Consider the following 55,697-nt stretch of genomic DNA (forward strand, 5'->3'; position numbering starts at 1 on the left):
TGACGGGTCCGGCGGCTGAGGTACAAGCGGTCGCGGATCAGCGCCCAGAGTGCCGACACCTCGGGATTGGGCTGGCGGCCACGGCTCAGGCGCGCCATCTGGAAGCGCACCACGGCCATGTTCGCCAGTGCGGCCAGCGGTTTGCGTTTCCAGCGGATCGGCGGCAGTTGCGGCTCGCTGTTGCGGCCTTCGCGCCAGTGTTTGACCAGGCTTGGCTCGATGGCCATTGCGGTGGCGATGCCGGCCATGGCGATGCCGCTGTCGAGCACTTGTTCGACCACGGGCAGGCGGCGGATACCGCCGGTGACCATCACCGGCATGCGCGCCACACCGGCCAGTTCCGTGGCCATTTCCAGAAAGAAGGCCTCGCGGGCGAGTGTGCGGCCGTCACGCGCTTCGCCCTGCATCGCCGGGGCTTCGTAGCTGCCGCCGGACAGTTCCAGCAGGTCGATCGGCTGCTCGTTGAGCCATTCGATCACTTGACGCGCATCGTCAGTGTCGAAGCCGCCACGCTGGAAGTCTGCCGAATTGAGTTTCACCGCCACGCAAAACTGCGGCGACACCGCCTGGCGGATGGCCTCGATCACCGACAGCAGCAGGCGCGCGCGGTTTTCCAGCGAGCCCCCCCAGCGGTCGGTGCGGCGATTGGTCAGCGGCGAGAGAAACTGACTGAGCAGATAGCCGTGCGCAGCGTGAATCTGCACGCCGGTGAACCCGGCCTTTTCGGCAAGCGCGGCGCTTTTGGCGAAACGTTGAATGACTTCTTCGATATCGTCCTCGGTCATCGGTTTGGGCTCTGCGAACAGCTTCGAGAACGAGCCCATTTCCAGTGCCACCGCCGACGGCGCCAGCGCTTGCTGGCCCATGTTGGCGAAGGTCTGACGGCCGGGGTGATTGAGTTGCACCCAGACCTGCGCGCCGCCGCTGCGGGCGATTTCGGCCCATTGGCGGAAACGCTCCAGATGCCGCTCGTCTTCGAGCACCACGCCGCCTGGGCCGGTCATGGCACGGCGGTCGATCATCACGTTGCCGGTCAACAGCAACCCGGCACCGCCGTCGGCCCAGGCCTGATACAGGCGGAACAGTTCGCGGGACGGTGCCTGGTCACGGTCCGAGAGGTTTTCTTCCATGGCGGCTTTGGCGATACGGTTGCCGACGGTCTGACCGTTGGGCAGATTCAAAATCTGGAAGGGCGACATTGCTTGACTCCTCATCAGTGATGGAGAGAGGCTAAGCTTAAAGTTAACTTTAATGTCAAGCGGGCAAATCGAGGCTGAAATGAAAATCGGTGAATTGGCGCAGCAGAGCGGGTTGAGCGCTTCGAGTATTCGTTTTTATGAGGCTCAGGGTCTGATTCCCAAAGTCGAGCGCCAGGGCAATGGCTACCGACGTTACCCGCCACAAGTGCTGCAGACCCTGAACATCATCCGCAGCGCCCAGCAGGCCGGGTTTTCCCTGGAAGAACTCAAACAGTTGTTGCCGGCCGCTGGCACCGGTGAGTTCAAGCACGATGAACTGGTGGCAGGCCTGACCCGAAAGGTCGAGCAGATCGAAGTCATGCAACAGCATCTGGCCCAGAGCAAGGCGCGGCTGCTGGAGGTGATCGAGAACATTCAATCCAAGCCCGAAGGCATGAGCTGCGGTGCCAATGCCGACCGGGTGTTGTCGACGCTTTACCCGTAAAAGTCCGGAGATGTCTGCGGCGTACAGATTTTGAAATGATTTCCAGCTGTAGGAAAAGTCATCAGAGCCTGTACGCTTCAAGGCCTTTTTTCATTCAGGATTTGCATGAACACCCTCTCGGAGCCTCCCAGTTCTATTCAAAGAACCCTGTTCCCCTCGCGCCACGGCGCGGTCTTGACGCACTCGCAACATCCAGTCTTCCGACTACCGACTATCGTTGATGGCGCAGCCTTCGAGCTTTCGCGCCGCACTTTGCCGTGTCCGGCAGCCTGAATTCACTGACGAGAGATAGAGACAGATTATGGAATGGTTAGCGGATCCCACGGCATGGTTGGGCTTGTTGACACTGATCGTGCTGGAACTGGTACTGGGTATCGACAACCTGGTGTTCATCGCGATCCTGGCGGACAAACTGCCGCCGCATCAGCGCGACCGCGCACGGATCATCGGTTTGAGCCTGGCGCTGATCATGCGTCTTGGCCTGCTGGCGAGTATTTCCTGGCTGGTCACCCTGACGGCGCCGTTGTTCGAAGTGTTCGGCAAGAGCTTCTCCGGCCGTGACCTGATCATGCTGTTCGGTGGTGTGTTCCTGTTGTTCAAGGCGACCATGGAGCTGCACGAGCGGCTGGAAGGCCATATTGGCGAGCGCTCGACCAACACCGCTTATGCGCTGTTCTGGCCGATCGTGGCGCAGATCGTCGTGCTCGACGCGGTGTTCTCCCTGGACGCGGTGATTACGGCCGTGGGCATGGTCGATGAACTGGCGGTGATGATGATCGCGGTGGTCGTGTCCATCGGTGTGATGATCGTTGCCAGCAAGCCGCTGACCCGCTTCGTCAACGCCCACCCGACGGTGATCATGCTGTGTCTGGGCTTCCTGATGATGATCGGTTTTGCCCTGACGGCCGAAGGCCTGGGCTTCCACATCCCGAAAGGTTATCTGTACGCGGCCATTGGTTTCTCGATCCTGATCGAGATCTTCAACCAGATCGCCCGCGCCCGTCGCAAGCGCTCGATGCAGGGCTTGCGCCCGATGCGTGAGCGTACGGCCCACGCGGTGATGCGTCTGTTGGGTGGTCGCAAACTGGCGGTGGAAGAGGTCGGCGAGGAGATTTCCGACTTGCTGGACAACGGTGAAGCGCCGAGCGCGGAGCTGTTCGACCGTCGCGAGCGGGTGATGATCAGCGGCGTGCTGCAATTGGCCGAGCGACCGATCCGCGCCTTGATGACGGTACGTGCCGATGTCGATCACATTGATCTGGCGGACGACGCCGAGGCTATTCGTACACGGTTGATGCATTCGTCCTACTCGCGCTTGCCGTTGATTCGTAACGGCGCAGTGGATGAGCCGTTGGGCTTCGTGCACAAGAAGGAGCTGCTCAAGGAATATCTGGCCGGCAACGAGCCGAACCTTGAACACCTGGCGCGCAAGACCGTCAATCTGCTGGACAGTTATTCGATCCTCAACGCACTGGAACAAATGCGCGCGGCTTCGACCCACATTGCCTTCGTGGTGAATGAGTTCGGTGACTTTGTCGGCGTGTTGACCATGACGGACATTCTCGAATCGATTGCCGGTGAACTGCCCGATGCCAGTGAGATCGCCGGCCCCGACGTGGTCGAGGAGCAGGGCGGGTTTATCGTCAACGGTGCGCTGAACCTGACCCGCATCCGCGAGCACACCGGTTTTCGCGCCGAGCCGACCGAGGATTACCAGACCCTCGCCGGGCTGGTGATGAGCCTGCTGGATCGCCTGCCGATGAAGGGCGATCGACTGGAACATGAAGGCTGGGGCATGACCGTGATGGCGGTCGAAGAGCGTCGCGTGACGCGGGTGCTGCTGGTGCGTGAGGCCTGACGGCCTCACTGATGAAAAGTGTACCGGTCCTTGCCGGTATGCTTTGACTCGTACAACGCTTCGTCAGCCTTGATCAGCGCCTGATTGAGGGTGTCGCCATCTTCGACCCGGGCCAGACCGATGCTGATGGTCACCGGGTGCCGGGTCGGTTGCTCACGCACCACCCGGCACAATTCCCCGGCCAGCGCCTCGACATCCTCGCGGCGCACACCGGCCAGATAAATCGCAAACTCCTCACCGCCCAATCGTGCGTATTCGAAGCGTGACATCACGGTTTTGATGTCCGCCGCAATGCGCTTGAGCACCTCATCGCCGATGTCGTGGCCGTACACATCATTCACTTTCTTGAAGTTGTCGATGTCGATCATCGCCAGGTAATGGTCATGCTCGCGCGGCACGGCTTGCAGGGTTTTTCCGGCGCGGGTCATGAACGAGCGGCGGTTGGGGATTTCGGTGAGGGTGTCGTTGTAAGCTTGATCCAACAGCAGCTTGGACATGATGTAGTTGTAGAGCTTGGCCTCGCGCAGCTTCAAAAACGTATAGATCGTCAACCCGCAGAGAAACACGGCGTAAGCGATGGTCATCACGCCTTTGAGTTCGAACAGGCCGACTTCGGTACCAAAAAACGGATTGAGCACCAGCCAGATCACCCCTTGTGAGGTGTAGAACGACCAGCGGCTGATGGGCAGCACCGAGATGCTGTAGAGCATGCTCGAGGCGCCCAGCACCAGCCACGCGGGTTGAAAGCTCGCAGGAAGGCCGTCGATCAGCAGTCGCACGCCAAGGGTCATGGCAACGATGAACAGGATGTTCAGGATGTCGAAATGGGCGGCCTTTCGCGTGAACAGCAGAATGACCGCCTGAATTGAAAATACCGTCAGAAACACCATCGATCGCCAGGTAAAACCTTGCCCGCCGAGGAAACTGACGATCAGATCGAAGACAATCCAGACACTGATGCTCGCCAGATAAATCAGCAGGCAGAACCTGTGCAGCCGCTCGAATTCATGCTGGATGAACTCGCTCCATAGCTCGGCAGGCGCGGTCTTCTTCAGGACTTCGTCTTCAATGGTTTTGTACATTGCTGCCCGGATGCTTACGTTGGTTATCGAGGATGACCGAGCCCCACGGTCGATAGCGCAGGGAAAACGCCGCGTTCTGATGGCAGCCGGTCGAGGTCGCATCCGGGCTGGCCGGTTCGGCACGGAAGGGCTCGCCCTCGCGGCTGACCTGCCGGAAGGCCTCTCGCACGATCCCCACGGAGCAGGGCAGTGCACTGGCGTAACCGTTGCGCACCAGCGGTGACAAACGACCGGTGCCCGCGCCGTCCTGCCACCAGACCTGCGCACCGGCCGCCGTCAATTCACCCAGCCATTGACCGTTGACCGTCGGGGCCAGCTTGCCGGCACTGAAGGCGCTGACATGCAGCGGCGCATCCAGCTTCGCAGCGAAACCCTTCAACTGGCGCTGAAGCGTGGCCCGTCGATCTGCCGCCAGAAAGTGCAGGTCATCCAGTTCCAGCGGGAGATACCACCCGCTGACCGGCAGCTTCCAGTCCTCGCGCAGCTTCTGCTGCTGGGCCAGCGACTGGCCCAGTTGCGCCTGCCAGTAGGCGCCGAGGCCGGCACTGTCCAGTTCGTCGATGCGCTTGTAGTAAGCCGGATCCATCGCCAGGCCGAGCACCAGTTGCAGGCCTTGTCGCTGAGCGAGTTTCAGACTGTTGGCGAGCCAGCCATTGGCGCCGCCGAAGTCCGAATCGCCATAGGCCGTCCACTGCACGATCACGGTACGCGTGCCTTGTTTCGCGGTGTCTTGCCAGACTTTCTGCCACTGTGCCTGGGTCAGGCCGGCATCGACATTCAGCGGCTGATAGAACACCCGATCATCGGCCTTCGCGACAGTGGCGCTCATCAGCAGGCACAAACACAACATCCATCGAACCATCAGAAATTCCACTCCACGCCCAGCAGCACACCGTTGCCGCCTTCATACAGATTGCCGCCCAGCGACTGTTGATATTCGGTGCGAACCGTCAGTTTCGAGCGGTAGGCGTTGTAGCGATCCTCGTCGTACCACCATTGCCAGCGCAGACCGACACCGGTGCGCAGGTCCTGGCGCCAGTCGTTGCTCGGGTCCTGGCTGGCAAATTCGAGGAAGCCGTAAGGCATGATCGTCTGGGCTCCGCTGAACGGCAGTTTCCATGCATGACCTTGCTGGAAGCGCGACAGCCACTGGTGGTCGCCGGCCTTGGTCCACCATGCGGCATCGAGGTAGAGAAAGCGCTCGTCCCATTCGTTCTCGTCGACGCGCCAGTCGTTGCGGTATTTGCCCTGATCGAGGAATGAGGCGGTGGCGCGCAGAAGGTAGTCGGTGCTGGTGCGACCGAAGCGATCGTAGTCATGACCCTGATCCCAGACTTTCACCGGGCTGAACAACTGCCCCAGGCGCATGCCACCGCTGCCATCGTCGCTGACTCCGGTTTGCTTGTAGATTTCGGCATACAGGTTGACGTTGGCCGTGCCCCACGGTTTGTAGCGCAGGCCGACGCCGGTAGCGAAGGTTTCGCCATAGCTGGAGCGACCTTGGCCGCCGAACAACATCCGGCCATAAACCGACAGCGTACTGCCGGCACGACTCGGTTCTTCACCCAGCGCGTGATCCCACATCGCGACCTGAACGTTCTGCGAGCGTGTCACCCGTTTGCTGCCTTCGCTGTCATCCGGGCGCAGAAAGTCGTTGGTCGAAACCCCGGCCGGTGACCAGGTGCTGGCAACGGTAAAACTGTCACGCCGTGACAAGGTTTCATGGGCGCGGCGCTGGCGATAACGGCGGGCCTCCATGCTGCCGTCTTCGTCATCGGCCGCCACCGGGTTCTGCTCCAGATCGATCACCCGGCGCAGTTCCTTGCGCGCGGAGGCGCTGTCTTCGACTTCGTCGTAGCGCCAGGCCAGGGTTTCGCCGAGGCGGTAATCCTCGGGGAAATCACGGGTCGCCTGTTGCAGATACGGAATTGCCGTGGCGCGCTCTTCGCGGGTTTCGGCACCGGCCAGACGCATGCCGTAGTCGGCGCGATAACGCGGGTTGTTCGGCTCGCGGCGTACCGCTTCGGCCAGCCACGCGGTGCTTTGTGGCAAGTCCCCGGCCTTTTGCGCGGTGACCGATGCAGCGTAGAAGTGCCCGGCATCCGGTGCCTGTTGCAGGGCCTGACGCTGACGTTGCAGTGCCTGGGCGTGATCACCCCGTGCGTCGGCGATGGCTGCGCCGAGGGCCCATTCATTGGCGCCGCGAGTGGTGCTTTGCTGCCAGTAGGTTTCGGCGGTCTGGCTGTCGCCGACATTCAGCGCGCTGCGACTGGCTGTCAGACGCGCGTTGTCGCTGAGTTCGGCGGTCGGGAAGCTGCGCCAGATGGCCAGCGCACCGGCAGAATCACCGGCCGCTTCCAGGGCATAGGCCAGCGGCAGACGACTGCCGCGATCGCCGAGCTTTTCAGCCTGCTGGTAATAGACGACGGCTTCACCCGGGCGATCAGGCATGGCGCAGCGACCGAGCGCGCGGTAATCGCCAGCCGCTTGCGGGTGGCTGCCGATGGCTTGCTGCACGGCATCGCACTGGCCGGTCTCCGCGAGTTGCGCGAGCAGTTGGCCGCGCGTGGCAACGTCCACCCGGTTTAGCAGGAGCGCCATGCGTCGCTGTTGCTCCGGCGTCGTGGAGGGCGCTGCGGCATACAAACCGGCCAGTCGCTGCAACGCCGTCGCCGGCAGACGCCCGCCATGACGATCGAACGCGGATTCCAGCAACTGTTGGGCATGTGCGCGATCACCGGCATTTACCGCCATGTAAGTGGCCTGATTCAGCGAGGAAAGATTGCCGGTCTGCCGGTAATGCAGTTCCCACAGGGTTTCCGCTTCAATCATCCGCCCCATGCGCTGCGTCAGTTCCGCACGGCGCTTGACGATATCAGGCGTTTGCTTCTGGCCGGCCAGCCAGGCGTTGACTTCGGTACTGCGACCTTGCTCCTGCCAGATATCGAGCACCTGCGTTTGCCGACGGCTGTCCCAAGGCTCCGGTAGACGGGTGCTTTGCAGCAGATCCGTGGCTTGCAGGCGCTGGGCGAGTACCAGCCAGGTCTGTGGGGCGTCCGTCGGCGTACAGCTGCGCAGTTGCTTGAGCGCCGCTTCCGGATCCTGGCGTGACAGCCATTCGGCGGTTTCCAGGCAAGGCCGTTGCAGATCGTTGCTCAGACGCTGCACGGTGGGCACGTCTTCGGTTTTGCGTGCCAGTTCCCACAGCCGCTGTCGTTGCGCCGGATCGGCGAGGTCGCTGGCCGGCAGTGATTGCATCCAGCGCTGGGCCTGTTGCTCGTGGCCCATGGCGATGGCGCGGTCGACCATTGCCAGGCGAATGTTGCGCGCGGCTTCGGGACTCGGCGCCTGTTGCAGCAGTTGCTGCAGCGGCTTTTCATCGAGGCGTTGCACGTAAGCGTTGGCCAGCCGTTGCCAGCCTTCGGCGTCCAGTTGTTTGCGCGCGGCCAGTGGCGCCAGTTGTTCGATGGTGCCGCTCCAGTCGCGCAGTTGCTCCGACCAGTTGGCACGGGCCAGGCGCAGGATATTGTCGTCTCCCTTGGGCGCCAGTTGTGCCAGCCAGTCGTGGGCCTTGGCCGCGCCGCCGAACTTGGCCAGGCTCAGGCTGTAAGCCTGCCAAAGGCGCACGCGGTCATTCAGGCTGCTGGTGGCCATCCAGCTTTCAACTTGCGTACTGGTCGGCGGATCCTGTTCGATCCAGGTCAGGCGCAGGTCGAGGAGAGCGTCGCTGTTGTCCGGCAAGGCTTGCAGCGCTTCCTTGTAACGACGTTGCTTGGCCAGGGACTCCACCAACAGTGTCCGGGCCTCGTCGTTTTTCGGGACCTTTTCCAGCAAGTGGCGCATCAGTCGTTCGACTTCTTTCCAGTTGCCCTTTTTCGCCTCGCGATAGCTGCGGTCCATGTAGGGATAGCTGCGGAACTGTTCGAAGTCGCTCAGCGGTGCCGCTTGCAGCGGATGCGCGGTGCTCAGGCCCAGCAGCAGGCTGCCCATCAGCAAGGTTTGACGATGCACAGGCTTCATGCGACCTCCCGGACAATGCGGTAGGCGGCTTGCTGTTCGCTGGCCTGATCGGCCAGGGCCTGTTCCAGTACTTCCTGGGTGATCATGCCCCGGGAAATCAGATGCTCGCCGAGTGACATCTTCTCGGCATCGAAGTCGATCAGCGCCTGATTGAACAGGGTCGGCGGCACCATGCCGCGCACCTGCAACAGATTGCCCAGCAGCACCTGATGGCGGCTGACCCGTTCCAGCAGGGCTTCATCGTCCTGATGGCGCTCAAGCACTTCGAGCATATGACGCACTTCCTCATTCTGGCGGGGGCTGGCGTACCAGTAACGAATCCCCAATGTGACGCGGCCCTGAGGTGCGAGACGGCTGCGCACCGGGCGTTTCAATTGACGGCTGATGGCGCCCAGCGAAACCTGGCTGACCGGGCCTTCGGAGGCCAGGATCAGGGTGTCGCCTTCTTCGGCCACCGGCAAAATGCCGTAGTGGGAGGCGACCCGGCGCGGTACGGCATCGATCAGGCGCTTGTCGAGCTTGAACGGATTGAGCGGCGCCCATTCCAGATCAAGCTGCTCGGCGAGGGTTTGAACCAGTTGAGTGCTGTCGATGTACTCACGCAGCAACAGTTCGCGACCGAGGCGTCGGCGTACCGGGCTGGTGATCGCCGCTTCCAGTTGCTCTTCGGTAAGCAGACCCTTTTCCACCAGTCGGTGGCCGAGCGGAGTACGTTGCGCCTTGGTCAGCGCCGGGAATTCGTGAGTGGTCTTGTCCCAGGCCACGCGTCGTGAATCGCCCATTTCCATGACCTGACGCAGGGCACGCAGGTTGGCGAAGAAGTTGACGAAGTTGCTCCACATCATGCGCGGCGCCGACAGCAGGCCTTCCACCAATCCGTAGTAACGAGTGACAAACCAGCCGCGCTGGAACAGGCGATTGAGCAGCATCAGGCCGTTGAGCCACAGCAGCACCGAGAGCAGCGAGCTGTCGGCGAGGATCGAGGGATAGCGCCATGAGTCCGGGGAGATGATCGTCACCGCCCACATCGCCAGCAACACCAGGAACAGCAGGTTCACCAGGAAGCTCAGCAGGTAGGCGATCAGCCCGCGACGGTCGCGCCACAGGAAGTAGTTGAGCAGACCCTTGCGGCTCCAGCCGAGGTTCTTGGTGCCCTGGAACACGATGCCGACAATCCACCGCGATTTCTGCCGGATTGCGTGTTGCAGGTCACGGGGGAAGTGTTCCCGGACGCAGATCACCTGGGAGAATTCGCGGTTCATGCCGATCACCCACGGTTGCTCCAGCGCCAGTTTCGGATCGCTGACCGAATAACGGGCGAAGATGCATTTCATGCCTTTCTGCTTGAGGCGGAAACCGATGTCGTAGTCCTCGGTGAGACTCTGTACATCGAAGGCAATACCGTCGCCGTCTTCCAGCAGGGCACTGATGGCTTTACGGCTGAAGCAGGTGCCGACGCCAGCGCTGGGCACCTGACCGGTGAGGGCTTCGCGGACGATGACGTCCTTGCCGTGGTTCTCGGCGAACTCATCGACGTAGTGCCCGGCGGTGAAGCCTTTCCATTCCGGCGCGTAGGGGTAGACCGGAATCTGGATCAGGTCCTTGTTGGGCAACAGGTAGTTGTAAAGGCGCAATTCCATCGGCGAAATCACGTCTTCGGCATCGTGCAGGATGAACCCGGTGAACTGGATTTTCGCCTCGCTTTCGAAGCGCAGGATCGCGTCGATGATGTTGTTCAGGCAGTCGGCCTTGCTGGTCGGGCCGGGGCGGGCGCAGACCACTTTGTGCACGTTGGGGTAGTGCTGGCACACCGCGTCGACATCGGCCTGGGTTTCGGCGTCGTTGGGGTAGGTGCCGACGAAAATCTGATAGTTCTCGTAGTCGATGGTCGAGGCGGCCAGGCGCGCCATTTCACCAACCACGCCGACTTCGTTCCACGCCGGCACCATGATTGCCAGCGGTTTCTCGGGAATCGAATACAGGCGCTCCTCGTCCGCACGCTTGAATTTTTCGTAGATCCGCCAGCGCCGGATGAACTTGCGGCTCCAGTAGACGAGGTCGATGAACAGGTCATCGAGCCCGAGGATGAACATCAGCAGGGCGAGGGCAATCGCCACATATTTGAGACCGAACAGCACATACGCGAAGAAATCGACCCAACCCAGACTCATACCCCTTTACCCGCCGCCGAGCGTGCGCTCAGCCAGGCGTGGAGGCGGGTGGCGATCAGTTCGCTGGCGTGACCGTCGCCATAGGGAAAGTGCACGCGGCTCATGCGCGCGTAGGTGTCCGGGTCGTCCAGCAGTTGTCGGGCTTCCTTGACGATGCGCGCCTTGTCGGTGCCTACCAGCAGCATGGTGCCGCTCTCGAGCACGGAAGGCCGTTCGGTGACGTCGCGCGGCACCAGCAGCGGTTTGCCGATCGCCGGGGCTTCCTCCTGGACGCCACCGGAGTCGGTCAGGATGAAGTGCGCGCGGCCCATCAGCCAGACGAAGTTCGGATAATCCTGCGGTGGCACCAGATAGATGTTCGGTTTGTCGGCCAGCATGCCGTACACCACCTCCTGCACCAGCGGATTGAGGTGTACCGGATAGACGAATTGCACGTCCGGGTATTGCTCGGCCAGTTCGGCCAGCGCCTGGCAGATATTGCGGAAACCGTCGCCGAGATTTTCCCGTCGATGGCTGGTGACCAGAATCATCCGGCGCCGGTCGTCCAGCGCCGCCAGGGGCGAATCGGCAGGTGGATGCCAATCGGTTTCCTGCTGGTGCTTGCGCATCCACAGCAAGGCATCGATCACGGTGTTGCCGGTGATTTCAATGTTGTCTTCGGGTACGCCTTCGCGCAGCAGATTGGCGGCAGACTTGGAGGTCGGCGGGAAATGCAGGTCGGTAATCACGCCGGTCAGGCGTCGATTCGCTTCCTCGGGCCAGGGCGCGCGCAGGTTGCCGGTACGCAAACCGGCTTCGACGTGACCGATGGGCAACTGGCGATTGAAGGCGGCGAGGGCGGCGATGAAGCTGGTGGTGGTGTCGCCGTGGACCAGCACGATGTCCGGTTTGACCCGCTCGTAGGCCTGATCGAGTTGTGCAAGAAGATGTTGCGACAGGCCGTTCAGGGTCTGGCCTTGGGTCATGACTTGCAGGTCTTCGTCGACCGTCAGTTCGAACGCGTCCAGCACCTGAGTGAGCATCTCGCGATGCTGGCCGGTGGAGCAGATGTTGAGTGTGATGTCGGGCCACTGACGCAGAACCCGGGCCAGCGGGGCCATTTTGATGGCCTCCGGGCGAGTACCGAAAACCATCATGACATTAAAGGACATTGACCCCTCCTGGGACGAAGCAAGGCTGCGACCAGAGGGCCGGCAGCACTTATCTCTTTCTGAGAAATAAAGAAAAGCAGCCGGATGGGAGCTTGTCCAATCCGGCTTCAAGGCTAGTTGTTACAGATCAATTGGAACGACGGTGCCACTACCTGATGGCTCTTAGGTGGCACTTTCAGGAAAAGTTCCATCGTTTTGCGCGGGGGATGGTGCAGATACTCCGCAGAGTCTGGTAAAGCCAGGCGGTGTCATGTTTTGGCTTGTGTTGTACGGGCGCAGGTTTGATCTTGCCGATGTAGCGAATAAAGGATTGCTCCAGCATTTCCTCATCGCCGATTCCTTTCAAATGCTCCAGCAGCTTTCCGTTTTTGTAGAACAGGATTGTCGGGAACCCAGAGACGCGCTTGTGTCTGGGTGATTTGTCGAAATCAAGCATGTAGCTGTCAGCCCAGGGTTTGAAACCTTCGGCAATCTGCCGGAATACCGGGCTGGCCCAATGACAGGCGGGGCAATGTTCGCTGTAGAAATAAAAAGCCACCACCTTTCTGGTCTTCAAGGCTCTGCGATAGGCGGGTGCCAGGGTTGAGTATTCGGATGTCGAGCGCATGGAGACGTACCTGTTCGTCGGTTCCGGATGAAGCTGACGGTAAGGCAGGTAACGCTTCGGCGGCTACTGTCAGAGTTGACAGGTGCCGCGCGCGATTTTTTGTGCGTTGCGCACTGAAATGTGGCCCAGGTACTCGCTCTGTGTAGCCAACGGTAGCGCGGGTTGGTGACACCTCGCGTAACACGGGCTTCACCCTTCTTTTTATCTCTTTGATTCAAAACAAATTTCAATCCATTGCAGATTCCCTGCGAATCCTGTGGCACACTTTCTGATGTCTATTCCGTAGTAACAAACCGTGTTCCGGTATAGCGGAATAAACAATCCTCTGGAGTGCTTGCCATGCATCGCCGACTTTCCTTGTTCAAAGCGTGTGTTTTTGTTCTCGCGGCTTCGTCCGCCGTCATGGGTATGGCCCAGGCGGCCGACAGCAAGCTCGACAGCGTCCTGGCCCGTGGAAAGCTGATTGTGGGCACCGGCAGCACCAATGCGCCGTGGCACTTCCAGGGCGCGGACGGCAAGTTGCAGGGCTTTGATATCGACATCGCCCGGATAGTCGCCAAAGGGCTGTTCAATGACCCGAGCAAGGTCGAGTTCGTGGTGCAGTCATCCGATGCGCGGATTCCCAACCTGCTGACCGACAAGGTCGACATGAGCTGCCAGTTCATCACTGTCACCGCCAGCCGCGCGCAGCAAGTGGCGTTCACTCTGCCGTACTACCGCGAAGGCGTCGGCCTACTGTTGCCGAACAACAGCAAGTACAAGGAAATCGAAGACCTGCAGGCCGCCAGCGACAGCGTGACCGTGGCGGTGCTGCAGAACGTGTACGCCGAAGAGCTGGTGCACCAGGCACTGCCTAAAGCCAAGGTCGATCAATACGACAGCGTTGATCTGATGTATCAGGCCGTGAACTCGGGCCGCGCCGATGCCGCCGCCACCGACCAGTCTTCGGTCAAATACCTGATGGTGCAAAACCCTGGCCGCTATCGCAGCCCGACGTACGCCTGGAGCCCGCAGACCTACGCCTGCGCTGTCAAACGTGGCGACCAGGACTGGCTGAACTTCGTCAACACCGCCCTGCATGAGGCCATGACCGGCGTCGAGTTTCCGACCTACGCCGCCTCGTTCAAGCAATGGTTCGGCGTGGATCTGCCATCGCCTGCCATCGGTTTCCCTGTCGAATTCAAATGATCCCGTGAGAGTGGGGCGCCCTGATGCGCCCCGCTCAAGGTACTGCCGACCATGAACTATCAGTTGAACTTTGCCGCCGTGTGGCGCGATTTCGACACCTTGCTGGCGGGGCTCGGTCTGGGCCTCGAACTGGCGCTGGTGTCGATCGCCATCGGCTGCGTGATCGGCCTGCTGATGGCGTTTGCCTTGCTGTCGAAGCATCGCGCCTTGCGGGTGCTGGCATCGGTGTATGTGACGGTGATCCGTAACACGCCGATTCTGGTGTTGATTCTGTTGATCTACTTTGCGTTGCCGAGCCTGGGAATCCGGCTGGACAAGATCCCGTCGTTCATCATCACGCTTTCGCTGTATGCCGGGGCGTACCTGACCGAAGTGTTCCGCGGCGGTTTGTTGAGCATCCCCAAGGGCCAGCGTGAAGCGGGGCTGGCCATTGGTCTCGGCGAGTGGCAGGTCAAGGCCTACGTCACCGTGCCGGTGATGTTGCGCAACGTGCTGCCGGCGCTGTCGAACAACTTCATTTCGCTGTTCAAGGACACCTCGCTGGCCGCCGCGATCGCGGTGCCGGAGCTGACCTATTACGCGCGCAAGATCAACGTCGAAAGCTACCGGGTGATCGAAACCTGGCTGGTGACCACGGCGTTGTATGTCGCGGCCTGTTACCTCATTGCCATGCTGCTGCGTTACCTCGAGCAGCGTCTGGCAATCCGCCGATAGGAGGCTGCGATGTACGAATCCCCCAGTTGGTTGCATGAGTTGTGGATTGCCCGCGAAGCCTTGTGGCAAGGCTTTCTGACCAGCGTGCAGGTGTCGGCGCTGGCGATTCTGTTCGGCACGGTCATCGGTGTATTCGCCGGGCTGGTGCTGACCTACGGCAAGTTCTGGATGCGCGCGCCGTTCCGCTTTTATGTCGACCTGATTCGCGGCACCCCGGTGTTCGTGCTGGTGCTGGCGTGCTTCTACATGGCACCGGCGCTCGGTTGGCAGATCAGCGCGTTTCAGGCCGGTGCACTCGGGCTGACGCTGTTTTGCGGCTCCCACGTTGCCGAAATTGTGCGCGGCGCGTTGCAGGCGTTGCCACGCGGACAGATGGAAGCCGGCAAGGCCATCGGCCTGACGTTCTATCAGTCCCTCGGCTACGTGCTGTTGCCTCAGGCGCTGCGGCAGATCCTGCCGACCTGGGTCAACTCATCCACGGAAATCGTCAAGGCCTCGACCTTGCTGTCGGTGATCGGCGTGGCCGAGCTGTTGCTCAGCACCCAGCAGATCATCGCCCGGACGTTCATGACCCTGGAGTTTTACCTGTTCGCCGGTTTTCTGTTCTTCGTCATCAACTACGGCATCGAATTACTCGGCCGGCACATTGAAAAGCGGGTGGCCCTGCCATGACTCAAGCTCAAGCTCAAGTTTCCAACGTCCAGAACGGTCAGCCCCTGCTGGATATCCGTGGCCTGCACAAACAATACGGCGCGGTCGAAGTGCTCAAGGGCGTCGACCTGAGCATGCAGCGCGGCAACGTGGTGACGCTGATCGGCTCCAGCGGCTCGGGCAAGACCACGCTGCTGCGCTGCGTGAACATGCTGGAGGAATTCCAGGGCGGGCAGATCCTGCTCGACGGCGAATCCATCGGCTATGACGAACTCAACGGCAAACGCGTGCGCCATCCGGAAAAAGTCATTGCGCGGCATCGGGCGATGACCGGCATGGCGTTCCAGCAATTCAACCTGTTCCCGCACCTCACCGCGTTGCAGAACGTCACGCTCGGCCTGCTGAAAGTCAAAAAGATGCACAAGGACGAAGCCGTGGTCCTGGCCGAGAAATGGCTGGAGCGGGTCGGCCTGCTGGAGCGGCGCAATCACTTTCCCGGCCAGTTGTCCGGCGGTCAGCAGCAGCGCGTGGCGATTGCCCGGGCGATTGCGATGAACCCGAGCCTGATGCTGTTCGACGAAGTCACCTCGGCCCTCGACCCGGAACTGGTCGGCGAAGTGCTCAACGTGATCAAGGGCCTGGCCGAGGACGGCATGACCATGTTGCTCGTGACCCACGAAATGCGTTTTGCGTTCGAGGTCTCGGACAAGATCGTTTTCATGAATCAGGGGCGCATCGAAGAGCAGGGGCCTCCCAAGGAACTGTTCGAGCGTCCTCAATCGCCGCGGCTGGCGGAATTTCTCAAAAGCACGCGGTTCTGACTTTTCACTTTTTCAATCAGGAGAAACACCCATGAGCATTACTCGTTACGGCACCGGCAGCACCGCCGCTGGCGGCCAGCCTCGTCCATTCGCCCGCGCCGTTGAAGCCGATGGCTGGCTGCACGTTTCCGGGCAGGTGCCGGCGGTGGATGGCGAGATCATTGTGGGCGGCATCGTCGAGCAGACGCACCAGACCATGAAGAACCTGATCGCGATTCTCGAAGAGGCCGGTTATGGCCTGGAAGACGTGGTACGCGCCGGCGTATGGCTGGACGATCCGCGGGATTTCACCAGTTTCAACAAGGTCTTCGGCGAGTACTTCAAGCCCGAACACGCACCGGCCCGGGCCTGTGTGCAGGCGAGCATGATGGTCGACTGCAAGGTCGAGATCGACTGTATTGCGTACAAGAAGAAGGCTTGAGTATCGACCGCTCCCGCGCAGAGCGTGGGAGCGATCTTTCGCGATAAACTCCCGGCACTTTGAATGGGAACCACTGAAATGACCGAAGACACCATCAAGCGCCGGGCACGCGGTCTGGACCGGGCGTTCGATATCCTCGATTTCCTCAAGGAGATCGGCCAGCCACTGCGTCCGAACGACATCGCCAACGGTATCGGCAGCCCGAAATCCACGGTCTACGAACTGGTGGCGTCATTGCTCGAACGGCGGATTCTGGAGCCGGTGGGCAAGGACGGTCACGTCTACCTCGGTCGTCAGCTGTATTTCCTCGGCCAGGCGCATCTGCGTCACTTCGACCTCAGTCGCGAGGCCGATCACGCCTTGCAGGAGATCGTCAGCCAGACCCGGGAAACCGCGCAGATGTGCCTGCTCAACGGGCGCAAATACACGGTGGCGCTGATGAAGGAGGGCGAGCGGCATTTCCGCATTTCTTCCGACATCGGTGAGAACGCGCCGATCCCGTGGACCGCCTCCGGTCGCCTGCTGCTGGCGCACTTGAGCGATCAGCAGATCAGCGACCTCATCGACCCCGACGACTTCATTTTGCCGGGTGGCGAACGCCTGCCGATGGAGACGTTTCTGGCGGAAATCCGTCAGGCCGGCATCGACGGCTTCTTCTCCTTCGACAGTGTCGCCGACACCTTCACCCATTGCTTCGCCGCCCCGGTCAAAGACCCTCAAGGCGTTGCCATCTGCACCCTGTGCATCGTCGCCCCGCGCGCCGATGCCAAGACTAATTACAACGACTATCGCCGGGTCTTGATCGAGAGCGCCAACAGCCTCGCCCGGCGAATCAACGAATAACCGCGCCTGCCTGCGGGCGCGACTGTGAGGAGTTCGACCATGACGACTGCCAACAACACTGCTGCCGTGGAAAAGGGCGATGCCGCCCTCGGCGCGCAACTGGTGCGTGACATCAGCCTGCCGGCGCTGGTGCTGCACCGCGAAGCGCTGGAACACAACATCCGCTGGATGCAGAAATTCGTCAGTGACAGCGGCGCCGAACTCGCGCCCCACGGCAAGACCAGCATGACCCCGGCGTTGTTTCGTCGTCAGCTCGACGCCGGCGCATGGGGCATCACCCTGGCCAGCGCCACCCAGACCCGCGCTGCTTATGCCCACGGCGTGCGCCGGGTGTTGATGGCCAACCAACTGGTCGGCACGCCGAACATGGCGCTGATCGCCGATCTGTTGGCGGCCGATTCCGGCTTCGATTTCTATTGCATGGTCGATCACCCGGACAACGTCGCCGATCTGGGCGCTTATTTCGCGTCGCGCGGAGTGCGGCTGAACGTGATGATTGAGTACGGCGTGGTCGGCGGCCGTTGCGGTTGCCGCAGCGAGCAGGAAGTCATCGAGCTGGCCAAGGCCATCGCTGCGCAACCCGCGCTGGCCCTGACCGGCATTGAAGGTTACGAGGGCGTGATCCATGGCGATCACGCCGTCACCGGTATCCGTGAGTTCGCAGCCTCGCTGGTGCGTCTGGCGGTACAGTTGCAGGACAGCGGCGCGTTCGCCATCGCCAAGCCGATCATCACCGCGTCGGGCTCGGCCTGGTACGACCTGATCGCCGAATCGTTCGAAGCGCAGAACGCGGGCGGGCGTTTCCTCAGCGTGTTGCGCCCTGGCAGTTACGTGGCGCACGACCATGGCATCTATAAAGAGGCGCAGTGCTGCGTGCTCGACCGTCGCAGCGACCTGCACGAAGGCCTGCGCCCGGCGCTGGAAGTCTGGGCTCACGTGCAGTCGATGCCGGAGCCGGGGTTCGCGGTGATTGCCCTGGGTAAGCGTGACGTGGCGTTCGATGCCGGGATGCCGGTGCCGCTGCTGCGTTACAAGGCCGGTGTGCTGCCGGCGATGGGCGACGATGTCGGCGCCTGCAAAGTGACGGCGGTGATGGACCAGCACGCGTTCATGACCGTGGCGCCGGGCGTGGAGTTGCGCGTGGGCGACATCATTTCCTTTGGCACTTCCCACCCATGCCTGACCTTCGACAAGTGGCGCGTAGGGCTGCTGGTGGACGAGCAACTGTCGGTGATCGAAACCATGGAAACCTGCTTCTGATGAACACGCTCAGTCCATTGGGTCCGAACACCCCGCGCATCGCCCTGATCGGCGAATGCATGATCGAACTCCAGCAACGTGCCGATGGCAGCCTGCAACAGAGCTTTGGCGGTGACACGCTGAACACGGCGGTCTATCTGTCCCGCGCCATGGGCGACAAGGCGCAGGTCGATTACGTCACGGCGCTGGGTGATGACAGCTTCAGTGACGCGATGTGCCGCATTTGGGCCGACGAAGGCATTGGTCTGGATCTGGTCCAGCGCTTGCCCGGTCGTCTGCCTGGTTTGTATTGCATCCAGACCGACGCTGCCGGGGAGCGCCGCTTCCTTTACTGGCGCAACGAAGCCGCCGTACGCGACTGCTTCACCACGCCGGCGGCGGCGCCGATTCTGGCGGCGCTGCCGGATTACGACGTGCTGTATTTCAGCGGTATCACGCTGGCGGTGCTCGGTGCGCAGGGGCGGGAAAAGCTGATCCAGACCTTGATTGAGGCCCGCCAGCGCGATGCGCGAATCGTCTTTGACAACAACTACCGCCCACGCCTGTGGGCTTCGGTGGAAGAGGCGCGAGCGGCGTATCGCAGCGTGTTGCCCCATGTCGATCTGGCATTGCTGACGGTGGACGACGAGCAGGCGCTGTTCCATTTCGAAGACTGTGACGCAGTGTTTGAAGCGTACGCGCAGATCGGCACGCCGGAAGTGGTGCTCAAGCGCGGCGCTGAAGCCTGTCTGATCCGTTGCGACGGGGAAGCGTTTGAAGTCCCGGCGCAGAAGGTCGAGAAAGTGGTGGACACCACGGCGGCGGGGGATTCGTTCAGTGCGGCATATCTGGCGAGTCGCTTGTCCGGCGCAAGCCCTGCGCAGGCGGCGGAGGCGGGGCATCGTTTGGCCAGTCAGGTCATTCAAGTGCCTGGGGCGCTGATCCCCAGGGATTGATGCCGATCCCTGAAGGCGCTGCCGAAAGCCGCGCCTTCAAGGCACTGGATCAGTCGCGGTAAAACACCTGCACCAGGTGATACCCAAATTTGCTCTTGATCGGCCCGTGCACGGTGCGCAGCGGTTTTTTGAAGATCACCGCATCGATTGCACCGACCATCTGCCCCGGCCGCACTTCACCCAGATCGCCGCCGCGCTTGCCGGACGGGCAGGTCGAAAATTTCTTCGCCAGCACATCGAACGCTTCACCGTTGGCGATGCGTTGTTTGAGTTTTTCGGCCTCTTCGGCGGTTTTCACCAGAATGTGGCGGGCTTGGGCTTTCATCGTGCAATACCTGTAGCGGGGTGACGGCGGGGCGCGGATTATGCCTCAAGTCACGGATTTTGGCTGATCATCGTGCGGATCTTGCCGGCCAGCTGTTCGATGGAAAACGGCTTGGCGACCATGTCCATGCCGTCCTCAAGGAAGCCCTGACGCTCGGCGGCTTTCTGCGCGTAACCGGTCATGAACAACACCTTGAGCCCCGGACGATGCTGACGAGCGATCTCCGCCATTTGCCGGCCGTTCATGCCCGGCAGGCCGACGTCGGTCACCAGCAGGTCAACCCGCAGGTCCGATTCGAGCAACGGCAGGGCGCCCTTGGCGTCTTCGGCTTCATGGGCGCGATAACCCAGCTCCTTGAGCAGGTCCATGACCAGCATCCGCACCGCCGGATCGTCCTCGACCACCACCACGGTTTCGCCGGTCGCCACAGCGGGAGCCTCGGTAACCGTTTCGATGACAGGCCGCTCCGGTTCCAGTGCATACAAACGCGGCAAATACAGGCGCACGCAGGTGCCCTGACCTGGCAGGCTGTCGAGGCTGACGTGCCCGCCCGACTGCTGGGCAAAGCCATAAATCATCGACAACCCGAGCCCGGTGCCCTGGCCGATCGGCTTGGTGGTGAAGAACGGATCGAACGCCTTGGAGCGTACCGAGGGCGTCATGCCGGTGCCGTTGTCGCTCACCGCCAGCATCAGGTAATCACCGGCCTTGACCGGTTCGAGGGTAGTGATGTCGTTGCCGTCGAGGTAGACGTTGGCGGTTTCGATCAACAGCTCACCGCCGTCGGGCATGGCATCGCGGGCATTGATCACCAGGTTGAGCAGGGCGTTTTCCAGTTGGCTGACATCGGTGCTGACGGACCAGATATTGTCGGACAGGCGCAACTTGAGCTCGATCGGATCACCCTTGGTGCGGCGGATCAGGTCTTCCAACGAGTGGATCAGCTCGTTGACGTCGATGGTCTTGCGATCCAGCGACTGGCGCCGGGAGAACGCCAGCAGACGGTGGGTCAGTGCCGCCGCGCGGTTGGCCGAGGACACCGCGGCGTCGGTGAACCGGCCGATCTCATCGGCGCGGCCACTGGCGATGTAGCGCTGCATCAGGTCGAGGCTGCCGATGATGCCGGTCAGCATGTTGTTGAAGTCATGGGCGATGCCGCCGGTGAGCTGGCCGACCGCTTCCATTTTCTGCGCGTGGCGCAGGGCATCTTCGGCGCGCTCGCGCTCGAACATCTCGTTCTGCAAACGCTGGTTGGCCTGGGCCAGTTGTTCGGTGCGCGCACTGACGCGTTCCTCAAGGGTTTCATTGAGGTTGCGCAGGGCTTCTTCGGTCTTTTTGCGTTCGGTTTCGTCAATCACGAAGATGTAGAAACCGTTCACCGCACCGTCCGCGCCGTGACGCGGCAGGTAGTTCATCAGGGCATGCCGCTGGCTCCCGTCGCGGTGTGGCGTGTACAGGCTGAACGAGCAGGGCCGCCCGGCCAGGGCTTCGGCGATGTACGGCGCCCGCAGGAAATAGGCCTCTTCGCCGATGACCTCGCGGATCGTGCGACCGTACAATTCCTGCGGCGTGAGCCCGTACCAGTCGAGGTACGCAGCGTTGTTCAGGCGAAAGCGTTCTTCGTGGTCGACATAGCTGATCAGGATCGGCATGGCGTTGATGATCAGTTGCAGCTCGGTCTGGCTTTGCCGCAGTGCCTGTTCGGTGTGCTTGCGTTCGGTCAAATCCAGCGCCGCGCCGAGGAAACGCATCGGCCGGCCGTGATGATCCTTGTAGCAGCGCCCGCGGGCGAACACCCAGCGCAGCTCGCCATTGGCTTGCAGCAGTCGATATTCCTCGGCGTATTCGGTGCCGTGGGTGATGCAGTGCTTGATGCTGCGGGCAATCAGCGCGCGGTCTTCGGGGTGCACGCCGTGCAGGTATTCGCTGATCGGCAACTGACCGGCCAGCGCCGGATCGACACCGTGCAGCTGGGCGAAATGCGCGTCGGCAATGAAGCGGTCTTCGCCGATGTCCCAATCCCAGGTGCCAACCGCATCGGTGGCTGCCAGCGCCAGTTGCAGGCGCTCTTCGCTTTCGCGCTGGGCCTTGAGGCTGTCTTCGGAACGTTGTTGCAGTTCCAGGGCGATGCGCCGGCGTTCGTTGGTTTCGATGGCGGTGACCAGAATGCCGGCCACTTGCGCGCTTTCGTCGCGGATCGGGCTGTAGGTCAGATCCAACCAGAAGTCGGAATCCTGGCCGTCCCGTTGCAAAGTAAAGCGCCGTTCGCTGTAGGTTCGCACCTGGCCTTGTAGGACGGCGCTGTAAATCGGGTCGGTAAAGTCTCGAAGTTCCGGCCATATCTGGTGCGCCGGTTGTCCGAAAGCGTGCGGATGCTTGCTCCCGGCGAGCAGTGCGAAGCCGTCGTTGTAGATCTGGGTGAGATGCGGGCCCCACAACAGCAGCATCGGCATCGGCGAGTGAATCACGATGTCCACCGCGGTGCGCAGGCTCTGTGGCCAGGTGCCAGCGGCGCCCAGCGGGCTGCGGCTCCAGTCGGTGCGGGCAATCAATGCCTGGGCGTCGTTGGTGTTCGGTACAGCGTTCATCACATCAATCCTGGGCGTCGGTCGGTGAGGCGGCGTCTACTATCCTAGTGCGATAGACGCTGTAAGGCCCGTCGCGTCACGACGCACGGTCTTAAGTTCATTGAAAGCTTCGCAGGTGCTTTTGGCCATGGAAATCGATGCACTGCTCAAACAACTGGCGAGCCGCCACGGTTCGGATCTGTTCCTGTCCACGGGCGCACCGCCCAGTGCGCGTTTCGACGGGGTGTTGACGCCCTTGAGCGATCAGCCGTTCAAACCCGGCGAAGTGGCGACCGTCGCCACCTCCCTGATGGACGCCGAGCAGCGCCGGGAGTTCGACCGGGATCTGGAAATGAACCTGGCGATTTCCCGCACCGGCATCGGCCGCTTCCGGGTCAATATCTTCAAACAGCGCAACGACGTGTCGATCGTGATCCGTAACGTCAAACTCGACATTCCCCGGTTCGAAGACCTGAAGCTACCGCCGATACTGCTCGAAACGGTGATGCTCAAGCAGGGCCTGATCCTGTTCGTCGGCGCCACCGACTCGGGCAAGTCCACGTCGCTGGCGGCGCTGATCGACCATCGCAATCGCCACAGCAGCGGGCACATCATCACCATCGAGGATCCGGTGGAATACATCCATCGTCACAAGAAATCGATCATCAACCAGCGCGAAGTCGGGGTCGATACCCGCAGCTTTCACGCTGCGCTGAAAAACACCCTGCGCCAAGCGCCGGACGTCGTACTGATCGGCGAAATCCGTGACCGCGAGACCATGGAACATGCGCTGGCCTTCGCCGAAACCGGGCATCTGGTGCTGTCGACATTGCACGCCAATAACGCCAATCAGGCGCTGGACCGGATCATCAATTTCTTTCCCGAAGAGCGCCGCCCGCAATTGCTGCATGCCTTGGGCAATCACCTCAAGGCATTTGTCTCCCAGCGTCTGGTACGAACCCGGGACGGTCAGCGACGGGCAGCCGCGGAGGTGATGCTCGGTACGCCGACGATTGCCGACCTGATCCGGCGCAATGACTTTGGCGAGCTGAAAACCATCATGGAGAAATCGGCGGAACTGGGCATGCAGACCTTTGACGCTGCACTGTTCGCGCTGGTGGCAGAAGGGGTGATCGATGAAGACGAGGCCCTGAAGAATGCAGACTCGGTAAACAACCTGCGTCTGCGTCTGAAGCTGCATGCCGACACCATGCCGTCCCCACCGCCCTCGACCGGCGAATGGGGACTGATGGACTGAACGGCATCAGTCGCGGAGTTCGACCCGATTGCGAAACTGCTCAAGCGCTTCAGGATTAGCCAGCGCATCGGTGTTTTTCACCGGTTCACCGTGCACCACATTGCGCACGGCAAGCTCCACCACTTTGCCGCTGATGGTGCGCGGAATGTCGGTGACCGCGACGATCTTCGCCGGTACATGGCGCGGTGTGGTGTTGGCGCGGACCACCTGGCGGATCTGCTGTTGCAGCGCGTCATCCAGCGCAACGCCGTCCTTGAGGCGCACGAACAGCACCACACGCACGTCGTCCTGCCACTGTTGGCCGATGGCGACGCTGTCCAGCACTTGCGGGACTTTCTCCACCTGACGATAGATTTCCGCCGTGCCGATGCGCACGCCGCCGGGGTTGAGCACGGCGTCGGAGCGGCCGTGAATCAGCATTCCGCCGTGAGGCAGTTGTTCGGCGTAGTCACCCTGGGCCCAGACGCCGGGGAACTGGCTGAAATAGGATTTGCGCAACTTCTCGCCGTCGGGATCGTTCCAGAGCCCGATGGGCATCGCCGGGAATGGTCGAGTGCATACCAACTCACCTTTTTCGCCGATCACCGGTTGCCCGGCGTCATTCCACACTTCCACCGCCATGGCCAGGCTCTTGCCCATGATCTCGCCCCGGCGGACCGCCGACATCGGGTTGCCGTTGACGAAGCAGGACACGATGTCCGTACCGCCGGACATCGAGGACAGGCACACGTCCGGTTTGAAGTCGAGGTAAACGAAGTCATAACTCTGCGGCGACAGCGCGGAGCCGGTGCAAAGCAGGGTTTTCAGGTGGCTCAGGTCGTAGCTTTCGCGCGGCTTGATGCCGCTGCTTTCCAGGGTCGCGAGGAATTTCGGGCTGGTGCCGAACACGCTGACTTGCTCGTCGTCGAGCAGCTCCAGCAATCGCTCGTTGTCCGGATAAAACGGTGAACCGTCATACAGCACCACCGCGCTGCCGACCGCCAGTGCCGAGACCAGCCAGTTCCACATCATCCAGCCGCAGGTGGTGTAGTAGAACAACCGGTCGCCGGGGCCCAGGTCGACATGCAGCCCGTGCTCCTTGGCGTGTTGCAGCAACACGCCGCCGGTGCTGTGAACGATGCATTTCGGCACCCCGGTGGTGCCGCTGGAATACAGCACGTACAGCGGATGATCGAACGGCACCGGGACGAATTGCGGCTCATCGCCCGGTTCATAGAAGTCGTCCCACAGCGTGACGTTGGCGGGCGTCCGGTAATCCGTGGCATGGGCGTGGGGGCGCGCATAAGGGACGATGATCAGCTGTTGCAAGGTTGGTAGTTGTTCGAGGATTTCGTTGATCTTGACGGTCTGGTCGATCTCTTTGCCGGCGTAACGGTAACCGGCGCAGGTGATCAGTACTTTCGGTTCGATCTGGCCGAAGCGGTCGATCACGCCGTGGGTGCCGAAGTCCGGCGACGAGCACGACCAGATCGCCCCGAGACTGGTGGTTGCCAGCATCGCGACGAGGGTTTGCCAGGTGTTGGGCATGCACGCTGCAACCCGGTCGCCGACCACGACGCCGGCGGCTTGCAGGCTGGCCTGGAACCCGGCGACCTGCTGGGCCAGTTCGGACCAGGTCAGCAGTTCACGCTGGCCGTTTTCCCCGATAGCGATCACGGCGATGGCATCGTCGCGGCGACTCAGCAGGTGTTCGGCAAAATTCAGGGTGGCGCCGGGAAACCACTCGGCGCCCGGCATTTTCAGGCCGCCACGCAGAACGGCGTCCGGTTGTGTGTGAAAACTGATACCGAAGAAATCCACGATCGCCTGCCAGAACGCTTCGCGCTGGTCGATGGACCATTGATGCAAGGCCGGGTAGTCGTCGAGCTTCAGGTGGTGGCGCTGATTGATGAAGCGCCGAAAGCCGTCCATGCGGGACCGGGCAATGCGTTTGGCATCGGGCTGCCAGAGAATGTCGGACATGGTTTGCCTCTTATTGTTTGTCAGAAAGCTCCCACGACAACGTGGGAGCGATCAGTTGCAAGCTTACTGCGCGAGCCACCCGCCATCGATGTTCCAGGCGGCGCCACGCACCTGGCTGCCGGCTTCGCTGCACAGAAACAGCACCAGCTCACCCAGATGCGCCGGGGTGACGAACTCCAGCGACGGCTGTTTCTCGGCCAGCAGATCGTGCTGCGCCTGCTGCGGATCGACGCCCTTGGCTGCGCGATCATCGATCTGCTTCTGCACCAGCGGCGTCAGCACCCAACCCGGGCAGATCGCGTTGCAGGTGACGTTGCTGGCGGCGGTTTCCAGGCCGACAACTTTGGTCAGGCCGATCACGCCATGCTTGGCCGCCACATACGCAGCTTTGCCGGTGGAACCGACCAGACCGTGCACCGAAGCGATGTTGATGATCCGCCCCCAACCCTTGGCGCGCATGCCCGGCAAACTCAGGCGAGTGCTGTGAAACACCGATGACAGGTTGATCGCGATGATCGAATCCCAGCGCTCCACCGGAAATTCTTCCACCGCCGCGACGTGCTGGATGCCGGCGTTGTTGACCAGAATGTCCACGCCGCCGAACTCGCGCTCGGCGTAGGCGATCATGTCGGCGATCTGCGCTGGGTCGCTGACGTCTGCCGGGTGATGGCCGACCTTGCCGCCGAACTGTTCGACTTCGGCGATCACCTTGGAGGCATCGCCAAAACCGTTGAGGATCAGGTTGGCGCCAGCCTTGGCCAGCGTCAGGGCGATGCCCAGCCCGATGCCGCTGGTGGAACCGGTAACCAGTGCGGTCTTGCCAGAAAGAGTCGTCATCAATACCTCACACAATGCCAGTGGCGTAGAAAGTGCCGATCACCACGAAAACCGCCAGGGTCTTGATCAGCGTAATACAGAAAATGTCCTTGTAGGCCTCACGGTGAGTCAGGCCGGTGACGGCGAGCAGGGTGATCACGGCGCCGTTGTGCGGCAGGGTGTCCATGCCGCCGCTGGCCATCGCGGCCACCCGGTGCAGCACTTCCAGCGGAATGTTGGCGGCGTGGGCGGCGCTGATGAATTGTTCGGACATCGCTGCCAGCGCTATGCTCATGCCGCCCGATGCGGAACCGGTGATACCGGCCAGCAGGGTCACGGTGATTGCTTCGTTGACCAGCGGATTGGGAATGTTTTTGAGCCAGTCGGCCAGCACCAGAAAACCCGGCAACGAGGCGATGACCGCGCCGAAACCGTATTCCGACGCGGTGTTCATCGCCGCCAGCAGTGCACCGCTGACTGCGCTTTTGCTGCCTTCGGCGAGCTTGCTTCTGATCGCTTTAAAACCGAATGCCAGCACCATCAGGATGCCCACCAGCAAAGCGGCTTGCACCGCCCAGATCGCGGTCAGTTTGGCGATCTCGGTGGTGACCGGCGCGGCCATGCCCGGCAGTGCGAGGCTGTGGGTCTTGCCGTACCACTGCGGAATCCATTGGGTAAACAGCAGGTTCATGATGCCCACCGCCAGCAGCGGCGACAGAGCGATCCATGGGTTCGGCAGTTTCAGGTCTTCGGCGGTTTCCGGTTCGTTGCGCAGTTCGGTGCCGTAGCCTTCGCCGGCACGCTGAGCCTTGTTGCGCTGGCGCTGAAGAAACAGCATGCCGGCGCAGAACACGAAAATCGTGCCGATCACGCCCAGCCACGGCGCTGCCCACGCGGTGGTGTTGAAGAAGGTGCTGGGGATGATGTTCTGGATCTGCGGCGTGCCGGGCAGGGCGTCCATGGTGAACGAGAACGCGCCGAGGGCGATGGTTGCCGGGATCAGGCGTTTGGGGATGTTGCTCTGGCGGAACATTTCCGCTGCGAACGGGTAGACCGCGAACACCACCACGAACAGCGAAACGCCGCCGTAGGTGAGCAGGGCGCAGACCAGCACGATCACCAGCATCGCCTGGCGGGTGCCGAGCAAGCGAATCGCTGCCGCGACGATCGAGCGGGAGAAACCCGACAGCTCGATCAACTTGCCGAACACCGCGCCGAGCAGGAACACGGGAAAGTAGAGTTTGATGAAGCCGACCATCTTCTCCATGAACACCCCGGTGAACGCGGGGGCGACGGCAGACGGGTCGGTGAGCAGGACGGCGCCGAGGGCGGCGATCGGGGCAAAAAGGATAACGCTGTAGCCACGGTAGGCCGCGAGCATCAGCAGCGCGAGGGCTGCCAAGGCGATGATCACACTCATGGTGTGCTCCTTCGATTGTTATTTTTGTGGGTGGAACGGGTGTGGGAAGGGCTATAGCGAGATCTGTGCCAGATGGTTAAGTTGTTGAAATAAAAGGAATTAATTTGATGTTTGGCGGTGGTTTTCGAGGTTTTGTCTCTGTTTTGAGACTTCTTTGGCTGTGAGGGCGCTTTCGCGGGCAAGCCCGCTCCCACAGTTGGACGCATTCCCCTGTGGGAGCGGGCTTGCTCGCGAAGCTTTTGATGTTGTCTCTCTATGGGGAATGGTGTCTCTCTATTGAGACTCTACGATCCCAAGCGCAATCATCTTCTTGTATAGCGTCGAGCGCCCCAGTCCCAGCCGCTCAGCCGCTTCAATCACCTTGCCCCCGCATTGCGCGAGGGTCGATTGAATTAGTTGCCGGTCAAACCGCTCGCGGGCCTGACTGAAGGTCTCGTGGGTTGCCGGCTCTGGTACAGGCGCCAGCGCTCGCTCAACCGGTGTAAACGTGCCAATCGCTGCACGAATGTCATCCGCCGTCAGCATCAAGTCGTCACTGAGCAGTGCTGCTCGCTCCAGCACGTTGCGCAACTCGCGGATATTCCCCGGCCAGGCATGCTGACCCAGCAACTCCAGCGCTTCGCGATTCAGCTCATGTTGACTGCGCAACTCCTCAAGAATCGCCTCACTGAGCGCCGGCAGATCATCCAGCCGTTCCCGCAGCGGCGGCACCTGAATCGGCAGCACGTTGAGCCGGTAGTACAAATCCGCGCGGAACTCGCCGCGCTTGATCGCCGCTTCCAGATCCGTCGATGTCGCGGCAATCACCCGCACATCGCTCTGGATCACGTCGTTGGACCCTACAGGCTCGAATTCCTTTTCCTGCAACACCCGCAGCAATTTGCTCTGCAGCGGCAACGGCATGTCGCCGATCTCGTCGAGAAACAGCGTCCCGCCCTGGGCGATCTGCAACTTGCCGGTGCGGCCCTTGCGATCGGCCCCGGTGAAAGCGCCCGGCGCGGTGCCGAAGAACTCGGCTTCAAGCAGCGCCTCGGGAATCGCCGCGCTGTTGATGCTGACGAACGCTTTGTGCGCCCGAGGCGAAGCGCCGTGGATCGCCTGGGCCAGCAATTCCTTGCCGCTGCCGGTTTCGCCCAGCAACAGAACCGGCGACTCGGCATTGGCGCTGCGACGGGCACGGCGTTTGACTTCCAGGCTCGCGGCGCTGGTGCCGATGAAGTGGGCGAAGTTGTATTTGGTCTGGCGGGCGCGCAGCAGCGAACGGGTGGAGGCAAGTTCCTCCTGCATGCTCAGGTAGCGCTTGAGCATCGGTGACAGCGTGCGCAATTCGTCGAACAGGGCAAAGCCGATGGCGCCGATCACCGCGCCTGCATCGTCATGGATCGGCAGGCGCATCACCACCAGTGGTTCTTTCGGAGTGTCCTGCATGTCCAGCAGAATCGGCCGCCCGGTGCGCACCACTTCGCGCAGCAGGCTGCCGGGGATCACACTTTCGCAAGGCTTGCCGATGGCCCCGGCGGCCGAGTCGAGCCCGAAGCGCCGGGCGTAGCGCTCGTTCATCCAGACGATGTTCGCGTCGCGGTCGACAATCACCGTACCTTCACTGGATTGCTCGATGATCTCGAACAACGAACGGATCGCCAGGGTGCGAACCCGTTGGTAATCCTTGAGGCTTTCGGTGGTGTTCATGGCGGCGTCCATTGGCGGAAGTCAGGTGGCGCGATTATGCCTATCCCGGATGCGCCGCCGCCAACAGCTCTTTGGTATAGGGATGCTGCGGTGAGTCGAACACATCATGACTGGCGCCGCTTTCGACCACCTTGCCGTCCTTGATCACGATCATGTCGTGGGCCAGCGCCCGCACCACGGCCAGGTCGTGGCTGATGAACAGGTATGTCAGGCCATGTTTTTCCTGAAGCTGGCGGAGCAGGGCGACCACCTGTTTCTGCACGGTGCGATCCAGTGCCGAAGTCGGCTCGTCAAGAAGGATCAGCGCCGGTTTGAGCACCAGTGCCCGGGCGATGGCAATCCGCTGACGCTGCCCACCGGAGAACTCATGGGGATAGCGATGGCGGCTTTCGGGGTCGAGGCCCACTTCCTTGAGCACGCGGATCACCTGGTCGTCGCACTCGTCGGCAGTGGACTGGCAATGCACCTCCAGCCCTTCGCTGATGATCTGCGCCACCGACATGCGCGGGCTGAGACTGCCGAACGGGTCCTGGAACACCACCTGCATCTGCCGGCGCCACGGCCGCATCTGCTTCTGGTCGAGACCGTCGAGTGCCGTGCCCTGGAAGCGAATGCTGCCCTTGGAGTCGAGCAGGCGCAGGATCGCCTGACCGAGGGTGGACTTGCCCGAACCGGACTCGCCGACGATGCCCAACGTCTTGCCGCGCTGGATGTTCAGGCTTATGCCGTCCACCGCGCGCAAGTACTGCTTGCGCTGGAACAGACCGCCGCCAACGGTGAAATCAACCCGCAGGTCATCGACTTCCAGCACGTTCTCGCGTTCGTCCCGGGGCAGCGCTTCGCCTTCCGGTTCAGCGTTGAGCAACACGCAGCTGTAAGGGTGTTTCGGCTCGGTGAACAGGGTTTCGCACGGCGCCTGCTCGACGATTTCCCCGGCCTTCATCACGCACACCCGTTGGGCGATGCTGCGCACCAGATTGAGGTCATGGCTGATCAGCAGCAGCGACATGCCCAGGCGCCGTTGCAGAGACTTGAGCAGCAACAGGATCTTGCGCTGCACGGTTACGTCGAGGGCGGTGGTCGGCTCGTCGGCGATCAGCAATTCAGGTTCGCAGGCCAGGGCCATCGCGATCATCACCCGTTGGCGCTGGCCGCCGGACAGCTGATGCGGATAAGCCTTCAGGCGTTCTTTCGGTTTCTGGATGCCCACCAGTTCGAGCAGTTCGAGGATCCGTGCCTGAGCTTCCTTGCCGCCTAGGCCACGGTGCAGCAACAGGGTTTCGCCGATCTGCTTTTCAATCGTGTGCAACGGATTGAGCGAGGTCATCGGCTCCTGGAAAATCATGGCGATGCGATTGCCCCGCAGGTCGCGCAGGGTCTTGGGATCGGCGCCGACCAGTTCCTGGCCACGATAGCGGATGCTGCCGGTGGTCCGGGCATCGCATTCGGGCAGCAGTTGCAGGATCGAATGGGCCGTCACCGACTTGCCCGAGCCCGACTCGCCGACCAGTGCCAGGCACTCGCCGGGGCGGATGTCCAGGCACAGGTTGCGTACAACGGTCTGGCCATGGAAGGCGACGCTGAGGTCACGGATTTCGATCAGGTTGTCAGTCATATCAAATATCCGTTCATGAGCGCGGGTCAAAGGCATCGCGCAACGCTTCGCCGATGAATACCAACAGGGAAAGAATCAGCGCCAGGGTGAAAAACGCGGTCAACCCGAGCCACGGCGCTTGCAGGTTCTGTTTGCCCTGACCGATCAGTTCGCCCAGCGACGCGCTGCCGGCGGGCATGCCGAAGCCGAGGAAATCCAGCGCAGTCAGGGTCGAAATCGCCCCGGTCAGAATGAAGGGCAGATAGCTCAGGGTCGCGTTCATCGCGTTGGGCAGGATGTGCCGGACAATCACCTTGCGATCGCTCAAGCCCAACGCCCGAGCAGCCTTGACGTACTCAAGATTGCGCCCGCGCAGAAACTCGGCGCGCACCACGTCCACCAGCGCCAGCCAGGAAAACAGCGCCATGATCCCCAGCAGCCACCAGAAGTTCGGCTCGACGAATCCCGAAAGGATGATCAGCAGGTAAAGCACCGGCAGTCCTGACCAGACCTCAAGCAGACGCTGGCCGAGCAGATCGACCCAGCCGCCGTAATAACCCTGCAGGGCGCCGGCCGCGATGCCGATCAGGGCGCTGACGAAGGTCAGCATCAGGGCGAACAGGATCGACACCCGGGCGCCGAAGATTACCCGAGCCAGTACGTCACGCGCCTGATCGTCGGTGCCCAGCCAGTTGACCGAAGTCGGCGGGCTCGGTGCCGGCTTGTTGAGGTCGTAGTTCGGGGTGTCGTCACTGAACGGAATCGGCGGAAACAGCAGCCAGCCACCGTCCTTGCGGATCAGCTTCTGCACGTAATCGCTGCGGTAATCGGCCTGGAACGGCAGTTGCCCGCCGAATTCCTGTTCGGTGTGGCGCTTGAACACCGGGAAATACCATTGGCCCTGATAACTGACGACCAATGGCTTGTCGTTGGCGATCAGTTCGCCGCCGAGGCTGAGCAGGAACAGGCCGATGAACAGCCACAGCGACCACCAGCCCCGGCGGTTTTTCTTGAAGCGTTCGAAACGGCGACGGCCCAGAGGCGAGAGCTTGAGCATCAGGCATTCCTCGCGGCGAAGTCGATGCGCGGGTCGACCAGCGTGTAGCACAGGTCGCCGATCAGTTTTATCAGAAGGCCGAACAGGGTGAAGATGAACAGCGAGCCAAACACCACCGGATAGTCACGGGACACGGCGGCTTCGTAACTCATGCGCCCCAGGCCGTCGAGGGAGAAGATCACCTCGATCAGCAACGAGCCGGCAAAGAACACGCTGATGAATGCCTGGGGAATGCCCGACACCACCAGCAGCATCGCGTTGCGAAATACATGTCCATAGAGCACCCGGTTTTCGCTCAGGCCTTTGGCACGAGCGGTAACCACGTATTGGCGGGTGATTTCATTGAGGAACGAGTTCTTGGTGAGGATGGTCAGGGTGGCGAAACCGCCGATCACCAGCGCCGTGACCGGCAGCACCAGATGCCAGAAGTAGTCGGTGATCTTGCCCAGCGTCGACAGGGATTCGAAGTTGTCGGACACCAGCCCGCGCACCGGGAACCAGTTCAGCGACGTGCCGCCGGCGAACACCACGATCAGGAACATCGCAAAAAGGAACGCCGGCATGGCGTAACCGATGATGATCGCCGTGCTGCTCCAGATATCGAAATGGCTGCCGTGGTGCACGGCTTTGCGGATGCCCAGCGGGATCGACACCAGATAAGTGATCAGCGTCGCCCACAGCCCGAGGGAAATGGTCACCGGCATCTTTTGCAGGATCAGGTCGGTGACTGTGGCGCCACGGAAGAAGCTCTTGCCGAAATCCAGCTGCGCATAGTTTTTGAGCATCAGCCACAGGCGCTCATGGGCGGGTTTGTCGAAGCCGTACTGTTTTTCGATGTCCTTGATCAGCTGCGGATCGAGGCCACGGCTGGCGCGGGACGTGCCGCTCATGGTCTCGCTCGCGCCGCCGCCGACACTGGCGCCGCCGATTCCCTGCAAGTGGGCGATGGCCTGTTCCACCGGACCACCCGGCGCGGCCTGGATGATCACGAAATTGACCAGCAGAATGATCACCAGCGTCGGGATGATCAGCAGCAGGCGCCGCAGTATGTAAGCCCACATCAGTGTGGCCCTCCGGGTCTGCCACGGCTGATTTTCTCGGCCGTCATCTGCTGGTTGGTCAGCGGCGTGCTGCTGATTTCCCACCAGCTCTCGATCGCTTCGTCATTGCTCGCCTGCACGGTGGGAATGCCGAAGCGGTTCCACCACACGGTCGACGTGCCCGGCGGGTAATAGTTGGGAATCCAGTAGTAGTTCCATTGCAGCACCCGATCCAGCGCATGGGCATAACGCAACATGTCGGCCTGGGTCGAGGCGCGGATCAGGCCGTTGATCAAGGTGTCGACCGCCGGGTTCTTCAGCACCATGTAATTGTTGGCGCCGGGATCGTTGGCCGACGCCGAACCGAAGTAGTTCAACAGTTCGCCACCGGGGGAGGTGGTGACCGGGTAACCGGTGACAATCATGTCGTAGTCACGACTCATCAGGCGATTGACGTACTGCGAGGAATCGATGCGGCGGATGTCGAGGTTGATGCCGATCTGCTTCAGCGTGCGCTTGTAAGGCAGCAGCAGACGGTCCATGCCGTTCTGGCTGACCAGGAAGGTGAAGCTCAGCGGCTCGCCACGGTCGTTGACCAACTGATCGCCATCGGGTTTCCAGCCGGCCTGTTCCAGCAGCTCCAGCGCTTGCAGTTGCTTGTCGCGGATGATGCCGCTGCCATCGGTCTTCGGCGCTTCGAAGACCTGGCTGAACACCTCGTCGGGAATCTGTCCGCGCAAGGGTTCTAAAATCTTCAGTTCGGCGGCATCCGGCAGCTTGCGGGCGGCCAGATCACTGTTGGAAAAGTAACTCTGCTGGCGGATGTACATGTTGCGCATCATCTGCCGGTTGCTCCATTCGAAATCCCAGAGCATGGCCAGTGCCTGGCGAACGCGGCGATCCTGGAATATCGGCTTTTGCAGGTTGAACACGAAACCCTGGGCCGACTGCGGCGCCTCGGTGGCCAGATGAGCCTTTTGCAGACGACCGTCGCTCAGGGCCGGGCTCTCGTAACCGATGGAATAGCCGGTGGCCGAAAACTCACGGTTGTAATCGTAGGCGCCGCCGCGCAGGACCTGGCGGGCGACATCGGTGTCGCCGAAGTACTCGATGCTGAAGTGATCGAAGTTGTACAGGCCACGGCTGACCGGCAGGTCCTTGCCCCACCAGTCGGGATTGCGTTCAAAGGTAATGCTGCGCCCGGAGTCGACCTTGCCGACCCGATACGGGCCGCTGCCCAGCGGCGGTTCGTAGCCGCCACCACCGGCGAAATCACGGGTTTTCCACCAATGCTCGGGAAACACCGGCAGGGTCGCGATGTCCAGCGGCAAGGTGCGGTTTTCGTTGCTCTTGAAATCAAAGCGTACGGTAAGCGGGGCTTCCACTTCGACGCCTTTGACGTCGGCGAACTGGGTGCGATAACGCAGGCTGCCCTGGGTCATCAGCAAGTCATAGGTGTAGCGCACGTCTTCGGCGGTGATCGGCTTGCCATCGGCGAAGCGGGCCTTGGGATTGATAAAGAAGCGCAACGACAGGCCGTCATCCGAGCGCTCCATTTTCTGCGCCACGAGGCCGTAAACGGTGTAGGGCTCGTCGAGCGAACGCTGGGCCAGCGGGGAGTACAGCAGGCCATCGATCTGGCTCACGCCGATGCCTTTGTCGATATACGGCAGGACATGGTCGAAGTGGCCGATCTCGATGGCCGAGCGGCGCATCGTCCCGCCCTTGGGCGCCCGGACGTTGGTGTAATCGAAGTGACTAAAACCGGGCGGGTACTTTGCCGGTTCGCCATAGACGGTCATCGCATGCTGGGGTGCGGCGTCCACACCGGTGATCCCAAGCAGCAGGGTCACGGCAGTGAACATCAATGTCGGGAAAGCCAGTCGCATTGTCAGCCTTAAAGCCGGGTAATCGATAAGCGCAATTTGTACGCGAGCGGCGCGCCGTTCGCCAGCGGTGTGGTGTAACCAAAACAAAACGGCCCGCCATCAGGCGGGCCGTTGCACAGCAGGTCGGGCTGAAATCAGTCCTGACGGCTGGTGACTTCCAGCAGGTGGTAGCCGAACTGGGTCTTCACCGGGCCTTGCACGACGTTGATCGGCGCGCTGAATACCACGGTGTCGAATTCCTTGACCATCTGGCCAGGACCGAACGAACCCAGGTCGCCGCCCTGACGGCTGGACGGGCAGGTGGAGTTGGCCTTGGCCACTTCGGCGAAATCAGCGCCACCTTCGATCTGGGCCTTGAGTTCGTTGCACTTGGCTTCGCTGGAAACCAGGATGTGGCGGGCAGTGGCTTTAGCCATGGGGAAACTCTCCAATCAAATCAGTAAAGGGGGGAGCCTACCGGATTCAGTGGCCGATTTCTCGCCAAAGTTCCATTCGCTCGTCTGATGCCGGTCGCTAGAGATTAGCTGCTTGCAAACGCAGAGCATGCTTCACGTAAAGTTCGATCGAGTCGTTCGCCATGGCGCGCTGTCCAGTCGTTCGTCGCAGAGTGCGCAAATGGTCGAGTGGGTAATCTGAACGGATCACCGTACCCAGGTGAGAGCTGAAGCGACCGACAAAACCGTCGTTCTGCGCGGGCTCTGTAATGAAGTATTCGGACAGGGCGCTGCAGATATCCTGTACCGGGTCGAGTGTCGGCCCGTCAAACTTCGGTACGACGCCGCTCCACGAGTAATAGTGAACGCCATTGACACACTCGGCACCTTGACCGCCCCAGGCGTGTGGCAGGCCCTGCGGGTACTTGTCATTAAAGTTGCAGACCCCTTCCGTCGTCAGCGCACCCAGCGCAGCCAATGCGCTGTGTGGCAACGGCGTGCGCCCGCTGAGCAGGGACAGGAAGTCTGCAAACCGTGTCGCCACATTCTGGGCCACGATCTCCGGCAGTCTTCCTGGTATTAGCGCCTTGATCAGGAAGTCGGCCAGTTCCGAACCGTGGTTTGGCCCGCTGACCGACGTAACAGAAGCAACGCTGTGTGGGGCAAGCGCTGCAGCGTAGCGTGCCGTGAGTGCGCCCTGACTGTGACCGATCAGGTTGACTTTGGTCGCGCCTGTGCCCCTAAGCACGGAGCCGATTTGCGACAGCAGCTGCTCCCCGCGAACTTCATTGTCATGGATGGCTGACAGATGAGGCACAAATACCTGCACGCCGACCGCCTTGAGCGCCTGCTTGACATCATGGAACAGTTCGAAAGGGCCAATGCGCTCGAATCCGAACAGGCCATGCACCAGTAGAACGGGATGATTGGTTGTCGCATTTAGTAGCATTTTTCGTCCTTGATCGCAGAAGATCGTCGATGTTGTCTGCGTGCCACTCTAAAACAGTCGTGAGGCTTGGGATGCCTGAAGATTCGCCCTCATGCGTTGGAAACTCGATCAATGTGTGTGTGAATTTTCGCTTCTGTATGAAATCCACTTCGGAACATTTGGAAAGCTTTCGCCTCGTTGAAAGTATTTTTTCTTTCTTTGCCTACTTCCTTTGGTGCATTCGGCTCGGGCTTGAAACGTGATGAGCTGACATCGGGTCGATGATGAAACGCTTTAAATGGAGACTGTTCGACACAGCGCTCAGGCGACGTGTCATTTCCAGGGAGTGGAGAGGCGACTGATGAAAGATGCACAAACTGCGGTTTTGCAAGAAAAGGACATATGGATGGAGGGTGAGGGCATTCGGTCGCTCGGGTTGTGTCGGGAGGATGGTCGGGCTCTGCCGTTGCCGGCTCCCGCACTGGATTCCATTACAGGGTCGGTCGTTGACCCGTCATTGAGCAGGGTTGTCGTCAGGATTGCGCCCTGGCCTGGAATGGCGTGCGGGGACAGGGTGGTTTTGAACTGGCATGGTCTCGATGTACAGGGTTTGCCGTATCGCCACGACATTTCGCGATCCGTCAGTGAAGGGCAATTGGGCAAGGATATCGTTCTGACCGTACGGGACGCTCACATCGCTGCGCTGGACGGGGGCACTCTCGAAGTCTTCTGGACATTGACCAGCGTCACGAGATCGGAGCCCGTCACTTCATTACGTATACAGCTGGACGTTGGGGACGTCCGTTACAGTCTGTTGCCAGCCCTCGTCGAGGATGCCGTCGGAGGCAGTCTCGATCCGGCTCGCGTGCCCGACGGAACGACTGCCATCCTTCAACCTTATTCCGGCATGAATGCAGGCGATCGGGTGCAGTTGATCTGGCAGGGGCCTTCACCGGAGGCATCGTTTCGAGACATTCTTATCGTTGAGTTCTTTGCTGTTGGTCAGCCTATGGTATTCGGCATCGCTCCTGAATTCATCGCCCCGCATCTGGGGGGCGAGGTGGTGATTCGCTACCGTATCGAGCAGAAGAACGGCGCCGTACACGAGTCAGGTGTTACGCGAGTCTGCATTGCTCCATTGGTGCGAAGTGAGCTGCCGGCTCCTCAGGTGCTTGAAGCGGATGACGGGGTGCTCAATGTGCAGGATGCCATCGATGGTGTCAGCGTGTTGATCAGTGATGCGCGAGTCGAGGAAGGCGAGCTGGTTTATCTCAAGTGCGACGGCGAGTCGTTTTTTCACCGTGACGACCGGGAAATCATCAGCGGGATGGCCATGCAGTCTTTGGTGTTCATCGTGCCTTATCGGTTCTGGCGCGAGCACGTTAATACCGTCGTGCGGCTATCCTACTCGGTCGAGCGGCTGGACGACGTCAGTCAGCAGTCCGAGGTGATGTTGCTCCAAGTGCAGGCGTGATCATCTGTTGTAAACACTGCACCGCCCTCCGCGAGAAAGCGCAGCGGAGGGCGGTGTTCACTGTCAGGCCGAGGCCTGTTTTCGCATGCGATGCGCTGCGTCCAGCAGCAACTGCCTGGTGGAATCGAACCCGAGGCAGGCATCGGTAACCGAAACTCCGTACCGAAGCGACTCGCTCAACGGCTGGCATCCTTCAAACAGGTGCGACTCAAGCATCATGCCGACCAGCGCGCGGTCGCCCTTCAAGCGTTGCTCCAGCACATCGTTGAACACACCTGGTTGCCGCAGTGGGTCCTTGCCACTGTTGGCATGGCTGCAATCGACCATGATCCGGCTCGGAATTTTCAGGCGGTTCAACTCGGCGTTGATTCCGGAAACGCTTTCGCGGTCGTAGTTCGGCCCTTTGTGACCGCCACGCAGCACCAGGTGGGTGTCCGGGTTGCCCGGGGTCTGGATGATCGCCGGGTGGCCCTGGCTGTCGACGCCGAAGTGGCGATGGGGATGTGCTGCCGAACGCATCGCGTCAACGGCGACGGTCACACCGCCATCGGTGCCGTTCTTGAAGCCGACCGGCATGCTCAGTCCACTGGCCATTTCCCGGTGGATCTGGGATTCGGTCGTGCGGGCGCCAATGGCGACCCAGCTCAGCAAGTCATCGAAGTACCCGGCAGCCATGGGCTGCAGCAGTTCGGTGGCAATCGGGAGCCCGAGGCGGATCATTTCCAGCATCAGTTCGCGCGACAGCGTGAGGCCGGCAGCCATGTCGTCGCTGCCATTCAAATGAGGGTCGTAGGCAAGGCCTTTCCAGCCGACGGTGGTGCGAGGTTTTTCGACGTAGGCACGCATCACGAGCAGCATGTCATCACGGACTTCTTCAGCCAGACGCGAAAGTTTGCTGGCGTATTCGAGCGCGGACTCGGGGTCGTGAATCGAGCAAGGGCCGACGATAACCAGCAAGCGCGGGTCATGGCCATCAAGAATCGCACGGACCGCCTGGCGGTGGGCGACGACTTGCTGGTTCAGCGCATTGCTCAGGGGCAATTGCTGTTTGAGTTGCAGCGAACTCGGCAGACGCAGGGTCAATGCTTCGTTGGCAGGGTTCAGGGTGGACAGTGGCAGAGCAGAAACGGACGAGTTCATATTCGGTCTTCCTGGGCGGATGGCGGGGGCTTCCCGCTCACTCGGCCCTACTGGGGTGTTCGACAATTGGCCGGACTGGCTACGTGTGTTGGCTTGCCACCTGTGGGTGACCGATCGGAGGCGGCAGGCTGTCCCGAGCGGAGGCTGGTAAATCGCCAGGCGGTAAAACTGTCGTAACGGTAATAAGTGGCGTAGTTCATTGGTTGAATCCTCAAAGTGTCTGGTGTGTTGCTGAAAAAAGTTCGGGCCTGAAAAAAACAAAACCCCCGGTCGGGAGGCCGACCGGGGGTTGAGAAATCTCTGGTAGGCGACCCGTTCAAATGGGCGCCGGTTGGGTATCAGGCGCGCCAGTGGCTAAACCAATACCCAAAATAAAAGCTTGCAGGAGCAGCGCAGACGCCATTCACCCGGGCAGCCGCAACCGAGCGCGAGGCGCTGGCGGTACGAAGCTGTGAAAGGGCGTTGAACATGAGCTGTCTCCAAAGAATGCGCCGAGCTTACTAGAGGCGGCTGCGCGTCAGCAATCAGAAATTGCTATCGGAGGCACAAGAGGGCTTCTATGGGTTGAGCGCCCGCCAAGGTGTGACACACTCTGCTTTCTGAACGTGTGCTCAAGGAAGGGGCATGAACTTGAAGAAGATCGAGGCAGAAATGAGTTTCGAGTTGCGCCAGGCAACGTCCGCCGACCTGTCGTTTGTACGAGAGCTGACTTGCCGAAACATGCTCCGCTACTACATTCACTATGACTTGTTGTGGCAGGACGAGGCATTTGATGTCGCCTGGGCCGGGCGCGAAAACTGGTTGATCCTTCGTGACGGCGAACTGACAGGCTATTTCAGTCTGAGTCGTGATGCTCGGGCCGTGTATATCCGCGAATTGCAGGTCGCCGAAAGCGCTCAAGGCCAGGGCGCGGGATCCTGGGCGATCGATCAGGTTGTCGCGATGGCTCGGCTGGAGTGTCGCCCGGCCCTGCGCCTGACGGTGTTCAAAAACAATCCGGCGCAAAACCTGTATCGAAGAAAAGGAATGTTTGTGCAGGGCGAGGACGAGTGTTTTCTGCGAATGCAGCTCGATTTCAGTACACCTGTGCTCTGAAACCCACGGCTGGCAAGCCCTCGATGAAGAATTGAAACTTTTTATATGTCGCTTGCCGCTAGGTCTGCCCGGCACTTTTTGCTAAGGTGTCCGGCATCCCAATAAGACCATATCGCGAGGTGTCTGCTTGATTAGGGTGCTAGTGGTCGACGACCATGATCTCGTTCGTACAGGCATTACACGTATGCTGGCCGATATCGATGGCTTGCAGGTGGTAGGCCAGGCCGAGTCCGGGGAAGAATCCCTCATCAAGGCTCGTGAGTTGAAGCCCGACGTGGTGCTGATGGACGTCAAGATGCCAGGCATCGGCGGCCTCGAAGCCACGCGCAAACTGTTGCGAAGTCATCCTGACATCAAGGTGGTCGCGGTCACCGTGTGTGAGGAAGATCCTTTTCCTACACGGTTGTTGCAGGCCGGTGCGGCGGGGTATCTGACCAAGGGCGCCGGATTGCCGGAAATGGTGCAGGCCATTCGCCTGGTGTTTGCCGGTCAGCGCTACATCAGCCCGCAAATTGCCCAGCAACTGGCAATCAAGTCCTTTCAGCCGACCAACGATTCACCGTTCGATGCGTTGTCGGAGCGGGAAATCCAGATTGCGTTGATGATTGTCGGCTGTCAGAAGGTTCAGATCATTTCCGACAAATTGTGCCTCTCGCCGAAAACCGTAAACACCTACCGCTACCGCATTTTCGAGAAGCTCTCGATCAGCAGCGATGTCGAGCTGACACTGCTGGCGGTTCGTCACGGCATGGTTGATGCCAGCCTCTGACCATGACTGAAGCATTCGATTCGGGCGCCTTTCTTTCGACCGTCAGCGGGCGCCCCGGCGTGTATCGCATGTTCGACAGCGATGCGCGTCTGCTGTACGTCGGCAAGGCCAAGAACCTCAAGAAACGTCTGGCCAGCTACTTTCGCAAGACAGGCCTGGCGCCGAAAACCGCGGCTCTGGTGGGGCGTATCGCCCAGGTCGAAACCACCATCACGTCCAACGAGACAGAGGCGTTACTGCTCGAGCAAACCCTGATCAAGGAGTGGCGGCCGCCGTACAACATCCTGTTGCGCGACGATAAATCCTATCCCTATGTCTTTTTGTCTGACGGGCAATTCCCGCGCCTGAGCATTCATCGCGGGGCTAAAAAGGCCAAGGGCAAGTATTTCGGTCCCTACCCGAGTGCCGGGGCGATTCGCGAAAGCCTCAGCCTTCTGCAGAAGACATTCTTCGTGCGTCAGTGCGAGGACAGTTACTACAAGAACCGGACCCGGCCGTGCCTGCAATATCAGATCAAGCGTTGCAAGGCGCCTTGTGTCGGATTGGTCGAGCCTGAGGTTTACGCCGAGGACGTGCGGCACTCGGTGATGTTCCTCGAAGGACGCAGCCATGCGTTGACCAATGAGTTGTCGACGGCGATGGAAGAGGCTGCAATCAACCTCGAGTTCGAACGTGCCGCTGAACTACGCGATCAGATTGCCTTGCTGCGTCGGGTGCAGGATCAGCAGAGCATGGAAGGCGGTACCGGCGACATCGATGTGATCGCCGCGTTCGTCAATCCGGGCGGTGCCTGTGTCCACCTGATCAGTGTGCGGGGAGGGCGGGTGCTTGGCAGCAAGAACTTCTTCCCGCAAGTCGGGATTGAAGAGGAAGTGGCCGAAGTCATGGCCGCTTTCCTCGGGCAATACTTCATCAGTAGCCCTGAACGCGACTTGCCGAGCGAACTGATCGTCAACGTCGTGCACGAAGATTTCCCTGCGCTGATCGAGGCCATTCAGGCGCTGCGCGGACGTGAGTTGAGCATCAGTCATCGGGTGCGCGGAACACGGGCGCGCTGGCAGCAACTGGCTGTGACCAATGCCGAACAGGCGCTGGGTGCGCGGCTGGCCAACCGTCAGCACGTTGCCGCGCGTTTCGAGGCACTGGCAGAAGTGTTGAACCTCGATGAGCCGCCGCAACGGCTGGAGTGTTATGACATCAGCCACTCCAGCGGTGAAGCCACGGTGGCTTCCTGCGTGGTGTTCGGCCCGGAAGGGGCGATCAAATCGGATTACCGTCGTTACAACATCGAAGGCGTGACCGCCGGCGACGATTACGCCGCCATGCACCAGGCCCTGACCCGACGCTTCAGTAAGCTGAAGGACGGCGAGGGCAAACTGCCGGATATCCTGTTGGTGGACGGCGGCAAAGGGCAGTTGTCGATGGCGCGTGATGTGCTCAACGAACTGGCTGTTCCGGATCTGATCTTGCTCGGAGTCGCGAAGGGCGCCACGCGCAAGGCGGGATTCGAGACTTTGTATCTGAATGATGCGGCAAACGAGTTCACCTTGCGCGGTGATTCGCCGGCGCTGCATCTGATCCAGCAGATTCGTGACGAAGCCCACCGCTTTGCAATCACCGGCCACCGTGCACGTCGCGGCAAGACCCGCCGCACGTCGACGCTTGAAGGCGTTGCGGGCGTCGGGCCGACCCGGCGTCGGGACTTGTTGAAACATTTTGGTGGATTGCAGGAGCTGTCTCGTGCAAGCATCGAAGAGATCGCCAAAGCACCGGGGATCAGCAAAAAGCTAGCAGAGTCGATTTATGCAAACCTGCATAGTGAGTAGAATGCCCATTCACCTCGTAGCCAGTTGTGCCGATGAATATCCCTAATCTGATTACCGTTCTCCGCGTCCTGCTCATCCCGATCTTCATTCTGTTGTTCTATCTGCCTTACCAATGGAGCTATCTGGCCTCAAGTTCGGTATTCGCCTTTGCGGCGGCAACGGATTGGCTGGACGGCTACCTCGCGCGACGCCTGGAGCAAAGCACGCCGTTTGGTGCGTTTCTGGATCCTGTCGCTGACAAACTGATGGTTGCTGTTGCCCTGGTGTTACTGGTGCAAGAGCATGGAAACCTTTGGCTCACTCTGCCGGCGGCTGTCATCATCGGTCGCGAGATCGTTGTCTCGGCGCTCCGTGAGTGGATGGCCGAACTCGGTGCCCGGGCCCATGTGGCCGTGTCGAATCTGGGCAAGTGGAAAACTGCTGCGCAAATGCTTGCACTGGTGATCCTCCTGGCCAACCCCAAGGTTTTCAGTTTCTGGGTTTTCATCGGTTACGCGTTGCTGATGGTGTCGGCGGGCCTGACCCTGTGGTCGATGGTTCAATACCTTCGTGCTGCCTGGCCGCATCTGAAGACCGATGTTGAAAAGAAATAAAACTTTTTTGAATCAAAGGGTTGACGGCGCTTCTGATTTCTATAGAATGCGCCACACCAAGCGGGAATAGCTCAGTTGGTAGAGCACGACCTTGCCAAGGTCGGGGTCGCGAGTTCGAGTCTCGTTTCCCGCTCCAATTTGTACAACGTTTGTTGTTGCGCTACTGACAGCAAATGTTTTGAGGCCGAGTAGCAAAATGGTTATGCAGCGGATTGCAAATCCGCCTACGCCGGTTCGATTCCGACCTCGGCCTCCACTATAAACAAGCTCCGTAGATCCATGATTTACGGAGCTTTTTTATTTGCGTTGCACTGAAAGATTTTGTCTTTGAAACGGCAACTGCAAACTTGCTTCACCGGGAAGTGATGTATATATTTCCCCCTCTGCCGCCGACGTGCAGTTCCTGTCAGGACTGTGACTCGTCGTAGGAGACAAGCTACACCGCGCTACCGCCCGAATGGCGAAACTGGTAGACGCATGGGACTTAAAATCCCCCGCTCGTAAGGGCGTGCCGGTTCGATTCCGGCTTCGGGCACCAAATTAAATCAAGGGTTTGCGAGCGAAAGCTGATGCAAACCCTTGTTTGTTTCCGGTCCGCAATTTTGACAGTGGTCCGCAATTCACTTCGTTGGCATCACTTTCTTGCCCTTGCGATTCCGGATGTATTGCTCGGTCCTCACGACAGTGGTATGCCCAAGTTGATCCTTGGCCTGCATGATATCGCCACTCGATTCCGCCTAGTCGGTGCCGGCCTTGGCACGTAGATCGCGCATTTGGAACTCGGCCTTTTCAACTCCAGCGGCCTCCCGGGCCACATCAAACCGCCTCCGCAACATCGCCTCCGTCATCGGAGTGCCATCCTCTGTCACGATCAGCCGCGTCGAGCGGACTTTGTGCCCAGCTTTACGGGCCATGATTCGATCAACCAAAACCTTCAGCTCGCCAATGACTTCGATTCGCCGTTTGGCCTTAGTTTTCCCCTACAATATCCAGATCTGGCCATCCCGGACGTCCCGCTCGTCCATCATTCGGGTGTCTGTGACCCTTTGACCGGTGAGGTATGCCAGGTCCATCGCATCTTGTAACCCTGGGTCTGCTTTGTCGTAGACCCGTTTAAACAGTTCGTCTTCAACGTAGGTGTCCCTGCCGGTTTCTTTGTTGTCCTTAATGCCTGCGCAAGGATTGGCAAGCGAGGTGTAACCTTTGTCCCGGGCGTAGTTCCATATCGCACTGAGCAGGGCTTTCTCACGGTTTGCACGGATGGGGGCGGATTTCCGCCAGGTAAGGTACTGGCGCACGTGCAGGGGCTGGATTGTTTCCAGCGGCGCCGGTGGATCGTCGAAGAACGCCATCAGGTTCTTCAGCTCGCGGGCATTGTCTTTCTGGGTGCTTGCGGCCTTGGTGGGCACCACATCGACCATGTACTTCTCTGCCACATAGCGGAACGTGACGACCTTGGCGACCAAGTCAACGGCTGTCCGATCACGCTCCAGCTTGGCGTATTCCATGATTGCCAGGCCGTAATCGCTGCCAAGCGCGATCTCTTTGCGGTCCTTTCCGCCGGTATCGTAGTAATAGTAGATGCGGCCGCTGGCCTTTTTGCGCTCTCTCAGCCGAGCGATTGAGCCCGGCTTGCTTGGTCTTCGTCCCATCTCAACTTGCCTTTCTTGGCGTCCATACTGGTTTTTCAGCTACGTAGCTTCCGACGGCGGTTACTGCCAGAGTTGTCACCGCTGGCCAGCCATTTCGCTTGATTGAGTGTCGGATGCCGTTTTTCTTCAGGTTCAGGATCTGTCCTGCTTTGGTCCGCGCGCCGGTTAGTTCGCAAACCTCTTCGTGCGATAAAAATTGAATGTTCATGAGCATTCCACGCCGCCGGCGGCGGCAGAAGGTGGTTTTTCGGTAGTGATTTACTGCTGGAGGAGTTCGGCGGGGACTTTGACCGTGGCGCCGCGCTTGGAGAAGACCACGGCGCGGCACACGGCGATGGTTCGGTTTTCGCCTGGCTGGCGGTTGAATGGATCGTTCGTTATGTCGGCCAGCCACTGGTGCCGGTGGCCGACATCGACCCAGACGCCGTACTTCGTGATCAGCTGCTCGGCGTCGGGCAGGGCGAAGAGATCCAGCTGGCCCGCCACGGGCTGATCACCCTCGATCGCGTTGATTGCCCAGTCCAGCGCCGGGCCGGCCAGTTCCTCGGTGCGGACGCTGACCATGTGACTCATGGCTTCCAGCGCCTGCCAACGCGATAAACCGTCATCAGGTTGTGATGGAGCGGCACCTTGAGCACATGGTCGAAAAACTCACCCTTGCCGGAGATGAAACCAGTTGGCACCTTGGTTCCTCCGGTGCCGAATTCTCGCCAGCATTCTTCGCCGCCGTTCTTGTCCCAGTAGGCGCGCTCGCGCTTTGGAATCTCATCGTAGGTTTTTTCGAACACGGAGGTATCCGGGATATCACAGATCCGGCGCCATGCTGGATTGCGTTTACACCATTCGGCGGCGTGCTGAGCAGCCTGCGCGGCAGAATAAAATTCTTTGGAGTTTTGTTCGTTCATCGCCACGGCCCCTTGTAGATGAGGTAGGCCATGTAGAGCGGGGCGAAGATCATGGCGTTACCCGTTTGAACTCGACGACCCAGACCCAGGGGTTGGCGTTCCACGAATCGGCGCCGTTTACCGAAATCCACAACTCGCGCCAGGCATCGAACGGGTCAGTCCAGTTTCCCGGTCCCGGCTCGTTTTTGAATGGATGAAAGGCGTAGTCGCCGTCGCCGTGGTGGATTCGGTTGATGCCCTCGGCGACGTAACGGCTTTCGAAGGCAGTCTCACCTTCGCCGTCGTGCAACCGCTCGACGCGGACATCGGTGATCTCCAACAGGATGCGGCTGTCGCGGCGGAACATGTGGATACTGGGTTTCCAGCGAATCTCGCTGGCAGCCGGGATGTTTTCCAGATCCGCCGGCAAACAGGATGGATAGGTCGCGGCGAACGTCAGATATCCCGGGTCGCAGTTGCCGACGCGGGCCCAGGTCTCGCGCACCCACAGCCGGTCGCCGGTCTGCCCAAAGGGGCAAAGTCCATTCGCGGTATGCACCACGAAGTCCGGCACAAATTCTTCCAGCCATTTCAGGCCAGTGCCTTTTACCGGCCGCCGCGTGACAGTCTTCCGGCCATCTAGAATGGCGCGCACCATCGGCGCGGAGAAAAGTATCGGCTTTTGTTTAATTTCTGACATGCGAGTATTCTCCGCCTAACGATAAAGGTAAAAGCAAGTGGAAAAATAATGACTGATAAACTAGCGATAGTGTTTTATTGTGCTTTGTTATTTTTTGCTGGAAGTGTGTTTGGTTTTATATTTACCAAGGACGGGCAGATAGGTTTTACAGCGTTTCTTAGTGCGGGTTCCAATGTTGCCACCATTGCCACGGCGGTAGTTGCGGTTGTCGCACTCAATAGTTGGAAGCACCAATTTAAGCTTCAAAATCGGTACGATTCCGTTATGGAGCTGAGAGCTCACGCTCTGAATGCTAGTCCACCGCTTTTATATTTGAATAGCATGCGTGAGCATTTTGCTGACTATCTAAGATCAAAAGACGATCATGCCCTCGCTGAACTCTACCCTTACGAAATTCAACGCGAATGGTTCGTAAAAATAAATGAAATGACAAAGACATGGAATGTAGTTTCAATTCTACTCTCTGATACGGAGCTTTCTGTGCTAGATCATAATCCCGTCGGGCTAGAGAAGATGGTAAGGGATGTAGTTATGGAAATGATGCAAATGTCTGTCGGGGACGAAAAGAAATCATTGCTTGCTCTGCACCAGATCGGAAATCAAGGTTGCATAAAAATAGAGCAAGCATTTTCTGATCTTGAGAAACAGTGTCGCGAACTTTTAAAGAATATCTCCAAGTAGATTCCGGATTTGGAACCTGAGTTCTTGCCGCTATAGCGGCTGACTTTGAAGGGGGTGGGAGTTACGGGTAGTTGGTGCTGATGCGCTGGGCGATGTCTTCAAGTTCTTCGGCCATGCCGTACATCCTGTTGTTGTCCTGGCGGGAGACGACTGGGGAGCGGTGGACGTTTCGGCCTTCGAGAATCTTCGCGGCCAGCAGGATCAGCCAGGCCTCGGCCTTGCGGCGAATGAATCGCTTCATGGCTTGCCCAACGATGGGCTTGGCCCGATTGAAACCCTTGGCGCCGCCACCGAGGCCGCAGCACATGTGAAAGTGTTTCAGTAAACGCTTGAAAAACATGATTCTTTCCTAATGGCTGGTGGCCAGCGGTAGTCATATCGAATATGATCGATGCCTTTTAAACGGGCAGGATTAGAGGTATGCGTAATAAATTAGGTTGGCTTGGCGGTATATTGACGGCGGTATATTTCTCATGTCTTTTGCTGTTGATATGGGGGCGCCTTCCTAACCTTTTAACAATGGACCTAAACTCTATTGGTGACTTCTTGGCAGGAGCCTTTGGTCCTATTGCTTTTTTATGGCTTGTGCTCGGTTTTTTTCAGCAGGGGAAAGAGCTACAACTAAGTTCAGAAGCATTGCAGTTGCAGGCGAAGGAGTTGAAAGAGTCCGTTTTGCAGCAGACAGCTATGGTTGCGCTCCAGAGCGCTCAGCTTTCCCATCAAGACCTTGCCACTGACCCAATCTTGCGATTGGGGTGGATTGCGCACGAAGTTCGCGGGGATCAAGACAAACACGTGTTTGCCATAAAAAATAGCGGTCACTCTTGTCAAAATGTAGACATAATACTTCTATCAAATGGTCGGCATCCTATATACGCGAGACCTGACGCATTTGATGAGGATGAAACTTTTAAGTTTGAAATTAATTCGAGTTTGCTTTCTCTAAATAAAACTTACGAGCTGTACGTCCATTACGAGAAATATAACGAGAAAAAGCGAACTCAATTTTTTGCAATATCTCAGTCTAAGAGCGGAAATGCATATATGGTTAATGTGCTAAGGCAAGGGTCAGTTGATAGAGACGTTAAATCCGAGTGATTGAAATGCTTATGTCGCCGCAGTGGCCTGCTGGATGGCGAAGTAGATGCGGGCGCAGGCCTCGGTGTCTGGCCGAATACGCCACCGACTCGCCACCGTCCCAATACACCAGGCGCCGTTCGGTGTAATCCATGTCCAATCCACAAACGATCCGTCGGGCTTCAACAATGAAGATCGCTGCGGAGGTGCAGTGGTCGTTGACCCGCTCACCTTTGCAGTCATAACGCAGGCGTTCGACGAAGTCGGTCCAGGTCGAAGCATCAAGCGCGGCGCCGGTCGCCAATGTCGGCATCGGCTCAGCCGTTTTGTTTTCTGTGGGCATAGGGAAGTCTCGACGGTATATTTGGCGCCTTGTCTTCTGTCAGGTGAGGGAAAACATGACAAATGCGTCAACGATTAGGGTTTATCATTTTTGCAACCAAGAATTCGGTTTGCAAAACCTTGAAAAATCGAGGCTGAAAGTTGCAACAGTTATGGATTTAAATGATCCGTTTGAAATGATGTGCTACTCCTCTTCTGAGGAAGGTATGAGAAGAGCCATTTCTTACTTCAAAAGTCGTGTGGCTGAGCTATATGGGATGCTCTGCTTTAGTAAAACGTTTGTAAGCCCTGTTCAGTGGGGACATTACGGGGACAGGCATAAAGGGTTATGCTTGGCTTTCGATGTGAGCGCCGAGGATTTGCACACGGTTGAGTATCGGAAAGGTCGTATGCAGTTTGACCCCGAAGACTTTATCAAAAGACCGAAGGATGAACGATTTAATATAATGTTAAGGCAGCTGCGCGTAAAGCACTCCGAGTGGTCATATGAAAAGGAGGTCCGCCAAATTTTTTTGTTGTTCAAGGCAGAAAAAGTTGGTGAGTTATACTTCAAGCCATTCTCGGAGATTGGTAAGTTGCGTCAGGTGATTCTTGGTTGTAATTCTTCAGTGTCTAGAGAACAACTCAAGCGTTCGCTTAGTGATAGATACGGCGAGGTTGAATGTTTTAAGGTCCGGACTGCATTTAAGAACTATAAAATTGTTAGAAATTTAGACGACAGCCTTTGGAAGTAATAGTAGATAGGAAGTAGAGCTATATTTCGGCCTTATGGGTTACGCGGCCTCAATCTGGTATGTCGTCTGACGCCATGGGTCATTGGCCCGAGCCAGTGCTGCCATCGGCGGCGGACTTACGCTGTTGCCGCACATGTGCACCTGCTGGGTCTTGGTGAACGGCTTGCCGTCGGCACCGTGGCTGATGATGTAGTCAGCGGGGAAGCCCTGAGCTTTGTACAGCTCGGCCGGTTGCAGCATCCGCAGGCAGATGTCGACGATCACGTACGGTGTGCCCATGATCGTGACGGTGACCAGGCCAAGCCGATCCTTTGTGGTGATGGTTGGCGCTGGCGCGTTGGCGGCGCTCATGTTCTCGGTGCCGTAGTAGCTGATCAGGAATGCCGCGACCCGCAGCGATCCGGCTTCAACCTCTGGCGAGAGTTGCAGCTCAACCAGCGAGCTCTTGCCGCCACCGCCAGCGGTGATCGTCGGTGCCGGTTCATCCACGCCCTGGCCGATACTGGCTCCGAACTGGCGCTCCATGAAGGCGGTGACCAGCCCGTGGTGAGTGCCGCCGGCGCTGATGGTGTGCAGTGGGTCGCCGGCGTCCCGCGCATCGCAGTTGCCGCGCAGGTGCACCAGGTTCGCCGTCACCAGCTGTTGCTGGCTGCCGGTATTGGTCACCGTGGTCATCGGGTCTTCGATACTCTTGGCGTCCGTGGTGTTGAAGCCGCCATTCATCTGGGCCATGAACACCGTTGAGATGCCCATAGCGTGGGCGGCGCCGGCCGGGCGCTGGTAGTTTCCGCCGCTGGTGATGGTCGGCAGCGGCTCGTCGAGTGCCTTGCCTTCGTCCGAAAACCTGAATTTCACCAGATGCGCGGCGGCGATTGAATGCCCGCCGCTGGCGGTAACCGTCCCCAGCGGATCACCGGCAAACTTGCTGCCATCCCCCCAGCGCTGGACACCGCCCGGCTTTCCTTCACCATGCGCAGCAGTGACCATCACCGGGCTGATCAGCGTCAGTTCCCCGCGATTCGCGCAGGTGATCGTCGGCAGCGGCGCGGCTGGGTCGTTGATCCGGTCGCTGCCCTGGTGCGTGGCTGGCGCAATGATCGGGCTGGCCATGGCGAACGATCCGCCGCGCGGCCAGGACGTTACCGTGCGCAGCGGCTCGTTTGCGGACTGAACGCTTTCGCCGGACCAGTTCGCGATCGGCACAATGAACGGATCGGCGGCATCGATGACGAACTTCTTCATGCCCTTGGCGATTCGGCGAAGCGTGGCCGGTGCCAGCGGCTTTGCCCGGTCAAAAATGCTTTTGCTCGGGATGGTCCAGTCGATGCACTCGGCAGCGGTGCGCCACTTCTTCTGGCCCTTGGCTGGGTTCTTCGCGTGGGTCGGCTCCGGCCAGACAATCGGCAGGCCGTCGCAACGGGCGATCATGAAAAGCCGCTCACGGCTAGTTGGTGCGCCGAAGTCGCAGGCCTTGATGACCCGCCATTCAACGGCGTAGCCCAGACGCTGCAGCTCGGCGACGAACACGGCCCAGGTCTGCCCACGGCGCGCCGGGTCCGGAACCAGAAACTGCTGGCTGACTGGGACCACTTCGCTAGGTGCGGCAACACCGCCGCCCAGCTTCACGACGCGCCCAGTGGACTTGCAGCGCTTGGCGATCAGCGGCCCCCACTGGAGGATCTGCTTCACGTTCTCCAGGCTGATCACCCGTGGCTTTTTCTCGCCGGCCCACCGCAGGCCGATCCACGACAGATTCCTGATCTCGCGCTTGCGCGGCTGTCCGCCGGCGGCTTGGCTGTGATGTGTGCAGTCCGGCGACATGTGGAACCAGCCCACGGCCTTTCCGCCGCACTCAGCGTCTGGGTCCCCGTCGAACACGTCGGTGATGTAGTGCACGGCGCCCAGGTGATTCACGGTGTGCATGCTGATCGCCGCCGCGCTGTGGTTCTTCGCTACGTTCACCGCGCGGCCCAGGCCCATCTCCAGCCCGGCACCGCCGCCACCGCAGAAGAAGTCGACAACGATCTCATCGTCCTGAGTGCTGAAGCCGAGTCCGTATTGAGTTTTAAAATCTAAGGAAGAGTTCTTCTTTTTTGCGGACATAAGGGGGGCGACGGATATATTAGAGGTGTATAACTATGATTTTTTGGGGGTTGTGATGGCAGATAGTTTATTTCATTACACAGACGTCGGAGCCGTTAAGGCTATCTTGGAGAATCGCGAGCTTTGGCTTACTGACATAAGATTTTTAAACGATACTCAAGAACTCAATGACGGTATCTCTTATGTCTTGGAAGCTCTGAGCTCATACGTTTCGGACACGGGATTGGATGAACGCTATATCGAACGAGCAAGAGAAATGCTTACCGCTGTAATTTTCGAGCATATTCCTTATTATGTTGATATTGAGCCGACATACGTTTGCTCGTTTAGTGAAGCATCTGATCAGCTCAGTCAGTGGCGTGCCTATGGTAGTTATGCCATTGAATTTGATCGTGAAATTATTGCGGATGATCTCCATTTATTCGACTGTGTATACGATCAAGCTAAGAAAAAGATAGAGGTGGAAAACGTGGTTGCAGATGCTATCTATCGAGTTTCTGAGGAGGTAAAAGAGTTTGATAGCTTTGGGTCGGAGTCGATTAGTGCGACAGCCATACTAGTTCGCGTAGCATCTATAATTAAAAACTCTAGTTTTGACGAGGAGAAAGAAGTGAGGTCTGCAGTAGATCTGTTGCTTCCAAGCTCTAGGCTTAAGTTTCGTCAGCGTGGGAGTATTCTGATTCCGTATTTGGTCGAGAAGTTTTCTTTTGAAGCGATAAAGGCTGTTCATGTTGGGCCAATGTCGAATCAAGACCTTGCGTGCACAGCCATGCAGCTTTTCGTTCAGTCCATAGAAAGTCAGAGGCAAAATAATGAGACAAAGCCGTGTCGTAAAATTGAAGTCGTGAAGTCGAGGATTCCTTACCGCGCCATGTAACTGGGTGTAGGTTTAACAGGTAGTAGTGCGTAGTGAATCTTTTGATCGCTAGGTCGGTTGCGCGGACCTGTAGATGACTACCTCCACGGGGTTTTCTTCAGTCGGTGACTGCCTCGCCGACTGGCGTGATTCGTAGAAGTGGGGTATTTGTGTTCGGCCCGGCATGGAGTCGGACAGGGAGCGGTGATGTTTGCGAAAATTTTTGTGGGATTATTGATCGGATTTGTAGGTGGTTTTGTTGAGGGTCGAGCGCCATCCTGGAAAAAGAAAACAGAGATTATTTCGGAAGTTCTGATTTTCTTAATTGGTATAGCGTTCCTCGTTTCATCCTTCATGTTCGGCGCAATTTATGGCTTGATGGCAATAGCTGAAATCGCTATTGGTTACTTCGCATACGGAAAAGTATTTCGGTCAGAAAAGACACACTTTTAGTTTTATGCGGTCAGGCGGCGCTGGCGAATGAATGCGACATGGTGGAAGCGGTGGGGATGGTGTGGTTCCTTTATTTGTATTAGTGGTTATGGAGAGATAGTGGAAATTTATCGTAAAGGTTCGGAGAGTTCGGGCGACTGGGTCCATATCGTGAAGCGCCCATCGAAAAAAGATGAGCCGTGGCGCCTCGTTTTCGGAGCTCACCATTATGGCGTGCCTTACAAAGGCCCATGTGTGGCTCTTGTGCACAAACGCTGCAAAATTACAGAGAACGGTGAGCGAGACTACAAAATCGAGCTCGACTTTCACGAGATTGCCTCCATGCTCGATTTGTTGGCTGGGTCTGGGATTGATCAATATGGTCCCGCGCTCTCCGGAGCTCTGTCTGGGTCTGTCCGATCCCTCAATCGACTGATCGCCGCTGCGAGCGATTTGCCTTTACCAAGCCAAGAGCGTGAGAACTAGTTAATTGCAGTTGCTAATGTCTATTCCAGAGTGCGCTTGAACTTCGGTGAGCTGGGTTGGTAGACCGCGCAAAGTCAGCGCGCCAACGGCTTCATTGAACTCAATCTTCGACCCGAGCAGGATAGGCGCCGCCCTCCGTGACCGGTGCTAGTAGGATTTGATAACGAAGGAAGATGGTGTGTAAAATCGCGTCCACTATAGGGATCGCTTAACGACGGTTTCTTACGAGCACGGACCAACGAAAGGCGTAAAAGATAAACTCTTAGGCTATTTGGCTATCGCATCAGACCTAGTGACGGTATGTGGTGCTGCATTTCCTTCTGTAGCTCCAATTTTTAACCACTTCGATCTAGGAGCAGTGTTGATGGGCACAACGGCGGCATTTGAATTGGGCGGGGCGGTCCTGGGAACGATCGATGTTCAAATTGCTGAGAGTTTGACGAGTAGCAAATTTCGCCATGCAGTACCGCAGGGGGTTAAAATCCTCCCGTTCCCGCCAAATTCCGACTCGGCGCGATAATCTTGTCGCCCGGGTTCCGCTGTAGTTCAGCCACGTTCTGATCTCGAAATGCTCGCGACACCTTCTCTGGTATCTCATAAGGTGTCGTGACACAGCGCAGCATCTTGGCCTGCGTTTCGAAGTCGGCCGCGATCAGGTTGCGCAGCAGGTTCTGATACACCTCCTGCTGGTTGTTGAAGCCGTGGGCGACCACGACCCGCTTGAGATCAGGCTTGAACACGCCGGCGACCTCAACCGTAAACTTCTCGACGCCCAATGCAGCGTCCTTCGCTGCTGCCTTTTCGCGCTTCTTGCGCTGCTTGATGGCTTCCGCTGTCGGCTGCGACTCTTCCGGCGCAAGTTCCTGTTCTTTGGCCATGGCCTACCTCTTAATTCCGCTGGCCGGCAGTCCAGCCAGGTCTGTCGGCGGCGCGTGGCCGCCCGGTTGGTGGTTCGTCTCACGCTGCTACCTTCACCAGCTTCACGCCGGCCATGCTGAATTTGGCGCCTTGAGCGGCGACCATCGCGTCGAGCGCGTCCCAGTCCACGGTCAGCACCGAAATTGGGGCTTGGCCGTAGGCTACAGCTTTGATCAGCGATTCCAGGTCGAACACCTCTGCTTACAGGTTCACCGGTGCCGCGGTAGTGGTAGATGGTTTCGAGACAGACTGGACCGGCGCCGCAGCCTTCACCGGTGCTGGGCTGGTAACTGGAGCCTGTTCGACCGTCGCCTTGGCTTTCGCCTCGTCTTCGATTCGCTTCAGCTCCTCCTGACGGATCTGCTCGCGCTGGGCTTCGGCTTTCTGCTCCTCGGCCTTCTGATGTTCAGAGATGCGCACCTTGATCAGTGCGACCAGGTCGTCGTTCGCTTTCATCACCAACTGCCGCACATCGTTGAACAGGAATAGGTAGTCGGCGGCAAGCTCGTCCAGGCTGGCCAAGTTACTCCGGATGTTGTCCCCGATCTGGCTGGCGGCAATCTTTGCCCGAGCCAGCTCGGAGTCGGCAGAGTCACACAGGCTGCGATGGTGCGGAACAGTGCGTCGATGCTTTCGGTTTGGCTCAGCGCGTGCTGCTTGGCGGCTTCCAGTCGCTCCTCGACATCGCCGCACCACTTGACCGCTTTTTCTGCGTCGACGAAGTGCTGATCGGTTTCCAGTTCGGTGTTGATGGAGCCAAAGACTGCCAGCGAGTGGGCCTTGAATTGCTCCAAGTTGCTGGCGGTGACCATGCCGGTCACTTCGATGCGCAGCGCTGGCAAGGATTCCGGCGTTTTACCAACGGCCTCCGACACAACCTCGGCGGGAGTGAAGTCCTGCAAATCGGCTTGGAACTGTTTCCGGCCTGCGACAAGTGTCGCGGCCCGGCCTGGTCATCCGGCGTGCAGATGTTCGCCAATGGTGGCGCCTTCACCAACAGCATCGTCAGCACGCCAACCGCCTTCGGAATAGCCGGCGGCAAGTCTGGAGTCATGGGCGAGGCCGGGCCGGATACGATCATGCCTTTGACCAGAGTTTCCAGTGGCAAGTTGGGCGTCATCGCGGCCGGCGGCGGTTCCGGCACTGCAATCATCATCAGCGCACCCGTGACGGTGGTGACTGAGGATCGTAGCTCCGAAGGGATGCAGATCGACCAGCAAGCCCTGTCGAAAAACCTCCAAACACAAATGCGAGCCGTGGGAGAAAGAGTCGTGGCCGATTCTTGTCAGCCCAGCGGTGCCAGCTTCCGACGTGCAAATGGGAGGGCCTGAGGGTCATCGAGAAATTCATCTGGCCAACCGAGCGCGGGGAAACACCCGATATCAACTATCGGGTGCGCTCCTCGAAGTTCGACAATGGCTACGCGCAGAACGTCGGCGACGGCCCGAACAACAAAAAGGACTCCTATCCGATCACCTACACCGGCCAGAAGGCCAAGGTGCAGCAGATCATGGCTTTCCTCGACCGGCACGCCGGGGCGGGGCCGCCGGC

The 55,697-nt window shown here is 59.5% G+C and carries 50 protein-coding genes, 3 tRNA genes and 4 pseudogenes (2 of these 57 cut by a window edge); 27 read left to right on the plus strand and 30 right to left on the minus strand.

The genetic code is table 11. The features are described 5' to 3' along the window. A protein-coding gene (locus AC1RT4_RS03915; protein WP_493083654.1) for an NADH:flavin oxidoreductase/NADH oxidase family protein crosses the window boundary here: on the minus strand, nt 1–1,199 show its 5' portion. It extends 25 nt beyond the left edge of the window; the window shows 1,199 of its 1,224 coding nt (coding positions 1–1,199); its start codon is at nt 1,197–1,199; the stop codon falls past the left edge of the window. A 79-nt stretch (nt 1,200–1,278) separates the two neighbouring features. Between AC1RT4_RS03915 and AC1RT4_RS03920 the strand changes: the two genes are divergently transcribed. Together AC1RT4_RS03920 and AC1RT4_RS03925 are read left to right on the plus strand one after the other, a co-directional pair. After that, nucleotides 1,279–1,683: a MerR family transcriptional regulator gene (locus AC1RT4_RS03920; protein ID WP_085695943.1), complete on the plus strand. Its 405-nt coding sequence runs from the start codon at nt 1,279–1,281 to the stop codon at nt 1,681–1,683. A 301-nt stretch (nt 1,684–1,984) separates the two neighbouring features. Beyond that, nucleotides 1,985–3,541, plus strand: a complete 1,557-nt coding sequence (locus AC1RT4_RS03925; protein WP_179694738.1) for a TerC family protein — start codon at nt 1,985–1,987, stop codon at nt 3,539–3,541. 5 nt (nt 3,542–3,546) lie between these two features. Here the strand turns inward: AC1RT4_RS03925 and AC1RT4_RS03930 are convergent, their stop codons facing one another. From AC1RT4_RS03930 to AC1RT4_RS03955, 6 genes are all read right to left on the minus strand, one after another. Beyond that, nucleotides 3,547–4,623, minus strand: a complete 1,077-nt coding sequence (locus AC1RT4_RS03930; protein ID WP_493083656.1) for a GGDEF domain-containing protein — start codon at nt 4,621–4,623, stop codon at nt 3,547–3,549. Beyond that, nucleotides 4,607–5,485 carry a DUF4434 family protein gene (locus AC1RT4_RS03935; protein ID WP_493083658.1) on the minus strand — a complete coding sequence of 293 codons (879 nt, stop codon included), beginning with the start codon at nt 5,483–5,485 and terminating at the stop codon, nt 4,607–4,609. Before AC1RT4_RS03935 ends, AC1RT4_RS03930 begins: the two co-directional genes overlap by 17 nt. Next, nucleotides 5,485–8,643, minus strand: coding sequence for an NfrA family protein (locus AC1RT4_RS03940; RefSeq protein WP_493083659.1), 3,159 nt, complete (start codon nt 8,641–8,643; stop codon nt 5,485–5,487). The genes AC1RT4_RS03935 and AC1RT4_RS03940 overlap by 1 nt, the downstream gene beginning before the upstream one ends. Then, on the minus strand, nt 8,640–10,814 hold the full coding sequence (nfrB, locus tag AC1RT4_RS03945; RefSeq protein WP_493083661.1) for a cyclic di-3',5'-guanylate-activated glycosyltransferase NfrB: 2,175 nt from the start codon (nt 10,812–10,814) through the stop codon (nt 8,640–8,642). Before nfrB ends, AC1RT4_RS03940 begins: the two co-directional genes overlap by 4 nt. Beyond that, entirely contained in the window at nt 10,811–11,965 is a 1,155-nt protein-coding gene (gene wecB, locus AC1RT4_RS03950; protein ID WP_493083663.1) for a non-hydrolyzing UDP-N-acetylglucosamine 2-epimerase, read from the minus strand. Before wecB ends, nfrB begins: the two co-directional genes overlap by 4 nt. Nucleotides 11,966–12,140: 175 nt before the next feature. Next, nucleotides 12,141–12,572 carry a thioredoxin family protein gene (locus AC1RT4_RS03955; RefSeq protein WP_493083665.1) on the minus strand — a complete coding sequence of 144 codons (432 nt, stop codon included), beginning with the start codon at nt 12,570–12,572 and terminating at the stop codon, nt 12,141–12,143. 339 nt (nt 12,573–12,911) lie between these two features. On the opposite strand from AC1RT4_RS03955, the gene AC1RT4_RS03960 reads away from it, so the two are divergent. The 8 genes from AC1RT4_RS03960 to AC1RT4_RS03995 all read left to right on the plus strand — a co-directional run bounded on the left by AC1RT4_RS03960 (nt 12,912) and on the right by AC1RT4_RS03995 (nt 19,405). After that, a complete protein-coding gene (locus tag AC1RT4_RS03960; protein ID WP_493083667.1) occupies nt 12,912–13,760 on the plus strand; it encodes a transporter substrate-binding protein in 849 nt (282 codons plus the stop codon). 51 nt (nt 13,761–13,811) lie between these two features. Continuing rightward, nucleotides 13,812–14,474, plus strand: coding sequence for an amino acid ABC transporter permease (locus AC1RT4_RS03965; RefSeq protein ID WP_059405928.1), 663 nt, complete (start codon nt 13,812–13,814; stop codon nt 14,472–14,474). 9 nt (nt 14,475–14,483) lie between these two features. Continuing rightward, a complete protein-coding gene (locus AC1RT4_RS03970) occupies nt 14,484–15,146 on the plus strand; it encodes an amino acid ABC transporter permease (protein ID WP_007960241.1) in 663 nt (220 codons plus the stop codon). Then, entirely contained in the window at nt 15,143–15,946 is an 804-nt protein-coding gene (locus AC1RT4_RS03975; RefSeq protein ID WP_493083669.1) for an amino acid ABC transporter ATP-binding protein, read from the plus strand. Before AC1RT4_RS03970 ends, AC1RT4_RS03975 begins: the two co-directional genes overlap by 4 nt. Before the next feature lie 31 nt (nt 15,947–15,977). Further along, entirely contained in the window at nt 15,978–16,367 is a 390-nt protein-coding gene (locus AC1RT4_RS03980; protein ID WP_039768794.1) for a RidA family protein, read from the plus strand. A 78-nt stretch (nt 16,368–16,445) separates the two neighbouring features. After that, on the plus strand, nt 16,446–17,210 hold the full coding sequence (locus AC1RT4_RS03985) for an IclR family transcriptional regulator (protein WP_085745508.1): 765 nt from the start codon (nt 16,446–16,448) through the stop codon (nt 17,208–17,210). Between the two features lie 39 nt (nt 17,211–17,249). After that, the gene (locus AC1RT4_RS03990) at nt 17,250–18,470 is read left to right on the plus strand and encodes an amino acid deaminase (RefSeq protein ID WP_493083672.1); all 1,221 of its coding nucleotides are present in this window, start codon (nt 17,250–17,252) and stop codon (nt 18,468–18,470) included. Continuing rightward, on the plus strand, nt 18,470–19,405 hold the full coding sequence (locus tag AC1RT4_RS03995; RefSeq protein WP_493083674.1) for a sugar kinase: 936 nt from the start codon (nt 18,470–18,472) through the stop codon (nt 19,403–19,405). The genes AC1RT4_RS03990 and AC1RT4_RS03995 overlap by 1 nt, the downstream gene beginning before the upstream one ends. A gap of 49 nt (nt 19,406–19,454) precedes the next feature. Here AC1RT4_RS03995 and AC1RT4_RS04000 read toward each other — a convergent pair whose 3' ends face one another. Both AC1RT4_RS04000 and AC1RT4_RS04005 read right to left on the minus strand, forming a co-directional pair. Continuing rightward, on the minus strand, nt 19,455–19,730 hold the full coding sequence (locus AC1RT4_RS04000) for a peptidylprolyl isomerase (protein ID WP_007952044.1): 276 nt from the start codon (nt 19,728–19,730) through the stop codon (nt 19,455–19,457). Between the two features lie 50 nt (nt 19,731–19,780). Further along, nucleotides 19,781–22,318: a PAS domain-containing hybrid sensor histidine kinase/response regulator gene (locus tag AC1RT4_RS04005; protein ID WP_493083676.1), complete on the minus strand. Its 2,538-nt coding sequence runs from the start codon at nt 22,316–22,318 to the stop codon at nt 19,781–19,783. A gap of 127 nt (nt 22,319–22,445) precedes the next feature. Between AC1RT4_RS04005 and AC1RT4_RS04010 the strand changes: the two genes are divergently transcribed. Next, complete coding sequence (locus AC1RT4_RS04010; protein ID WP_493083678.1) at nt 22,446–23,555, plus strand: PilT/PilU family type 4a pilus ATPase; 1,110 nt, start codon at nt 22,446–22,448, stop codon at nt 23,553–23,555. A 6-nt stretch (nt 23,556–23,561) separates the two neighbouring features. Here AC1RT4_RS04010 and AC1RT4_RS04015 read toward each other — a convergent pair whose 3' ends face one another. The 10 genes from AC1RT4_RS04015 to AC1RT4_RS04060 all read right to left on the minus strand — a co-directional run bounded on the left by AC1RT4_RS04015 (nt 23,562) and on the right by AC1RT4_RS04060 (nt 36,405). Next, a complete protein-coding gene (locus AC1RT4_RS04015) occupies nt 23,562–25,517 on the minus strand; it encodes an acetoacetate--CoA ligase (protein WP_493083680.1) in 1,956 nt (651 codons plus the stop codon). A 63-nt stretch (nt 25,518–25,580) separates the two neighbouring features. Continuing rightward, nucleotides 25,581–26,354 (minus strand): 3-hydroxybutyrate dehydrogenase, encoded by a 774-nt coding sequence (gene hbdH, locus AC1RT4_RS04020; RefSeq protein WP_266200162.1) that lies wholly within the window; start codon nt 26,352–26,354, stop codon nt 25,581–25,583. A 7-nt stretch (nt 26,355–26,361) separates the two neighbouring features. Then, nucleotides 26,362–27,753: a GntP family permease gene (locus AC1RT4_RS04025; RefSeq protein ID WP_493083683.1), complete on the minus strand. Its 1,392-nt coding sequence runs from the start codon at nt 27,751–27,753 to the stop codon at nt 26,362–26,364. A gap of 273 nt (nt 27,754–28,026) precedes the next feature. Next, nucleotides 28,027–29,442 (minus strand): sigma-54 interaction domain-containing protein, encoded by a 1,416-nt coding sequence (locus AC1RT4_RS04030; protein ID WP_493083685.1) that lies wholly within the window; start codon nt 29,440–29,442, stop codon nt 28,027–28,029. A 40-nt stretch (nt 29,443–29,482) separates the two neighbouring features. Continuing rightward, complete coding sequence (locus AC1RT4_RS04035) at nt 29,483–31,057, minus strand: ABC transporter ATP-binding protein (RefSeq protein WP_007952057.1); 1,575 nt, start codon at nt 31,055–31,057, stop codon at nt 29,483–29,485. Between the two features lie 13 nt (nt 31,058–31,070). Then, nucleotides 31,071–32,093: an ABC transporter permease gene (locus tag AC1RT4_RS04040; protein ID WP_493083687.1), complete on the minus strand. Its 1,023-nt coding sequence runs from the start codon at nt 32,091–32,093 to the stop codon at nt 31,071–31,073. Further along, nucleotides 32,093–33,154 (minus strand): microcin C ABC transporter permease YejB, encoded by a 1,062-nt coding sequence (locus tag AC1RT4_RS04045; protein ID WP_007952064.1) that lies wholly within the window; start codon nt 33,152–33,154, stop codon nt 32,093–32,095. Before AC1RT4_RS04045 ends, AC1RT4_RS04040 begins: the two co-directional genes overlap by 1 nt. Beyond that, the gene (locus tag AC1RT4_RS04050) at nt 33,154–35,022 is read right to left on the minus strand and encodes an extracellular solute-binding protein (protein WP_493083690.1); all 1,869 of its coding nucleotides are present in this window, start codon (nt 35,020–35,022) and stop codon (nt 33,154–33,156) included. Before AC1RT4_RS04050 ends, AC1RT4_RS04045 begins: the two co-directional genes overlap by 1 nt. Before the next feature lie 134 nt (nt 35,023–35,156). Continuing rightward, nucleotides 35,157–35,438 carry a peptidylprolyl isomerase gene (locus AC1RT4_RS04055; protein ID WP_007952068.1) on the minus strand — a complete coding sequence of 94 codons (282 nt, stop codon included), beginning with the start codon at nt 35,436–35,438 and terminating at the stop codon, nt 35,157–35,159. Between the two features lie 97 nt (nt 35,439–35,535). Then, nucleotides 35,536–36,405: an esterase/lipase family protein gene (locus AC1RT4_RS04060; protein ID WP_493083692.1), complete on the minus strand. Its 870-nt coding sequence runs from the start codon at nt 36,403–36,405 to the stop codon at nt 35,536–35,538. 340 nt (nt 36,406–36,745) lie between these two features. Here AC1RT4_RS04060 and AC1RT4_RS04065 point away from each other — a divergent pair, with 340 nt between their 5' ends. Next, on the plus strand, nt 36,746–37,858 hold the full coding sequence (locus tag AC1RT4_RS04065; protein WP_493083694.1) for a hypothetical protein: 1,113 nt from the start codon (nt 36,746–36,748) through the stop codon (nt 37,856–37,858). Between the two features lie 63 nt (nt 37,859–37,921). Here the strand turns inward: AC1RT4_RS04065 and AC1RT4_RS04070 are convergent, their stop codons facing one another. Further along, on the minus strand, nt 37,922–38,998 hold the full coding sequence (locus AC1RT4_RS04070) for a 3-deoxy-7-phosphoheptulonate synthase (protein WP_493083695.1): 1,077 nt from the start codon (nt 38,996–38,998) through the stop codon (nt 37,922–37,924). Between the two features lie 651 nt (nt 38,999–39,649). Here AC1RT4_RS04070 and AC1RT4_RS04075 point away from each other — a divergent pair. The 7 genes from AC1RT4_RS04075 (at nt 39,650) to AC1RT4_RS04105 (ending at nt 43,819) form a co-directional block, all read left to right on the plus strand. Next, nucleotides 39,650–40,093, plus strand: a complete 444-nt coding sequence (locus tag AC1RT4_RS04075) for a GNAT family N-acetyltransferase (RefSeq protein ID WP_493084456.1) — start codon at nt 39,650–39,652, stop codon at nt 40,091–40,093. Between the two features lie 127 nt (nt 40,094–40,220). Beyond that, nucleotides 40,221–40,862 carry a response regulator transcription factor GacA gene (gene gacA, locus AC1RT4_RS04080; RefSeq protein WP_032829778.1) on the plus strand — a complete coding sequence of 214 codons (642 nt, stop codon included), beginning with the start codon at nt 40,221–40,223 and terminating at the stop codon, nt 40,860–40,862. Nucleotides 40,863–40,864: 2 nt separating this feature from the next. Continuing rightward, nucleotides 40,865–42,688 (plus strand): excinuclease ABC subunit UvrC, encoded by a 1,824-nt coding sequence (gene uvrC / locus AC1RT4_RS04085; protein ID WP_493083697.1) that lies wholly within the window; start codon nt 40,865–40,867, stop codon nt 42,686–42,688. A gap of 32 nt (nt 42,689–42,720) precedes the next feature. After that, a complete protein-coding gene (pgsA, locus tag AC1RT4_RS04090) occupies nt 42,721–43,281 on the plus strand; it encodes a CDP-diacylglycerol--glycerol-3-phosphate 3-phosphatidyltransferase (protein WP_085603312.1) in 561 nt (186 codons plus the stop codon). A gap of 60 nt (nt 43,282–43,341) precedes the next feature. Next, nucleotides 43,342–43,417 (plus strand) — tRNA-Gly (locus tag AC1RT4_RS04095). 46 nt (nt 43,418–43,463) lie between these two features. After that, a tRNA-Cys gene (locus AC1RT4_RS04100) sits at nt 43,464–43,537 on the plus strand. Between the two features lie 195 nt (nt 43,538–43,732). Then, nucleotides 43,733–43,819, plus strand: a tRNA-Leu gene (locus AC1RT4_RS04105). Between the two features lie 82 nt (nt 43,820–43,901). On the opposite strand, the pseudogene AC1RT4_RS04110 reads toward AC1RT4_RS04105, so the two are convergent. The 5 genes and pseudogenes from AC1RT4_RS04110 to AC1RT4_RS04130 form a co-directional block, all read right to left on the minus strand. Continuing rightward, nucleotides 43,902–44,933, minus strand: a pseudogene (locus AC1RT4_RS04110) (tyrosine-type recombinase/integrase). Nucleotide 44,934: 1 nt separating this feature from the next. Beyond that, nucleotides 44,935–45,141, minus strand: coding sequence for a DUF4224 domain-containing protein (locus AC1RT4_RS04115; protein WP_493083699.1), 207 nt, complete (start codon nt 45,139–45,141; stop codon nt 44,935–44,937). Nucleotides 45,142–45,191: 50 nt separating this feature from the next. Further along, a complete protein-coding gene (locus tag AC1RT4_RS04120; RefSeq protein ID WP_493083700.1) occupies nt 45,192–45,506 on the minus strand; it encodes a hypothetical protein in 315 nt (104 codons plus the stop codon). Continuing rightward, a complete protein-coding gene (locus AC1RT4_RS04125; protein WP_493083701.1) occupies nt 45,503–45,838 on the minus strand; it encodes a hypothetical protein in 336 nt (111 codons plus the stop codon). Before AC1RT4_RS04125 ends, AC1RT4_RS04120 begins: the two co-directional genes overlap by 4 nt. A gap of 49 nt (nt 45,839–45,887) precedes the next feature. Then, complete coding sequence (locus AC1RT4_RS04130; RefSeq protein ID WP_493083702.1) at nt 45,888–46,517, minus strand: hypothetical protein; 630 nt, start codon at nt 46,515–46,517, stop codon at nt 45,888–45,890. A gap of 48 nt (nt 46,518–46,565) precedes the next feature. Here AC1RT4_RS04130 and AC1RT4_RS04135 point away from each other — a divergent pair, with 48 nt between their 5' ends. Then, on the plus strand, nt 46,566–47,198 hold the full coding sequence (locus tag AC1RT4_RS04135; RefSeq protein WP_493083704.1) for a hypothetical protein: 633 nt from the start codon (nt 46,566–46,568) through the stop codon (nt 47,196–47,198). Between the two features lie 61 nt (nt 47,199–47,259). On the opposite strand, the gene AC1RT4_RS04140 is transcribed toward AC1RT4_RS04135, so the two are convergent. Further along, complete coding sequence (locus AC1RT4_RS04140) at nt 47,260–47,538, minus strand: hypothetical protein (protein ID WP_493084477.1); 279 nt, start codon at nt 47,536–47,538, stop codon at nt 47,260–47,262. A gap of 80 nt (nt 47,539–47,618) precedes the next feature. On the opposite strand from AC1RT4_RS04140, the gene AC1RT4_RS04145 reads away from it, so the two are divergent. Beyond that, nucleotides 47,619–48,296, plus strand: a complete 678-nt coding sequence (locus tag AC1RT4_RS04145; protein WP_493083706.1) for a hypothetical protein — start codon at nt 47,619–47,621, stop codon at nt 48,294–48,296. Here the strand turns inward: AC1RT4_RS04145 and AC1RT4_RS04150 are convergent. Beyond that, nucleotides 48,283–48,618 carry a hypothetical protein gene (locus AC1RT4_RS04150; protein WP_493083708.1) on the minus strand — a complete coding sequence of 112 codons (336 nt, stop codon included), beginning with the start codon at nt 48,616–48,618 and terminating at the stop codon, nt 48,283–48,285. The two genes, AC1RT4_RS04145 and AC1RT4_RS04150, sit on opposite strands and share 14 nt — an antisense overlap. A 55-nt stretch (nt 48,619–48,673) precedes the next feature. On the opposite strand from AC1RT4_RS04150, the gene AC1RT4_RS04155 reads away from it, so the two are divergent. Then, nucleotides 48,674–49,351, plus strand: coding sequence for a DUF2971 domain-containing protein (locus AC1RT4_RS04155; RefSeq protein WP_493083710.1), 678 nt, complete (start codon nt 48,674–48,676; stop codon nt 49,349–49,351). A 39-nt stretch (nt 49,352–49,390) separates the two neighbouring features. On the opposite strand, the gene AC1RT4_RS04160 is transcribed toward AC1RT4_RS04155, so the two are convergent. Beyond that, entirely contained in the window at nt 49,391–51,454 is a 2,064-nt protein-coding gene (locus tag AC1RT4_RS04160; protein ID WP_493083712.1) for a DNA cytosine methyltransferase, read from the minus strand. A 25-nt stretch (nt 51,455–51,479) separates the two neighbouring features. Here AC1RT4_RS04160 and AC1RT4_RS04165 point away from each other — a divergent pair, with 25 nt between their 5' ends. From AC1RT4_RS04165 to AC1RT4_RS04175, 3 genes are all read left to right on the plus strand, one after another. Next, on the plus strand, nt 51,480–52,331 hold the full coding sequence (locus AC1RT4_RS04165; RefSeq protein WP_493083714.1) for a DUF2971 domain-containing protein: 852 nt from the start codon (nt 51,480–51,482) through the stop codon (nt 52,329–52,331). 186 nt (nt 52,332–52,517) lie between these two features. Then, nucleotides 52,518–52,763, plus strand: coding sequence for a hypothetical protein (locus tag AC1RT4_RS04170; protein WP_493083716.1), 246 nt, complete (start codon nt 52,518–52,520; stop codon nt 52,761–52,763). A 99-nt stretch (nt 52,764–52,862) separates the two neighbouring features. Continuing rightward, nucleotides 52,863–53,228: a hypothetical protein gene (locus AC1RT4_RS04175; protein ID WP_493083718.1), complete on the plus strand. Its 366-nt coding sequence runs from the start codon at nt 52,863–52,865 to the stop codon at nt 53,226–53,228. Between the two features lie 476 nt (nt 53,229–53,704). Here the strand turns inward: AC1RT4_RS04175 and AC1RT4_RS04180 are convergent, their stop codons facing one another. Together AC1RT4_RS04180 and AC1RT4_RS04185 are read right to left on the minus strand one after the other, a co-directional pair. After that, on the minus strand, nt 53,705–54,106 hold the full coding sequence (locus AC1RT4_RS04180; protein ID WP_493083720.1) for a hypothetical protein: 402 nt from the start codon (nt 54,104–54,106) through the stop codon (nt 53,705–53,707). 79 nt (nt 54,107–54,185) lie between these two features. Next, nucleotides 54,186–55,099 (minus strand): annotated as a pseudogene (locus AC1RT4_RS04185) (Heme peroxidase); the annotation flags it as partial. A 383-nt stretch (nt 55,100–55,482) separates the two neighbouring features. Here AC1RT4_RS04185 and AC1RT4_RS04190 point away from each other — a divergent pair. Both AC1RT4_RS04190 and AC1RT4_RS04195 read left to right on the plus strand, forming a co-directional pair. Next, a pseudogene (locus AC1RT4_RS04190) lies at nt 55,483–55,686 on the plus strand (phage tail protein); the annotation flags it as partial. Nucleotides 55,687–55,688: 2 nt separating this feature from the next. Next, nucleotides 55,689–55,697 (plus strand): annotated as a pseudogene (locus AC1RT4_RS04195) (C40 family peptidase); its annotated part runs 281 nt beyond the window's last position; the annotation flags it as partial.

This window comes from Pseudomonas sp. GW821-FHT11D10 (genome assembly GCF_058808435.1).

What these genes read in the sequence shown, in the direction of transcription:
- AC1RT4_RS03920 (WP_085695943.1), top strand. Translation starts at nt 1,279, where the DNA reads ATGAAAATCGGTGAATTGGCGCAGCAGAGCGGGTTGAGCGCTTCGAGT.
- AC1RT4_RS03925 (WP_179694738.1), top strand. Translation starts at nt 1,985, where the DNA reads ATGGAATGGTTAGCGGATCCCACGGCATGGTTGGGCTTGTTGACACTG.
- AC1RT4_RS03930 (WP_493083656.1), bottom strand. Translation starts at nt 4,623, where the DNA reads ATGTACAAAACCATTGAAGACGAAGTCCTGAAGAAGACCGCGCCTGCC.
- AC1RT4_RS03935 (WP_493083658.1), bottom strand. Translation starts at nt 5,485, where the DNA reads ATGGTTCGATGGATGTTGTGTTTGTGCCTGCTGATGAGCGCCACTGTC.
- AC1RT4_RS03940 (WP_493083659.1), bottom strand. Translation starts at nt 8,643, where the DNA reads ATGAAGCCTGTGCATCGTCAAACCTTGCTGATGGGCAGCCTGCTGCTG.
- nfrB (WP_493083661.1), bottom strand. Translation starts at nt 10,814, where the DNA reads ATGAGTCTGGGTTGGGTCGATTTCTTCGCGTATGTGCTGTTCGGTCTC.
- wecB (WP_493083663.1), bottom strand. Translation starts at nt 11,965, where the DNA reads ATGTCCTTTAATGTCATGATGGTTTTCGGTACTCGCCCGGAGGCCATC.
- AC1RT4_RS03955 (WP_493083665.1), bottom strand. Translation starts at nt 12,572, where the DNA reads ATGCGCTCGACATCCGAATACTCAACCCTGGCACCCGCCTATCGCAGA.
- AC1RT4_RS03960 (WP_493083667.1), top strand. Translation starts at nt 12,912, where the DNA reads ATGCATCGCCGACTTTCCTTGTTCAAAGCGTGTGTTTTTGTTCTCGCG.
- AC1RT4_RS03965 (WP_059405928.1), top strand. Translation starts at nt 13,812, where the DNA reads ATGAACTATCAGTTGAACTTTGCCGCCGTGTGGCGCGATTTCGACACC.
- AC1RT4_RS03970 (WP_007960241.1), top strand. Translation starts at nt 14,484, where the DNA reads ATGTACGAATCCCCCAGTTGGTTGCATGAGTTGTGGATTGCCCGCGAA.
- AC1RT4_RS03975 (WP_493083669.1), top strand. Translation starts at nt 15,143, where the DNA reads ATGACTCAAGCTCAAGCTCAAGTTTCCAACGTCCAGAACGGTCAGCCC.
- AC1RT4_RS03980 (WP_039768794.1), top strand. Translation starts at nt 15,978, where the DNA reads ATGAGCATTACTCGTTACGGCACCGGCAGCACCGCCGCTGGCGGCCAG.
- AC1RT4_RS03985 (WP_085745508.1), top strand. Translation starts at nt 16,446, where the DNA reads ATGACCGAAGACACCATCAAGCGCCGGGCACGCGGTCTGGACCGGGCG.
- AC1RT4_RS03990 (WP_493083672.1), top strand. Translation starts at nt 17,250, where the DNA reads ATGACGACTGCCAACAACACTGCTGCCGTGGAAAAGGGCGATGCCGCC.
- AC1RT4_RS03995 (WP_493083674.1), top strand. Translation starts at nt 18,470, where the DNA reads ATGAACACGCTCAGTCCATTGGGTCCGAACACCCCGCGCATCGCCCTG.
- AC1RT4_RS04000 (WP_007952044.1), bottom strand. Translation starts at nt 19,730, where the DNA reads ATGAAAGCCCAAGCCCGCCACATTCTGGTGAAAACCGCCGAAGAGGCC.
- AC1RT4_RS04005 (WP_493083676.1), bottom strand. Translation starts at nt 22,318, where the DNA reads ATGAACGCTGTACCGAACACCAACGACGCCCAGGCATTGATTGCCCGC.
- AC1RT4_RS04010 (WP_493083678.1), top strand. Translation starts at nt 22,446, where the DNA reads ATGGAAATCGATGCACTGCTCAAACAACTGGCGAGCCGCCACGGTTCG.
- AC1RT4_RS04015 (WP_493083680.1), bottom strand. Translation starts at nt 25,517, where the DNA reads ATGTCCGACATTCTCTGGCAGCCCGATGCCAAACGCATTGCCCGGTCC.
- hbdH (WP_266200162.1), bottom strand. Translation starts at nt 26,354, where the DNA reads ATGACGACTCTTTCTGGCAAGACCGCACTGGTTACCGGTTCCACCAGC.
- AC1RT4_RS04025 (WP_493083683.1), bottom strand. Translation starts at nt 27,753, where the DNA reads ATGAGTGTGATCATCGCCTTGGCAGCCCTCGCGCTGCTGATGCTCGCG.
- AC1RT4_RS04030 (WP_493083685.1), bottom strand. Translation starts at nt 29,442, where the DNA reads ATGAACACCACCGAAAGCCTCAAGGATTACCAACGGGTTCGCACCCTG.
- AC1RT4_RS04035 (WP_007952057.1), bottom strand. Translation starts at nt 31,057, where the DNA reads ATGACTGACAACCTGATCGAAATCCGTGACCTCAGCGTCGCCTTCCAT.
- AC1RT4_RS04040 (WP_493083687.1), bottom strand. Translation starts at nt 32,093, where the DNA reads ATGCTCAAGCTCTCGCCTCTGGGCCGTCGCCGTTTCGAACGCTTCAAG.
- AC1RT4_RS04045 (WP_007952064.1), bottom strand. Translation starts at nt 33,154, where the DNA reads ATGTGGGCTTACATACTGCGGCGCCTGCTGCTGATCATCCCGACGCTG.
- AC1RT4_RS04050 (WP_493083690.1), bottom strand. Translation starts at nt 35,022, where the DNA reads ATGCGACTGGCTTTCCCGACATTGATGTTCACTGCCGTGACCCTGCTG.
- AC1RT4_RS04055 (WP_007952068.1), bottom strand. Translation starts at nt 35,438, where the DNA reads ATGGCTAAAGCCACTGCCCGCCACATCCTGGTTTCCAGCGAAGCCAAG.
- AC1RT4_RS04060 (WP_493083692.1), bottom strand. Translation starts at nt 36,405, where the DNA reads ATGCTACTAAATGCGACAACCAATCATCCCGTTCTACTGGTGCATGGC.
- AC1RT4_RS04065 (WP_493083694.1), top strand. Translation starts at nt 36,746, where the DNA reads ATGAAAGATGCACAAACTGCGGTTTTGCAAGAAAAGGACATATGGATG.
- AC1RT4_RS04070 (WP_493083695.1), bottom strand. Translation starts at nt 38,998, where the DNA reads ATGAACTCGTCCGTTTCTGCTCTGCCACTGTCCACCCTGAACCCTGCC.
- AC1RT4_RS04075 (WP_493084456.1), top strand. Translation starts at nt 39,650, where the DNA reads ATGAGTTTCGAGTTGCGCCAGGCAACGTCCGCCGACCTGTCGTTTGTA.
- uvrC (WP_493083697.1), top strand. Translation starts at nt 40,865, where the DNA reads ATGACTGAAGCATTCGATTCGGGCGCCTTTCTTTCGACCGTCAGCGGG.
- pgsA (WP_085603312.1), top strand. Translation starts at nt 42,721, where the DNA reads ATGAATATCCCTAATCTGATTACCGTTCTCCGCGTCCTGCTCATCCCG.
- AC1RT4_RS04115 (WP_493083699.1), bottom strand. Translation starts at nt 45,141, where the DNA reads ATGAACATTCAATTTTTATCGCACGAAGAGGTTTGCGAACTAACCGGC.
- AC1RT4_RS04120 (WP_493083700.1), bottom strand. Translation starts at nt 45,506, where the DNA reads ATGAGTCACATGGTCAGCGTCCGCACCGAGGAACTGGCCGGCCCGGCG.
- AC1RT4_RS04125 (WP_493083701.1), bottom strand. Translation starts at nt 45,838, where the DNA reads ATGAACGAACAAAACTCCAAAGAATTTTATTCTGCCGCGCAGGCTGCT.
- AC1RT4_RS04130 (WP_493083702.1), bottom strand. Translation starts at nt 46,517, where the DNA reads ATGTCAGAAATTAAACAAAAGCCGATACTTTTCTCCGCGCCGATGGTG.
- AC1RT4_RS04135 (WP_493083704.1), top strand. Translation starts at nt 46,566, where the DNA reads ATGACTGATAAACTAGCGATAGTGTTTTATTGTGCTTTGTTATTTTTT.
- AC1RT4_RS04140 (WP_493084477.1), bottom strand. Translation starts at nt 47,538, where the DNA reads ATGTTTTTCAAGCGTTTACTGAAACACTTTCACATGTGCTGCGGCCTC.
- AC1RT4_RS04145 (WP_493083706.1), top strand. Translation starts at nt 47,619, where the DNA reads ATGCGTAATAAATTAGGTTGGCTTGGCGGTATATTGACGGCGGTATAT.
- AC1RT4_RS04150 (WP_493083708.1), bottom strand. Translation starts at nt 48,618, where the DNA reads ATGCCCACAGAAAACAAAACGGCTGAGCCGATGCCGACATTGGCGACC.
- AC1RT4_RS04155 (WP_493083710.1), top strand. Translation starts at nt 48,674, where the DNA reads ATGACAAATGCGTCAACGATTAGGGTTTATCATTTTTGCAACCAAGAA.
- AC1RT4_RS04160 (WP_493083712.1), bottom strand. Translation starts at nt 51,454, where the DNA reads ATGTCCGCAAAAAAGAAGAACTCTTCCTTAGATTTTAAAACTCAATAC.
- AC1RT4_RS04170 (WP_493083716.1), top strand. Translation starts at nt 52,518, where the DNA reads ATGTTTGCGAAAATTTTTGTGGGATTATTGATCGGATTTGTAGGTGGT.
- AC1RT4_RS04180 (WP_493083720.1), bottom strand. Translation starts at nt 54,106, where the DNA reads ATGGCCAAAGAACAGGAACTTGCGCCGGAAGAGTCGCAGCCGACAGCG.